The 57,671-nt window shown below is 40.8% G+C and carries 60 protein-coding genes and 1 other annotated feature (2 of these 61 cut by a window edge); of the genes, 18 read left to right on the forward strand and 42 right to left on the reverse strand.

Annotated features, from left to right (window positions below):
• Positions 1–1,576, forward strand: the 3' portion of a protein-coding gene (gene tkt, locus CKV69_RS10245; RefSeq protein ID WP_015702702.1) for a transketolase. 431 nt of this gene lie to the left of the window's left edge; only the last 1,576 of its 2,007 coding nucleotides appear in the window; the start codon falls outside the window, past its left edge; its stop codon occupies positions 1,574–1,576.
• Between the two features lie 95 nt (positions 1,577–1,671).
• Here tkt and rpoD read toward each other — a convergent pair whose 3' ends face one another.
• The 3 genes from rpoD to rpsU form a co-directional block, all read right to left on the reverse strand.
• Entirely contained in the window at positions 1,672–3,540 is a 1,869-nt protein-coding gene (gene rpoD / locus CKV69_RS10250; RefSeq protein WP_005751911.1) for an RNA polymerase sigma factor RpoD, read from the reverse strand.
• 75 nt (positions 3,541–3,615) lie between these two features.
• Positions 3,616–5,364, reverse strand: a complete 1,749-nt coding sequence (gene dnaG, locus CKV69_RS10255) for a DNA primase (RefSeq protein ID WP_005751910.1) — start codon at positions 5,362–5,364, stop codon at positions 3,616–3,618.
• A 115-nt stretch (positions 5,365–5,479) separates the two neighbouring features.
• Entirely contained in the window at positions 5,480–5,695 is a 216-nt protein-coding gene (gene rpsU / locus CKV69_RS10260) for a 30S ribosomal protein S21 (RefSeq protein WP_005717672.1), read from the reverse strand.
• Between the two features lie 218 nt (positions 5,696–5,913).
• Between rpsU and tsaD the strand changes: the two genes are divergently transcribed.
• Genes tsaD through CKV69_RS10275 form a run of 3 tightly spaced genes read left to right on the forward strand, consistent with a single transcriptional unit; the run spans position 5,914 to position 7,782 of the window.
• Entirely contained in the window at positions 5,914–6,945 is a 1,032-nt protein-coding gene (tsaD, locus tag CKV69_RS10265; protein ID WP_005723723.1) for a tRNA (adenosine(37)-N6)-threonylcarbamoyltransferase complex transferase subunit TsaD, read from the forward strand.
• A 20-nt stretch (positions 6,946–6,965) separates the two neighbouring features.
• Positions 6,966–7,202 (forward strand): hypothetical protein, encoded by a 237-nt coding sequence (locus CKV69_RS10270; RefSeq protein WP_005717662.1) that lies wholly within the window; start codon positions 6,966–6,968, stop codon positions 7,200–7,202.
• A gap of 1 nt (position 7,203) precedes the next feature.
• Positions 7,204–7,782: a thymidine kinase gene (locus tag CKV69_RS10275; RefSeq protein WP_005717659.1), complete on the forward strand. Its 579-nt coding sequence runs from the start codon at positions 7,204–7,206 to the stop codon at positions 7,780–7,782.
• Positions 7,783–7,869: 87 nt separating this feature from the next.
• Here CKV69_RS10275 and gorA read toward each other — a convergent pair whose 3' ends face one another.
• The 4 genes from gorA to pdxS all read right to left on the reverse strand — a co-directional run bounded on the left by gorA (position 7,870) and on the right by pdxS (position 11,799).
• Positions 7,870–9,225: a glutathione-disulfide reductase gene (gorA, locus tag CKV69_RS10280; protein ID WP_015702704.1), complete on the reverse strand. Its 1,356-nt coding sequence runs from the start codon at positions 9,223–9,225 to the stop codon at positions 7,870–7,872.
• A gap of 96 nt (positions 9,226–9,321) precedes the next feature.
• Entirely contained in the window at positions 9,322–10,167 is an 846-nt protein-coding gene (locus CKV69_RS10285; RefSeq protein WP_025248561.1) for a 23S rRNA (adenine(2030)-N(6))-methyltransferase RlmJ, read from the reverse strand.
• 160 nt (positions 10,168–10,327) lie between these two features.
• Complete coding sequence (gene pdxT / locus CKV69_RS10290; protein WP_015702706.1) at positions 10,328–10,909, reverse strand: pyridoxal 5'-phosphate synthase glutaminase subunit PdxT; 582 nt, start codon at positions 10,907–10,909, stop codon at positions 10,328–10,330.
• Positions 10,910–10,911: 2 nt separating this feature from the next.
• Complete coding sequence (gene pdxS / locus CKV69_RS10295) at positions 10,912–11,799, reverse strand: pyridoxal 5'-phosphate synthase lyase subunit PdxS (protein ID WP_015702707.1); 888 nt, start codon at positions 11,797–11,799, stop codon at positions 10,912–10,914.
• Positions 11,800–11,909: 110 nt separating this feature from the next.
• Here pdxS and pdxR point away from each other — a divergent pair, with 110 nt between their 5' ends.
• A complete protein-coding gene (gene pdxR, locus CKV69_RS10300) occupies positions 11,910–13,322 on the forward strand; it encodes a MocR-like pyridoxine biosynthesis transcription factor PdxR (RefSeq protein ID WP_016504289.1) in 1,413 nt (470 codons plus the stop codon).
• 31 nt (positions 13,323–13,353) lie between these two features.
• Here the strand turns inward: pdxR and CKV69_RS10305 are convergent, their stop codons facing one another.
• A complete protein-coding gene (locus CKV69_RS10305; RefSeq protein ID WP_015702709.1) occupies positions 13,354–15,915 on the reverse strand; it encodes a penicillin-binding protein 1A in 2,562 nt (853 codons plus the stop codon).
• A 135-nt stretch (positions 15,916–16,050) separates the two neighbouring features.
• Between CKV69_RS10305 and CKV69_RS10310 the strand changes: the two genes are divergently transcribed.
• From CKV69_RS10310 to CKV69_RS10345, 8 genes are all read left to right on the forward strand, one after another.
• Positions 16,051–16,824: a type IV pilus biogenesis protein PilM gene (locus tag CKV69_RS10310; protein WP_015702710.1), complete on the forward strand. Its 774-nt coding sequence runs from the start codon at positions 16,051–16,053 to the stop codon at positions 16,822–16,824.
• A 39-nt stretch (positions 16,825–16,863) separates the two neighbouring features.
• A complete protein-coding gene (locus tag CKV69_RS10315; RefSeq protein WP_015702711.1) occupies positions 16,864–17,379 on the forward strand; it encodes a hypothetical protein in 516 nt (171 codons plus the stop codon).
• Positions 17,379–17,903: a hypothetical protein gene (locus CKV69_RS10320; protein WP_005751903.1), complete on the forward strand. Its 525-nt coding sequence runs from the start codon at positions 17,379–17,381 to the stop codon at positions 17,901–17,903. Before CKV69_RS10315 ends, CKV69_RS10320 begins: the two co-directional genes overlap by 1 nt.
• Before the next feature lie 2 nt (positions 17,904–17,905).
• Entirely contained in the window at positions 17,906–18,268 is a 363-nt protein-coding gene (locus CKV69_RS10325) for a pilus assembly protein PilP (protein ID WP_015702712.1), read from the forward strand.
• Positions 18,269–18,277: 9 nt separating this feature from the next.
• Complete coding sequence (locus CKV69_RS10330) at positions 18,278–19,612, forward strand: type IV pilus secretin PilQ (RefSeq protein WP_016533091.1); 1,335 nt, start codon at positions 18,278–18,280, stop codon at positions 19,610–19,612.
• A 182-nt stretch (positions 19,613–19,794) separates the two neighbouring features.
• On the forward strand, positions 19,795–20,322 hold the full coding sequence (gene aroK, locus CKV69_RS10335) for a shikimate kinase AroK (RefSeq protein WP_005717623.1): 528 nt from the start codon (positions 19,795–19,797) through the stop codon (positions 20,320–20,322).
• A gap of 16 nt (positions 20,323–20,338) precedes the next feature.
• Entirely contained in the window at positions 20,339–21,427 is a 1,089-nt protein-coding gene (gene aroB, locus CKV69_RS10340; protein WP_016533092.1) for a 3-dehydroquinate synthase, read from the forward strand.
• A gap of 3 nt (positions 21,428–21,430) precedes the next feature.
• Positions 21,431–22,336 (forward strand): Dam family site-specific DNA-(adenine-N6)-methyltransferase, encoded by a 906-nt coding sequence (locus CKV69_RS10345; protein WP_005723696.1) that lies wholly within the window; start codon positions 21,431–21,433, stop codon positions 22,334–22,336.
• Between the two features lie 46 nt (positions 22,337–22,382).
• Here the strand turns inward: CKV69_RS10345 and CKV69_RS10350 are convergent, their stop codons facing one another.
• Positions 22,383–22,688 carry a DUF721 domain-containing protein gene (locus CKV69_RS10350; RefSeq protein ID WP_005723691.1) on the reverse strand — a complete coding sequence of 102 codons (306 nt, stop codon included), beginning with the start codon at positions 22,686–22,688 and terminating at the stop codon, positions 22,383–22,385.
• 92 nt (positions 22,689–22,780) lie between these two features.
• Between CKV69_RS10350 and secM the strand changes: the two genes are divergently transcribed.
• The 3 genes from secM (at position 22,781) to mutT (ending at position 26,357) form a co-directional block, all read left to right on the forward strand.
• A complete protein-coding gene (gene secM, locus CKV69_RS10355) occupies positions 22,781–23,092 on the forward strand; it encodes a secA translation cis-regulator SecM (protein WP_005723689.1) in 312 nt (103 codons plus the stop codon).
• A gap of 83 nt (positions 23,093–23,175) precedes the next feature.
• Positions 23,176–25,863: a preprotein translocase subunit SecA gene (secA, locus tag CKV69_RS10360; protein WP_025248562.1), complete on the forward strand. Its 2,688-nt coding sequence runs from the start codon at positions 23,176–23,178 to the stop codon at positions 25,861–25,863.
• Between the two features lie 92 nt (positions 25,864–25,955).
• A complete protein-coding gene (gene mutT, locus CKV69_RS10365) occupies positions 25,956–26,357 on the forward strand; it encodes an 8-oxo-dGTP diphosphatase MutT (RefSeq protein WP_005717611.1) in 402 nt (133 codons plus the stop codon).
• A gap of 65 nt (positions 26,358–26,422) precedes the next feature.
• On the opposite strand, the gene CKV69_RS10370 is transcribed toward mutT, so the two are convergent.
• From CKV69_RS10370 to mtr, 27 genes are all read right to left on the reverse strand, one after another.
• Positions 26,423–26,689, reverse strand: coding sequence for a DUF5339 domain-containing protein (locus CKV69_RS10370; protein ID WP_025248563.1), 267 nt, complete (start codon positions 26,687–26,689; stop codon positions 26,423–26,425).
• Positions 26,690–26,817: 128 nt separating this feature from the next.
• Complete coding sequence (gene holA, locus CKV69_RS10375; protein WP_025248564.1) at positions 26,818–27,897, reverse strand: DNA polymerase III subunit delta; 1,080 nt, start codon at positions 27,895–27,897, stop codon at positions 26,818–26,820.
• Positions 27,897–28,400 (reverse strand): LPS-assembly lipoprotein LptE, encoded by a 504-nt coding sequence (locus tag CKV69_RS10380; protein WP_025248565.1) that lies wholly within the window; start codon positions 28,398–28,400, stop codon positions 27,897–27,899. Before CKV69_RS10380 ends, holA begins: the two co-directional genes overlap by 1 nt.
• Before the next feature lie 55 nt (positions 28,401–28,455).
• The gene (leuS, locus tag CKV69_RS10385; RefSeq protein WP_025248566.1) at positions 28,456–31,038 is read right to left on the reverse strand and encodes a leucine--tRNA ligase; all 2,583 of its coding nucleotides are present in this window, start codon (positions 31,036–31,038) and stop codon (positions 28,456–28,458) included.
• Positions 31,039–31,292: 254 nt separating this feature from the next.
• Positions 31,293–31,598 (reverse strand): heavy-metal-associated domain-containing protein, encoded by a 306-nt coding sequence (locus tag CKV69_RS10390; RefSeq protein WP_005723677.1) that lies wholly within the window; start codon positions 31,596–31,598, stop codon positions 31,293–31,295.
• Positions 31,599–31,607: 9 nt separating this feature from the next.
• On the reverse strand, positions 31,608–31,961 hold the full coding sequence (locus CKV69_RS10395) for a mercuric transporter MerT family protein (RefSeq protein WP_005723675.1): 354 nt from the start codon (positions 31,959–31,961) through the stop codon (positions 31,608–31,610).
• Positions 31,933–33,039 (reverse strand): transglutaminase-like domain-containing protein, encoded by a 1,107-nt coding sequence (locus CKV69_RS10400; protein WP_025248567.1) that lies wholly within the window; start codon positions 33,037–33,039, stop codon positions 31,933–31,935. The genes CKV69_RS10395 and CKV69_RS10400 overlap by 29 nt, the downstream gene beginning before the upstream one ends.
• 120 nt (positions 33,040–33,159) lie before the next feature.
• On the reverse strand, positions 33,160–33,987 hold the full coding sequence (gene apaH, locus CKV69_RS10405; RefSeq protein WP_025248568.1) for a bis(5'-nucleosyl)-tetraphosphatase (symmetrical) ApaH: 828 nt from the start codon (positions 33,985–33,987) through the stop codon (positions 33,160–33,162).
• 21 nt (positions 33,988–34,008) lie between these two features.
• A complete protein-coding gene (gene rsmA, locus CKV69_RS10410; protein ID WP_005717594.1) occupies positions 34,009–34,875 on the reverse strand; it encodes a 16S rRNA (adenine(1518)-N(6)/adenine(1519)-N(6))-dimethyltransferase RsmA in 867 nt (288 codons plus the stop codon).
• A 102-nt stretch (positions 34,876–34,977) separates the two neighbouring features.
• Positions 34,978–35,910, reverse strand: a complete 933-nt coding sequence (locus CKV69_RS10415; protein ID WP_005717593.1) for a peptidylprolyl isomerase — start codon at positions 35,908–35,910, stop codon at positions 34,978–34,980.
• 70 nt (positions 35,911–35,980) lie between these two features.
• Positions 35,981–36,526, reverse strand: coding sequence for a bifunctional pyr operon transcriptional regulator/uracil phosphoribosyltransferase PyrR (gene pyrR, locus CKV69_RS10420; RefSeq protein WP_005717592.1), 546 nt, complete (start codon positions 36,524–36,526; stop codon positions 35,981–35,983).
• A 148-nt stretch (positions 36,527–36,674) separates the two neighbouring features.
• Positions 36,675–37,280, reverse strand: coding sequence for a bifunctional phosphoribosyl-AMP cyclohydrolase/phosphoribosyl-ATP diphosphatase HisIE (gene hisIE / locus CKV69_RS10425; protein WP_025248569.1), 606 nt, complete (start codon positions 37,278–37,280; stop codon positions 36,675–36,677).
• 12 nt (positions 37,281–37,292) lie between these two features.
• Positions 37,293–37,670 (reverse strand): hypothetical protein, encoded by a 378-nt coding sequence (locus CKV69_RS10430; protein ID WP_010907072.1) that lies wholly within the window; start codon positions 37,668–37,670, stop codon positions 37,293–37,295.
• 33 nt (positions 37,671–37,703) lie between these two features.
• Positions 37,704–38,474: an imidazole glycerol phosphate synthase subunit HisF gene (gene hisF, locus CKV69_RS10435; protein WP_015702721.1), complete on the reverse strand. Its 771-nt coding sequence runs from the start codon at positions 38,472–38,474 to the stop codon at positions 37,704–37,706.
• Positions 38,456–39,205 (reverse strand): 1-(5-phosphoribosyl)-5-[(5-phosphoribosylamino)methylideneamino]imidazole-4-carboxamide isomerase, encoded by a 750-nt coding sequence (gene hisA / locus CKV69_RS10440; RefSeq protein ID WP_015702722.1) that lies wholly within the window; start codon positions 39,203–39,205, stop codon positions 38,456–38,458. Before hisA ends, hisF begins: the two co-directional genes overlap by 19 nt.
• A 45-nt stretch (positions 39,206–39,250) precedes the next feature.
• A complete protein-coding gene (gene hisH, locus CKV69_RS10445; protein ID WP_015702723.1) occupies positions 39,251–39,841 on the reverse strand; it encodes an imidazole glycerol phosphate synthase subunit HisH in 591 nt (196 codons plus the stop codon).
• Positions 39,838–40,893 carry a hypothetical protein gene (locus CKV69_RS10450; protein WP_016504534.1) on the reverse strand — a complete coding sequence of 352 codons (1,056 nt, stop codon included), beginning with the start codon at positions 40,891–40,893 and terminating at the stop codon, positions 39,838–39,840. Before CKV69_RS10450 ends, hisH begins: the two co-directional genes overlap by 4 nt.
• 225 nt (positions 40,894–41,118) lie before the next feature.
• The gene (gene hisB / locus CKV69_RS10455; protein ID WP_015702725.1) at positions 41,119–42,210 is read right to left on the reverse strand and encodes a bifunctional histidinol-phosphatase/imidazoleglycerol-phosphate dehydratase HisB; all 1,092 of its coding nucleotides are present in this window, start codon (positions 42,208–42,210) and stop codon (positions 41,119–41,121) included.
• A gap of 49 nt (positions 42,211–42,259) precedes the next feature.
• On the reverse strand, positions 42,260–43,315 hold the full coding sequence (gene hisC, locus CKV69_RS10460; protein WP_015702726.1) for a histidinol-phosphate transaminase: 1,056 nt from the start codon (positions 43,313–43,315) through the stop codon (positions 42,260–42,262).
• A gap of 13 nt (positions 43,316–43,328) precedes the next feature.
• Positions 43,329–44,327 (reverse strand): virulence protein RhuM/Fic/DOC family protein, encoded by a 999-nt coding sequence (rhuM, locus tag CKV69_RS10465; RefSeq protein WP_025248570.1) that lies wholly within the window; start codon positions 44,325–44,327, stop codon positions 43,329–43,331.
• 37 nt (positions 44,328–44,364) lie between these two features.
• Positions 44,365–45,663, reverse strand: coding sequence for a histidinol dehydrogenase (gene hisD, locus CKV69_RS10470; protein ID WP_025248571.1), 1,299 nt, complete (start codon positions 45,661–45,663; stop codon positions 44,365–44,367).
• A gap of 13 nt (positions 45,664–45,676) precedes the next feature.
• Positions 45,677–46,300 carry a Vat family streptogramin A O-acetyltransferase gene (locus CKV69_RS10475; RefSeq protein WP_005751885.1) on the reverse strand — a complete coding sequence of 208 codons (624 nt, stop codon included), beginning with the start codon at positions 46,298–46,300 and terminating at the stop codon, positions 45,677–45,679.
• Between the two features lie 24 nt (positions 46,301–46,324).
• A complete protein-coding gene (locus CKV69_RS10480; protein WP_016532974.1) occupies positions 46,325–46,579 on the reverse strand; it encodes a hypothetical protein in 255 nt (84 codons plus the stop codon).
• A 4-nt stretch (positions 46,580–46,583) separates the two neighbouring features.
• Positions 46,584–47,483 carry an ATP phosphoribosyltransferase gene (hisG, locus tag CKV69_RS10485; protein WP_005717575.1) on the reverse strand — a complete coding sequence of 300 codons (900 nt, stop codon included), beginning with the start codon at positions 47,481–47,483 and terminating at the stop codon, positions 46,584–46,586.
• Positions 47,484–47,517: 34 nt separating this feature from the next.
• Positions 47,518–47,647 (reverse strand) — a sequence feature (His leader region).
• A gap of 99 nt (positions 47,648–47,746) precedes the next feature.
• On the reverse strand, positions 47,747–48,502 hold the full coding sequence (locus CKV69_RS10490) for a class I SAM-dependent DNA methyltransferase (RefSeq protein WP_005723576.1): 756 nt from the start codon (positions 48,500–48,502) through the stop codon (positions 47,747–47,749).
• Between the two features lies 1 nt (position 48,503).
• Positions 48,504–50,153, reverse strand: coding sequence for a bifunctional UDP-sugar hydrolase/5'-nucleotidase UshA (ushA, locus tag CKV69_RS10495; RefSeq protein ID WP_025248572.1), 1,650 nt, complete (start codon positions 50,151–50,153; stop codon positions 48,504–48,506).
• A gap of 87 nt (positions 50,154–50,240) precedes the next feature.
• Positions 50,241–51,497, reverse strand: coding sequence for a tryptophan permease (mtr, locus tag CKV69_RS10500; protein ID WP_005717571.1), 1,257 nt, complete (start codon positions 51,495–51,497; stop codon positions 50,241–50,243).
• A gap of 207 nt (positions 51,498–51,704) precedes the next feature.
• On the opposite strand from mtr, the gene ppa reads away from it, so the two are divergent.
• Together ppa and CKV69_RS10510 are read left to right on the forward strand one after the other, a co-directional pair.
• Positions 51,705–52,232, forward strand: a complete 528-nt coding sequence (gene ppa / locus CKV69_RS10505) for an inorganic diphosphatase (protein WP_005717569.1) — start codon at positions 51,705–51,707, stop codon at positions 52,230–52,232.
• A 66-nt stretch (positions 52,233–52,298) separates the two neighbouring features.
• Entirely contained in the window at positions 52,299–53,069 is a 771-nt protein-coding gene (locus tag CKV69_RS10510; RefSeq protein WP_005717567.1) for a M48 family metallopeptidase, read from the forward strand.
• 94 nt (positions 53,070–53,163) lie between these two features.
• Here the strand turns inward: CKV69_RS10510 and CKV69_RS10515 are convergent, their stop codons facing one another.
• From CKV69_RS10515 to CKV69_RS10540, 6 genes are all read right to left on the reverse strand, one after another.
• The gene (locus CKV69_RS10515; protein WP_005723572.1) at positions 53,164–53,634 is read right to left on the reverse strand and encodes a hypothetical protein; all 471 of its coding nucleotides are present in this window, start codon (positions 53,632–53,634) and stop codon (positions 53,164–53,166) included.
• Between the two features lie 159 nt (positions 53,635–53,793).
• The gene (locus tag CKV69_RS10520) at positions 53,794–54,564 is read right to left on the reverse strand and encodes an energy transducer TonB family protein (protein ID WP_015702733.1); all 771 of its coding nucleotides are present in this window, start codon (positions 54,562–54,564) and stop codon (positions 53,794–53,796) included.
• Positions 54,561–54,950 (reverse strand): TonB system transport protein ExbD, encoded by a 390-nt coding sequence (gene exbD, locus CKV69_RS10525; protein WP_005723568.1) that lies wholly within the window; start codon positions 54,948–54,950, stop codon positions 54,561–54,563. The genes CKV69_RS10520 and exbD overlap by 4 nt, the downstream gene beginning before the upstream one ends.
• A 9-nt stretch (positions 54,951–54,959) precedes the next feature.
• A complete protein-coding gene (gene exbB / locus CKV69_RS10530) occupies positions 54,960–55,418 on the reverse strand; it encodes a TonB-system energizer ExbB (RefSeq protein ID WP_005717562.1) in 459 nt (152 codons plus the stop codon).
• Positions 55,419–55,648: 230 nt separating this feature from the next.
• On the reverse strand, positions 55,649–56,908 hold the full coding sequence (locus tag CKV69_RS10535; protein WP_005717561.1) for an HlyC/CorC family transporter: 1,260 nt from the start codon (positions 56,906–56,908) through the stop codon (positions 55,649–55,651).
• A gap of 100 nt (positions 56,909–57,008) precedes the next feature.
• Positions 57,009–57,671 carry the 3' portion of a cytochrome C assembly family protein gene (locus CKV69_RS10540; protein WP_005723566.1) on the reverse strand. It continues 141 nt past the right edge of the window, so only the last 663 of its 804 coding nucleotides appear in the window; its start codon lies beyond the right edge, outside the window; it ends in the stop codon at positions 57,009–57,011.

Genomic DNA, 57,671 nt, shown 5'->3' on the forward strand with positions numbered 1-57,671 from the left:
TGTTGACCACCACACCTATGTGTTCTTAGGCGATGGTTGTTTAATGGAAGGGATTTCTCATGAAGCTTGTTCTTTAGCGGGTACTCTAGGGTTAGGTAAACTAATTGCCTTCTATGACGACAACAATATCTCAATTGATGGTCATGTGGACGGTTGGTTCACTGATGATACGCAAAAACGGTTTGAGGCCTATGGTTGGCATGTGATTCCTGCGGTAGATGGTCATAATCCAGAACAAATTCTTGAGGCGGTGAAACAAGCCCAAGCGGAGACAACCAAACCAACGCTCATTATTTGTAAAACCATTATCGGTTATGGTTCACCGAATAAAGCCAACTCACACGATTGTCATGGTGCTCCATTAGGTGATGATGAAATTGCGGCAGCACGTGAATTCTTAAAATGGGAGCATGCCCCGTTTGAAATTCCTGCGGAGATTTATGCACAGTGGGATGCGAAAGAAAAAGGTCAAGTTGCTGAAAAAGCGTGGGAAGAAAAATTGGCAGCTTATGCCAAAGCTTACCCAGAATTAGCGGCGGAATTTACCCGTCGTGTGAATGCGGAGCTACCGGCAAACTGGGCGGCAGAATCACAAGCCTTTATTGAACATTTACAAGCGAATCCGGCGAGCATTGCCAGCCGTAAAGCGTCACAAAATGCAATTGAAGCCTATGCTAAATTATTACCGGAGTTTTTAGGTGGGTCAGCGGATTTAGCCAGCTCAAACTTAACCCTCTGGTCAGGTTCCAAACCAATCCGTGCAGTAGAAAATGCCGATGGTAACTACATCAACTACGGTGTGCGTGAGTTTGGTATGTCGGCGATTATGAATGGTATTGCGTTACATGGTGGTTTCATTCCTTATGGTGCCACTTTCTTGATGTTTATGGAATATGCACACAATGCGGTGCGTATGGCGGCATTAATGAAACAACGTTCATTATTTGTTTACACCCACGACTCTATTGGGCTTGGTGAAGACGGTCCAACTCACCAACCGGTTGAACAAACGTCTGCTTTACGTTTAATTCCAAATTTGGAAACATGGCGTCCATGTGACCAAGTGGAATCGGCGGTGGCGTGGAAAGCGGCGGTGGAACGTAAAGAGGGACCTAGTGCGTTAATTTTTACTCGTCAAAATCTTGCGCAAATGGACCGCACTGCTGAGCAGTTAGCCAATGTGGCACGTGGTGGTTATGTATTACGTCACTGCTGTGAAAACCAAACTTGCCCAGATTTAATCTTGATTGCGACCGGTTCTGAGGTGGAATTGGCGATGAAAGCAGCGGATGTTTTAGATGCAGAAGGGGTAAAAGTGCGTGTTGTCTCTATGCCGAGCACCAATGTGTTTGATAAACAAGATGCGGCTTACCGTGAAAGCGTGTTACCAAGCCACATAACAAAACGTGTTGCGATTGAAGCGGGTATTGCGGACTTCTGGTACAAATATGTGGGCTTTGAGGGACGTGTTGTGGGGATGAACAGTTTTGGTGAATCCGCACCAGCTGACCAATTGTTCAAACTCTTTGGTTTTACGGTCGAGAATATAGTCGAAAAAGCAAAAGCGATTTTATAATTCACATTATGTGCTTAAATGAAAAGCCACTCGCTGACGAGTGGCTTTGATTGAATAGACTGGGAATAAATGAGATGCGTTTCTCTTGGTTTCCATTATTCGTCTAAGAAACTACGTAAAGTTTCAGAACGGCTAGGGTGACGTAATTTACGTAAGGCTTTCGCTTCGATTTGACGAATACGCTCACGTGTGACATCAAATTGTTTACCTACTTCTTCTAAAGTATGATCTGTGTTCATATCTATACCAAAGCGCATACGGAGTACTTTCGCTTCACGTGGGGTTAGCCCTTCTAATACTTCGTGTGTCGCCACTTTCAAGCTTTGTGCTGTGGCAGAGTCTAATGGTAACTCAAGAGTTGAGTCTTCGATAAAATCACCTAAATGTGAATCATCGTCATCACCAATAGGCGTTTCCATAGAAATCGGCTCTTTGGCAATTTTCAAGACCTTACGGATTTTATCTTCTGGCATTCCCATACGTTCTGCTAACTCTTCTGGAGATGCCTCACGCCCCATTTCTTGTAGCATTTGACGTGAAATGCGATTTAATTTATTAATCGTTTCAATCATATGGACAGGGATACGAATCGTTCTTGCTTGGTCTGCAATAGAGCGTGTGATCGCTTGGCGGATCCACCAAGTCGCATAAGTGGAGAATTTGTAACCACGACGGTATTCAAATTTATCCACTGCTTTCATAAGACCAATGTTTCCTTCTTGGATTAAGTCTAAGAATTGTAAGCCTCGGTTCGTGTATTTTTTAGCGATAGAAATCACAAGACGTAAGTTGGCTTCCACCATTTCTTTTTTCGCACGGCGCGCTTTGAGTTCGCCGGCAGAAATCCGTTCACAGACTTCGCGGATTTGCGAAACGGTTAAATTGGTTTGACGTTCAATTTCCAGAATATTATCAATGTAATAACGAATTTCTTCTTCATGTTTCGCTAATTTTTCAGACCAAGTTTTGCCTGATGATAGTGCTTTAACTAACCAAGTATCTTTGTTTTCATGCCCAATAAAGACTTTTTGGAATTGCTCTTTTGGCATTTTGGCCTTATCTACCACAATTTTTTGAATGCTACGCTCTTGTAAACGAACTGATTTCATCATATTGCTCATTAAATTGACTAGCGTATCAAATTGTTTTGGCACCAAACGGAATTGGGTAAAGACATCTGCTAAGGCTTGGATTTGATCTTTTGATTTTTTGCTGGTGCGACCGTGTTTTTCGATCATCGCAACCGCTTTGGCGTGTTGTGTCTTGAGTTCTAGAAACTTCTCACGCGCCACTTCTGGATCGATGGAATTGTCTGAATCACTATCGTCTGTCGTGCTTTCTTCTTCGCTTTCTTCTTCCTCTTCCTCTTCTTCATTGAGTGTAGCACTTACAGAATCGCTGTCTTCGTCTTCATCAAAAGTGTCTTCAATTTCTGCAACATCGCCTTCTGTCATCGCATTTGGATCAACAAAGCCAGTGATTAAGTCAGCTAAACGGACGCCACCTTCTTCGACTAATGCGTATTGATCAAGTAGATAAGAAATTGCTTCTGGGTAAAAGGCAATCGCACTTTGAACTTCATTAATCCCTTCTTCAATGCGTTTTGCAATGTCGATTTCGCCTTCGCGGGTAAGTAGTTCAACACTGCCCATTTCACGCATATACATGCGCACAGGATCGGTTGTACGTCCAATTTCTGCTTCAACGCTTGATAATACTTGCGTCGCTTCTTCAACCGCATCTTCATCAGCAATCGTTTCATTTAACATCAGATCATCAGCATCAGGTGCACTTTCAAGTACTTGAATCCCCATGTCATTGATCATCTGAATAATATCTTCAATTTGTTCAGCATCAACAAGTTCTTCTGGCAAGTGGTCATTGACCTCTGCGTAAGTAAGATAACCTTGTTCTTTGCCTTGTGCGATTAACAATTTCAATTGAGATTGTGGATTTTGATCCATAATGTAATATCCGCCTTGCTTGAGTAGTTATGAAGATAAAATACGCCTGATTTTATCACTGTTATGCTAGATTAACTATGCCTTTTGTTGTTTTTTCACTAATAATTGTGTCAACTTTTTCCGCTCATTCATATTTAGCCCTTCTGAGCGATCTTTGGCAATCAGTAAATCGATTTCATGTTCAATAAGTTGAAAGTACAAATAGCGTAGCGTGCTTTTGAATGTTTCTTCAATTTGTGTGTCTTCTACTAAATGATTCCAACTTGCTAAAATTTCAAGGGCTTTGCTGTGTTCAGTATCACGCCAATATTCAAGTATTTGACCGGTAGTAATGCCCACTTTTTCTTGACAAAGTGCGGTCAGTTTTTCCAATAAATCCAGCCCTGGTTCATTCAGTGTTCGTAAGGGAGATAAGTCTGGTACCAATTGGGCTAATTCTGGATTTTGCAATAACAGACCAATTAATACACGCATTGGCGTTCTTTTGACCGGTTGAGGCGAGGCTGTTATTTTCATTTCAGAATAGCTTGGAATCAGACTTTCCAATTGGGCTTGGTCTAAAATGCCGAGTTTTTGCGCGAGCGTATTGCGTAGAGATAAGCGTAACATATCGCCAGGGATTTTTTTGATTAATGGCACTGCCAATGCGGCTAATTTTGTTTTCCCTTCTTTACTGGAAAAATCCACTTGTGGCGCGAGGCTAGTGAATAAAAACTCACTCAGCGAGAGGGCTTTTTGCATATATTGTTCAAAGCCGGCTTTTCCATGCTGACGAATAAATGAATCAGGGTCTTCACCATCAGGCAGAAAAACAAATTTTAATTGACGCCCGTCTTCTAAATAAGGAAGGGCATTTTCAAACGCTCGCCAAGCTGCTTCTCGTCCCGCGCGATCCCCATCATAACAACAAATTGCTTGTTCCGTAGAACGAAACAGGAGTTGAATTTGTTCTGCGGTAGTCGCTGTTCCGAGTGAGGCAACGGCATAATCAACACCAAATTGTGCTAATGCCACCACATCCATGTAACCTTCCACAACCAGTAACATCTCTGGTGATTCATTGGCTTGTAAGGCTTCATATAAACCATATAGTTCATTTCCTTTATGGTAGGTCGCGCTTTCTGGTGAGTTTAAATATTTAGGTTTTTCATCACCAAGCACGCGTCCGCCAAACGCAATGGTTCTGCCACGTCGATCGCGAATCGGGAACATGATCCGATGACGGAAGCGATCGTAGATCTTGCCTTGCTCGCTACGGGAAAGCATACCAAGATCGAAGAGTTTTTGTTGATCTTCTTTCTGTTGCCCAAAACGTTGTAAAACTGCATCAAAACTATTCGGTACGAAACCAATTTGAAAACGAGAAATCACCTCAGGAGACAAACCGCGTTGTTGTAAATAACTTTGTGCAGGAATATGTTGTGCGAGTTGTTGTTGATAGAATTGGGCAATTTCTTGCATCAATTCATATAAATTACGCTTAGTTTGCAGATTAATTTGTTTGCCATGAAAGTGCGGTTTATTTTCACGCGGAATCTCTAAACCGAGCATGCCTGCTAATTCTTCAATGGCTTCGACGAATTCAAGTTTGTCATATTCCATTAAAAACGAGATTGCATTACCGTGTGCACCACAGCCAAAGCAATGATAAAACTGTTTTTTTTGACTAACCGTAAAAGAAGGCGTCTTTTCGTGATGGAATGGACAGCAAGCTTGGTAATCTCGCCCTGCTTTTTTGAGCTTCACTCTTGAATTGACAAGCTCCACAATATCTGTCTTGGCTAACAGATCATCAATAAATGTGCGTGGAATTGAGCCTTTCATCAAGTATATGCCCCTGCTTTAACATAAAAATATGGCGCGATTGAATGAAACAAAACCGTGATACCTATCGGCTTCACGGTTTGTATAACTCGAGTTTTTAAATACGTATTTCGTATTAGTATAAGCGTGTATTACGTGCGTTTTCACGTGCAACACGTTTTGCGTGACGTTTAGCACGAGTCGCGTTTTCACGTTTACGGATTGTAGTTGGTTTTTCGTAGAACTCACGGCTGCGAACTTCTGCTAAGATACCAGCTTTTTCGCAAGAGCGTTTAAAACGACGTAATGCAACGTCAAATGATTCGTTTTCACGTACTTTAATTACAGGCATAAGCCAATCACCTCAATGGAATTAATTTTGCAATTGCTAATTTATTTTACCGTTTGGAATAAACGGCTTATTCAATAAAGGTCGCAATTTTAATCTACTTTTCACGGAAAAGCAAAGGGAAGTTTGATCTTTTGTGTAAAAATGCGCTGTCAAACTGGTGAAAGCGTGTTAAACAAGGTAAAATTCTGCCCCAATAATAATGACAAAGGAAGAGCAAAATGCGCGTGTTAGGCATTGAAACCTCCTGTGATGAAACAGGGGTCGCGATTTATGATGAAGAAAAAGGTTTAGTGGCAAACCAGTTATACACACAAATTGCCTTACATGCTGATTACGGCGGGGTCGTGCCCGAATTAGCGTCGCGCGATCATATTCGAAAAACCGCTCCTTTGATCCAAGCGGCGTTAGCACAAGCTAATTTAACGCCCGACGAGATCGATGGGATCGCGTATACCTCTGGTCCAGGCTTAGTCGGTGCATTATTAGTGGGATCCACTATTGCACGCTCTTTAGCTTATGCTTGGAATGTGCCAGCTATTGGTGTACACCATATGGAAGGGCATTTGCTAGCACCAATGTTGGAAGATAATCCACCAACATTCCCTTTTGTTGCGTTATTAGTCTCAGGGGGACACACGCAATTAGTCCGTGTCGATGGCGTAGGACGTTATCAGTTACTGGGTGAATCGATTGATGATGCGGCAGGCGAAGCCTTTGATAAAACAGCGAAATTATTAGGCTTAGATTATCCGGGTGGTGCTGCGTTGGCGCGTTTGGCGGAAAAAGGTGATCCTAAACGTTTTAAGTTTCCACGTCCGATGACGGATCGTCCAGGTTTGGATTTTAGTTTCTCCGGTTTAAAAACCTTTGCTGCCAATACACTGCAGCAAGCGATAAAAGAAGAAGGGGAATTAACCGAACAAACCAAAGCAGATATTGCCTATGCTTTCCAACAAGCTGTGGTTGAAACTTTAGTGATTAAATGCCGCCGTGCGTTAAAGGAAACGGGATTTAACCGCCTCGTGATTGCGGGGGGGGTAAGCGCAAATAAGCAACTTCGTCAGGATTTAGCACAGTTAATGCAACAGTTAAAAGGGGAAGTATTTTATCCACAACCACAATTTTGTACCGATAATGGAGCCATGATTGCCTATACTGGTTTTTTACGTTTAAAACAAGGGGAGTCACAACCGCTTGCGATTCAGGTAAAACCGCGTTGGGCGATGACTGAGCTTTCTGCGATTGATTAATATTTAACAAGGAAATCACCATGAGTGAACAGCTAAAAATAAAAGCCATGCGTGCAGCAGGTGTGGGTTGTGTCTTAATGTTAATGATAATTGCCTTAGTGGTGTTTATGCTCCCAACGGGCATATTAATTGATTATTTAACGCTAGCGGGTTCTTGGGTCGGTGGTGGAACCACTTTTGGTATTTTAATGTTGGCAGCCTTACCCCCTCTAACAGGCGCTATTTTTTATTATTTTTGGAAATGGGTATTAAAGTAAGATGGCAAAACTTTATTTTTATTATTCAACGATGAATGCGGGGAAATCCACCACCTTATTACAATCGTCCTATAACTACCAAGAACGCGACATGAATACCTTAGTCTATACGGCAGCCATTGATGATCGGTTTGGTGTGGGAAAAGTAACCTCACGTATTGGGATTAGCCAAGAGGCACAACTGTTTCATAAAGAAAGTGATCTTTTTGTTGAAATTGCACAACATCTTCAACAACAACCTTTACATTGTATTTTAGTCGATGAGGCGCAATTTTTAACCAAAACACAAGTGTATCAGCTTAGCGAAGTGGTGGATAAATTAAAGATTCCTGTGCTGTGTTACGGTTTACGCACAGATTTCCAAGCAGAATTGTTCGAGGGAAGTAAGTACCTTTTAGCGTGGGCAGATCAATTAGAAGAGCTCAAAACCATTTGTTATTGCGGACGTAAAGCAAACTTTGTATTACGTTTAAATGACAAAGGGGAGGTTGTACGTGACGGTGCGCAAATTCAAATCGGTGGGAATGACAGTTATCTGTCGGTTTGTCGTTTACATTACAAAGAGAAGATTGCTCTTTAAGCGTATTGACGCTGAAAAGTGCGGTCATTTTTAACGAAGTTTTGTCAGAGAAAAGGCGGAAAATCACTCCGCCTTTTGGTGCACTGATTAACGCATCGTCACAAATTCTTCTGACCCTGTTGGGTGAATTGCCACGGTATTATCGAAATCTGCTTTAGTGGCGCCCATTTTGATTGCCACAGCAAAACCTTGGATCATTTCATCGACACCAAAACCGATACCATGTAAGCCGACGATTTTCTCTTCTTTGCCGACACAAACTAATTTCATGCGACAAGGCTGACGGCGTTGCGTCACGGCACTGTACATTGGCGTGAAAGAGGATTTATACACTTTCACATTTTCTTCACCGTATTGCTCAATCGCTTTGGGTTCAGTTAAACCAATGGTGCCGATAGGAGGGTGGCTGAATACTACGGTTGGCACCAGATTGTAATCTAAATGCTCATTGGGCTTGTTGTTAAATAAACGCTCAGATAAACGACGTCCAGCAGCCACGGCAACTGGAGTGAGTTCAATTCCCCCTTCAATAATGTCACCCACCGCATAGATACCTTCCACATTGGTGTTTTGGTATTTATCCACTTTAACAAAACCACGTGCGTTGGTTTCCACTCCGCTTGCTTCAAGGTTAATGGTATCGGTAGCTGGATGGCGACCTATTGCCCAGATCAAACAATCCACCTCTTGGCTACGTCCATCTTCGAGTTTAATCGTGAGTGAACCATCCGCATTTTTCACTACTTCTTGGGGGATCGCTTGAGTATGTAATTGAATGCCATCTTGTTGAATCACTTCTAATAGGGTATCTACGATTAAGGGATCGAAGTGACGCAATGGGGCGTGTTGACGCACAAATAAATGGGTTTTTACACCAAAGCTATTCATCACACCGGCAAGTTCAACCGCAATGTAGCCGGCACCGACTACTGCAACACGTTTTGGTAATTCGGATAAGGCAAAGACGCCATCTGAATCAATGCCATATTCTGCGCCAGGAATGGCAGGACGACTTGGGCGTCCACCAGTGGCAATCAGAATATGATCGGCGGTAATGTGTTCACCATTGACTTCAACGGTATTGGCATTCACAAATTTTGCAAAGCCTTGAATAACATCCACATTATTTTTGGCTAACACGTTGTGATAAGAGGTGTGAATGCGGCTAATATAGGCTTGACGACTTTCTACCAGTTTGGCGAAATCAAATTTATTCACTTGCAGATCAAAACCATAATCTGGCGCATACTGATGAATGGCTTCGGCAATTTGTGCGCCATACCACATGACTTTTTTTGGTACACACCCGACATTCACACAGGTGCCCCCTAACGCTTTTGCTTCAATAATGGCACATTTCTTGCCGTAGCTTGCTGCACGGTTAATAGAAGCAATTCCGCCACTGCCGCCACCAATCGCCAGATAATCATAATGTTTTGTCATTGTCTTGTTCCTTTTCATTCAGGGGAGGATGATAAAAATCTGTACTCTTTTCCAACGCTACCTATCAAATACACGTTTTATGTTGTCGCTTTTATTTTACTCTGGGGTAATCCATTTTACTGTCCAGCTTCCCGTTCCTTCTGGAACCAGGACATCAGTTAAATAAGGTAAGATGTTTTGCATTTGCTGTGTTAATGTCCAAGGTGGATTAATAACAATCATTCCACTTGCCGTCATGCCACGTTGGTCACTGTCAGGACGTACGGCAAGTTCAATTTGTAAGATCTTACGGATCCCAGTCTTTTCTAATCCTTTAAGGATACGTTTTGTTTGTTGACGTAGCACCACAGGGTACCAAATGGCATAAATGCCAGTGGCAAAACGTTTGTAGCCTTCTTCAATCGCATTGACCACCAAGTCATAATCCTCTTTCAATTCATAAGGGGGATCGATAAGCACCAAGCCACGTCGCTCTTTGGGAGGTAAGGTCGCTTTCAGTTGTTGAAAACCGTTATCGCGTTTCGTGGTGACATTGTCAAATTCTTTAAAATTATTCCGTAAGAGTGGGTAATCGCTAGGGTGCAACTCTGTGAGTAAAGCACGATCTTGTGGGCGTAACATCTTAGCCGCAATCAGCGGAGAACCCGCGTAATAACGTAATGCTTTGCCGCCATAATTGACTTGTTTAATTAATTTGATATAGCGAGCCACTTCCTCAGGTAGATCATCGCGTTGCCAAAGGCGAGCAATGCCTTGTTCAAATTCTGCGGTTTTTTCCGCCTCTTCACTAAATAAACGATAGCGTCCAACGCCGGCATGAGTATCTAAATAGTAAAAGCCTTTTTCTTTTTGTTGAAGATTTTCGATAATTAGCATTAAAACAAGGTGTTTTAACACATCAGCATGGTTGCCCGCATGGAAACTGTGACGATAACTCAGCATAATAGCGCCTTTCAAATACAAGTAAGTAAATCGGTATTATAAAGATTTTTTCATGAAGCGCTATTAAAGTTGTGAAACATGCAAGATGAGATGAAAAAGTGCGGTCAAATTATGAGATTTTTTAAAAGAGGATGTGCGAGTGCTCACATCCTCAAATAGACTAACACATTTCTAAAAAGTGTTGCATGACGCGCAGATCTGTCGTCAGTTCTGGGTGAAAGGCACAAGCCAACAAATTTTGTTGTTTCGCGAGGACAACATGCCCCTGAAAAGTCGCTAGACATTGCACTTTTTCATGATTGATTTGAGCAATATGTGGTGCTCGGATAAAAACCGCAGGAAACGTTGTAGCAAAGCCTTCAATTTCAAGGGCGGTTTGAAAGCTATCCACTTGTCGCCCAAAGGCGTTGCGTTGCACACAGATGTCCATTAAACCTAAATGCACCGTAGGATCATTTTCTAATTGCTTTGCGAGTAAAATCATGCCGGCACAGGTGCCGAAAATACCTTTACCTTGTTTGGCAACATCTTGAATTGCCTCAATAAACCCATATTGATGCATTAATCTGCCAATGGTCGTGCTTTCACCGCCCGGGAGCACTAAACCATCAAGTGCGGTCAACTCTGAGACAGTTTTGATTGCACTGGCGTTGGCACCAAGTTGTTCAATTTGGCGCAAATGTTCGCTTACTGCTCCCTGCAGAGCTAACACGCCAATGTGTAAATGTGAATAGTCTTTCATACTTACCAGCCACGCTCTTGCATTCTTTCATGTTGTTGCAGGCGGGAAATCTCAATGCCTTTCATCGGTTCGCCTAATTCTCCCGATAAACGGGCGATCAAATCATAATCTTGATAATGAGTGGTCGCCTGTACAATGGCTTTGGCGAATTTTTCAGGATGTTCAGATTTAAAAATTCCTGAACCAACAAAGACGCCATCAGCACCTAATTCCATCATCAAAGCCGCATCGGCTGGTGTTGCCACTCCACCTGCGGCAAAATTTACTACCGGTAATTTACCTAATGCTTTGATTTGTAATAGTAATTCAAAGGGTGCGCTAAGATTTTTGGCCTCGGTCATGAGCTCATCATGGTTCATGGCGACGACTTTGCGGATTTGTGCATTGACTTTACGTATATGACGTACCGCTTCCACAATATTACCTGTGCCCGGTTCACCTTTGGTGCGCAACATTGAGGCACCTTCACCGATACGGCGTAATGCTTCGCCTAAATCACGGCAACCACACACGAACGGCACAGTAAATTCACGTTTTAACAGATGAAATTCATCGTCAGCAGGAGTTAATACTTCGCTCTCGTCAATGTAATCGACACCCATTGCCTCTAACACGCGGGCTTCGGTGATATGCCCAATTCGAGCTTTCGCCATGACTGGAATTGATACCGCATTCATCACCTCTTTGACAATTTTCGGATTTGCCATGCGTGCGACACCGCCCGCCGCACGAATATCAGAAGGCACTCGCTCTAACGCCATGACAGCAACCGCACCAGCCGCTTCGGCAATGCGTGCTTGTTCGGCATTCACCACATCCATAATCACACCGCCTTTTTGCATTTGTGCCATACCTCTTTTGACGGTATCAGAACCTAAAATCGTATTCATATTTTGTCTCCTTTTATCATGTATTGTTGTGTATAAACTGCTGCTATTTTTGCGCTTATTTAGGTATGATTAAAAGTGTCAAAAAAGAGAAATTTAATGAGGTCAGAGTGATGCGTAAATTGAATTATCAGCTTGATAAGGGGAAAAAAGAGCCCTTGTATTTACAACTTTATCAACAGCTCCGTGATTTAATTTATACACAGCAGCTTGCATTTGGAGAGCAATTACCTTCAAAAAGAGCCTTATGTGATTATTTGCAGATCAGTCAAAATACCGTGGAAGCTGCCTATGCGCAGCTACTCGCAGAAGGTTATATTGAATCCATTGCACGACGTGGTTTTTTTGTGTGCTTTCAACCTTCTTTGTTTTTTTCAGCACCAAAGCAAACACAACCCCATACTGTAGCACTTCGCCATAGTACGATAGCCTTTGACTTTAATCCCCACTATATTGATAGTAAACATTTTCCGTTAAAAAACTGGCGTAAGGCGGGTAAAGCGTTATTCCAAGCACGCCATTCAAGCTTATTAGGTCTTGGTGATAAACAAGGGGAAAGTCACCTTAGACAGCAGATTTGCGATTACCTTTTTTCATCGCGCGGTGTGAAATGTCATATTGATCAAATTATCATTTGTGGTGGTTTGGAAAACGCGATTCAGCAACTGATGTTGTTGTTTACGCACCTTTATCAAACGCCTGTTGTGCACTATGGTATGGAATTTTATGGTTATCAGACTTTAGAAAAGCTATTAACATTAGCCCACCAGAAAGTGATCAAGTTGCCTCTGAATGCAGATGATCAACAGCTTGACCTTGATTTTTTAGCGCAAAGTTCAGTGAATATTGCGTGTGTAACGCCGTCGCATTTGTATCCCTTTGGTCATGTGCTTTCTATTACACAACGTCAACAATTACTAGCTTGGGCAAAAGCACAGCCACAGCGTTACATTATTGAAGATGATTATGACAGTGAATTTCGTTACCAAGGTAAACCAATCCCTGCGTTACAGAGTTTAGATAAGAATGACAGTGTGATTTATCTAGGTTCTTTTTCGAAGTTATTGATGCCTTCTTTGCGGGTTTCGTTTATGGTACTGCCCACGTCATTACTGGCAGCATATCAACAACATTGTGGGTTTATTAATTGTGCGGTTTCTCGCTTTGAACAGCAGCGTTTGGCTTATTTTATGCAGCAAGGTGAATTTGAAAAACACATTAATCGTATGCGTAAAATATATCGACGAAAAATGGCACTGCTGTGTAGTTTGCTTGCACCTTATGCAACTCAAATAAGATACTATGGTGAACATTCGGGATTTTATTTACTGATTGAACTTATTGCGGAGTCAAGAAGTTTAGAGACCTTAACACAATTGGCTTATGACAAGGGGGTTAAAGTGTATCCCGTAGATTGTGCGGCGCGTAGGTTATTTTCTTTAGGCTTTGGCGATTTAAGCGAAACACAATTAGTGGAAGGCGTCAGCTGTTTATTGAATGCGTGGTTTGCACAAGACGCTATTTGAGTGAAATAGCGTCTTAAAAGTGCGGTCTGTTTTAGAAAAGTTCTTCCCGTTCTTGGATTGGGGAATTTTCGTTTATCTCATCAGATGGGATGTAGTAGCCTTGTTCTTCTACATAACTCCGTTTAGGTTCTGTACCATTGATAAAATATTCCATTCGTCCACCAGATTCCGTGAGTAAGCCAGAACCCGTATCAATGCGTTTTTCAATAATATTGGGTGGTGGACTCAATTTACGTTCTGGAATATTTTCTAAGCTTACTTGCATATAGGCTTGCCACGCAGGTAAAGCCGTTTTTGCCCCTGCTTCGCCGCGCCCTAAATTACGCTTATTGTCGTCGAAGCCAACATACACAGCGGTGGTTAAATGTGCGCCAAAGCCAGCGTACCAAGCAACTTTCGAATTATTCGTAGTACCGGTTTTTCCTCCGATATCTTGACGTTTAAAGGCTTTAGATAAGCGCCAGCTAGTCCCCACCCAGCTTTTACCCGGCTCGCCATAAATAGCGGAGGTTAAAGCACTGCGAACTAAAAAGGCCAATTCACCGCTAATCACGCGCGGTGCATATTGGGTTTCAGCATTATCTGTTTTAGCCGCAGCCATAAAGCTAAGATTATTTTCATCTAATTGTGTTTGTGCCGTTGGTTGAAGTTCTGGCAAGTCAGGGATCAAATCACCGACATCGTTTTCTTCTTCCCCATTGATATTGGTATCGAAATTCTCTGTTAAGCTTAAGTCGTAGTTTTTAAATGCATCCAGTTTTTCAGTTTCACCATAGAGCACAGGAATATCATGACAGCTAATACAGGCAATTTTCGGATTGGCTAAGAAAATCTCTTTGCCCGTATTGTCTAAAATACGATTAATAATAAAGGGATCAACTAAGAAACCGCCATTGTCAAAGACCGCGTAGCCTCTTGCCATTTCAAGTGGAGTAAAAGAGGCCGCACCTAAGGCAAGAGCTTCACTGGCTAAGTATTGATCGCGTTTAAAACCAAAGCGTTGTAAGAATTCTGCTGTAAAATCAATGCCCGCCATTTGCATCGCACGAATCGCAATCATATTTTTTGATAATCCTAAGCCAACCCGCAAGCGCATTGGTCCATCAAATCGATTTGGTGAGTTTTTTGGCTGCCAAGGTTTTTGTCCTGCTTTTTGTATGACAAGAGGCGAGTCTTGTAAGACGCTTGAAAGTGTTAACCCTTTTTCTAATGCGGCCGCATAAATAAACGGTTTAATTGAAGAGCCCACTTGGACTAAAGATTGTGTAGCACGGTTAAATTTGCTTTGTTCGAAACTAAATCCACCAACTAAGGCTTCAATTGCACCATTATCACTATTTAAGGATACCAAGGCAGAGTTGACTTCCGGCACTTGAGCCAGAATCCATTCCCCTTTCTCTTTTTGACGAATCCAAATTTGTTCGCCTACTTTTGGTGTTTTTTTACCCGCCCAACGCATAGCATTGTGTGATAAGGTCATGCGTTCACCTGAGGCTAGAAGAAGTTCTGCTCCGGTTTTGCTGATATTCATGACGGCAGCCGGTAAGAGCGGTTCAGAATGTGGTAATTTTTTTAAGAAACCTATGATACGATCATTGTCCCACACCACTTCGTCTTTTTGCCAAAGTGGCGCACCGCCACGATAACCATGGCGCATATCGTAATCAATTAAGTTATTACGTAAGGCTTTTTGCGCTTCAGCCTGATCTTTCGAAAGCACCGTAGTATAAACTTTAAAACCGCTAGTGTAGGCTTTTTCTTCACCAAAACGTCTGACCATTTCTTGACGTGCCATTTCAGTGACATAGTCTGCACGGAAATCAATTTGTGCACCATGGTAGCGCGCGACGATAGGTTCTTTGATTGCCGCGTCATATTCTTCTTGTGTGATGTATTTAGTGGTTAACATCCGTCCTAAGACAATATTACGGCGTTCTTGCGCCCGTTTTAATGAATAAATCGGGTTCATTGTGGAAGGTGCTTTAGGTAAGCCAGCGATAATCGCAATTTCGGACAAGCTTAGTTGATCGAGCTCTTTGCCAAAATAGGTTTTGGCGGCAGCGGCAACGCCATAAGAACGATAGCCTAAATAAATTTTGTTCAGATAGAGTTCTAAAATCTCATTTTTACTTAGTGTATTTTCGATATCAATGGCTAAAACGGCTTCTTTAGCTTTGCGTTCAAGCGATTTTTCAGGGGTTAAGAAAAAATTTCGTGCTAATTGTTGAGTAATTGTACTGGCGCCTTGTGAAACGCCTTTCTTCGTAACCGCGACCATAATGGCACGCGCAATGCCAATAGGATCGAGCCCATGATGTTCATAGAAACGGTTATCTTCTGTTGCTAAAACAGCATGAATCAGTTGTTTTGGAATTTTATCCAGTGGCACTGGAATCCGACGTTGTTCTCCCACTTCGCCAATCAGTTTGCCATCAGCCGTATAAATTTGCATTGGCTGTTGTAATTCGACTGTTTTTAGGCTTTCTACATCCGGTAAGTCCGCCTTTAAATAAACATAGATCGCACCTAGCGCGAGACAGCCTAGTACGATGAGCGTGAGCAGGGTACTGAGTATTAGTTTTGCGATCCGCATCGGGAAATTCTCTTTAGTTTAATGTTTGTTTATTCAAAACTCGAAAAAATTGTACACAGTATAAAGACAACAAGACTAAATCCAAAGCTAAAAGTGCAGTAAAAATGTAAATACTCAGTAAAGAAGTACAGAAAAATGATTAAATTATCATCAGGTTTTATTCAAATTGGTCTATGGCAAACACAAGAAAAACTCGAGTTGGTTTGGTTAGATGAGCAACGTCAACCGCACGTCTTATTTTGTGCGCTTCCTCACCTTTCCACGCTTGATCAATGCGTTAGAGCGAATTTAGCTCAGCATAAACTTCAGCGACGAAAACACTATTTTGTAGCAGCGATCTCACCCCACCAGATTTGGAGCAAAACAATTTTATTTCCTCATCCTCTCTCGGAAAGCGAATGTGAAGCACAATGTAGTTTATTGTTAACGCAAGAATTACCAATTACTTTATCTCAGCTATGGTTTGATTATTGCGCAGAACAACGACAACAAGGCTTTAGACTCACAGTTTTTGCTTTGCAACGTAGTATCGCTGAACAGTATTTAGCCCCTTTATCTCATGTGGATGTCCGTGTGTTGGATAACGTTGTGTATGCCTTATTGCGTGCGTTTCAATTTCTATTACCAGATGCAAACTATTCAAAAACATTACTACTGTATCAAGATACACAAGGTTGTATCGCAATGCAAAAAAGAGAACATCAAGTCGTGTATATACAACAGGCGATGGCAGATTTGAATAGCACTTATACACAATTTTGCCAACGCTATCCGACAGAGATCGAGTCTGTAGTTGTGTATCAAACAGAAAGAATAAGCGCGCTACTTCCAACAGACTGGACGATGTTACAAACAGAAGTCCCTTTAATCGCACTAGGGAATGCTTTATGGCATGGAAAAAGTGATTAATTCAGGTTGAGATTTATTACATGGAGTGAAAACAAACACATGAAACACACAATTAATTTGTTGCCTTGGCGAGAAAAAAGAACAAAACAGCGTATCAAGACAGCTAGCGCACAATTCGCAATACTCATTTTGTTGAGTAGTTTTGGTTATTTTTATTGTTTTGAGCAAACCGCGTTATTCAAGCAGCAGATTTCAATACAGCAAAACATCCAAGCACAAATGCATACTGAGCAACAGACAGTGAGTCAACAGATTCAACGTTTAAAACAGCAGATTGTTTTATCTGATACGGTATGGTTAGCACCGACTGACTTTTTAGCTTTATTAGCCTGTTTATCAGTCCTCCCCTTAGGTAAAGGTGAATTGACTTACCTACATTTAGATAACGAGGTTTTGACCGTACGAGGGCAAGTTGAAAAACAGCAAGAGTTTGAGCAAGTACACCAATATTTCTTAGCACAACCTCTTTTTACAAACGTGGTATTAGCGGAAATGAAGTCAGAATTAGAGCATATTGTTTTTGAAATAGTATTAACGATAAAAAAGGCGCAATGATGTTGAGTAAAGTATTACAGGCAAAATTAGATCGTTGGTTTAGGTTTTCGCTTTTTCAACAAATAGGGTTATTTTTTGTGGTGTTCGGTCTATTGCTGATGTTTCCGCTTTCAAATTATTGGCAAGTACGACAAACGTTAAATCAATTCGTGTTAGAAGAGAAGGCGCAAAAGCAGGCATTGCAACATCAAAAACACATTTTAGCCAGTTTAGAGCGAAATAATCTGCGCCAGCTAATGCCCCTCGATGTTGCACATCGACTTACAGAAATTAATCAATTTCTTGAAGTCCAACTTGCTCATTTACCTGAGCAAGCGACTCAATGGACATTTCAACCCTTTCCTCAGTTAGTGTTGCATTTTAAGAGTGATTTTGAACAATGTCAGGCTTTTTTCACGCAATTGTTAACACAATATCCACAATTATTCTTACTTTCATTACAAATCATGAAAAATGAAGAGGGTGAAGAAAGCACAATTCAAACTGAGGTTTCCTTTCAATTACAGTTAAAACAGGATAGTTAACGATGAACATCAAGATCATCTTTCTTTTATGTGGACTTAGCTTCACGGTCTGCGCTGATCCTTTTGATAAAAATAAAAGAGAGCAGCATGCGTCTAAGGCTTCAGTTTGTCATACCGTGGCGACGACAGTCTTTGCGCAATATCCTTTGTCGGCATTGAAGTTAATTGGTGTGTTACAACAAAACAATGCATGGCAAGCCTTCTTTATGGATGATAAAGCCCAGATCGAAATGGTTACTGTAGGACAGTTTTTAACCGCCGAAGCCTTGAAAGTCAAACAGATAAGTCAATTTGGCGTTGAGTTATCTTATTGGAAGAATAAGCAAACTTGCACGGATGAAGGGATACTATCACTCAAATTTTAAGGAAAGATTATGTGGCGAGCATTCAGAAAAATATCTTTTGTGTACTTTTTATGTGGGGTTGCTTATGTTGGAAGTAGTCAAGCACAAGACGCAGAACATTTTTATTTACGTTTAAAACAAGCGCCTTTAGTCGAAATGTTACAGTATTTAGCATTGCAACAACATCAGGATTTGTTAATCGATGATCATTTAGAGGGCACATTATCATTACAGATGAAAAAGACAACCTTTGAGAAATGTTTACAGTCGATTGCAAGAATGAAACAACTTGAGTTACATCAAGAAGGAAAATCCTATTATTTAACTTCCCCTTCAGGTGTTGCAGCAAACGATACTCATCATCCTACGTCATTGATGACATCTTCAATAAAATTGCATTTTGCCAAAGCTGCAGAGGTGGTGAAATCTTTAACTTCAGGGCAGGGAAGTTTACTTTCTGTCGGGGGGAGTTTGAGTTTTGATGAGCGGACTAATTTACTGCTGATTCAGGATGAACCGCAATCAATACAGCGTATTAAAGCATTAGTAGCAGAAATGGATAAACCCATTGAACAAATTGCGATCGAAGCTAGGATTGTGACGATGACAGACGAAAGTTTGCAGGAACTTGGTGTAAGATGGGGGCTATTTCAAGCAACAGAACAGGCACATACTATTGCAGGGAGTTTAGCCGCGAACGGCTTTTCGAATATAGAAAACCAATTAAATGTGAATTTCTCGACCAATAGTGCACCTGTTGGTTCCATCGCCTTACAGTTGGCGAAAATAAATGGTCGATTATTAGACTTGGAATTAACTGCCTTGGAGCGAGAAAAGCATATTGAGATTATTGCGAGTCCTCGTTTATTAACAACGAATAAAAAAAGTGCCAGTATCAAACAAGGGACGGAAATTCCTTATGTGATGAAACGGGGAAAAGATAAAAGCGAATCGGTGGAATTTCGAGAAGCTGTATTGGGTTTAGATGTGACACCGCATATCTCAAAAGACAACTCGATTTTATTAGATTTATTGATTACACAAAATACATTAGGTGCACCGGTAGTGTATGATAAAGGCGAAATTGTTTCGATCGATAAACAGGAAATCAATACTCAAGTCGTCGCTCAAGATGGTGAAACCATCGTTTTAGGTGGGGTGTTTCATGATACGATGACAAAGGGAGTCAATAAAGTACCACTACTAGGGGATTTGCCTTTGCTTAAACATGTGTTTAGCCAGAAAACTGAACGTCATCAAAAGCGGGAATTAGTGATTTTTGTCACTCCTCATATTATCAAACCTAGCCAAGGTTCGCCTGAACAAAAAACAACAAGAGTTAAAAAATCTGCAAAATCGAGGTGACTTTTGTTCACATTAAGTAAATATCAGAAATAAATAAGCATTGAGGTTGAAAAAGGGGGCAATTTATTGCGATAATCTCAATTATTTTTTGGGTGATCTTTCTGCGGCCGATAAGGGTCGCTTCTCTATTTTGTAAAAGATCATAATTATCAATGTATTAATGAAAAGAAGAAAAATTAGAGATGGCAGAAAAGCGTAATATTTTCTTAATTGGACCAATGGGCGCGGGTAAAAGTACGATTGGCCGCCAATTAGCACAGCTATTAAGTATGGACTTTGTGGATTCGGATAATGAAATTGAACAACGAGCGGGTGCTGATATTAGTTGGATTTTTGATGTTGAAGGTGAAGACGGTTTTCGTAAGCGTGAAGAACGCATTATTAATGAATTAACACAAAGACAAGGGATCGTGTTATCTACAGGTGGTGGCGCGGTGTTATCGAAAGAAAATCGTAATCACTTATCAGCACGGGGTATCGTGATTTATTTAGAAACGACGGTAGAGAAACAATATCAGCGTACCCAGCGTGATAAAAAACGCCCTCTTTTGCAAGAGGTTGAGGATCCCCGTCAAGTCCTTGAGGATTTAGCAAAAATTCGTAATCCTTTGTATGAAGAAATTGCCGATATCACCTTACCTACTGATGAACAAAGCGCTAAGGTAATGGCAACGCAAATTGTCGATTTAATTGATAATCTTCACGGTTAGATAAGTAGGGTAAAGCATGTTGTGTGTAAATGTTGAGTTAAAAGAGCGCCGTTATCCAATTTATATTGGTTCGGGATTACTTTCGAATGAAAAATGCTATCCTTTAAAATCTGGCGACAAAGTCATGATTGTGACGAACCCAACGATTGCACAACATTATCTTTCTCAAGTGACAGACACCTTGGTGAAAAAAGGCTGTTTGGTTGAACATGTATTCTTATCAGATGGTGAACAATATAAAACACTAGACTCGTTAAATCTTATTTTTACAGCACTGTTGCAAGGAAATCATGGCAGAGATACGACGATTATTGCTCTCGGTGGTGGTGTGATCGGCGATGTTGCAGGTTATGCGGCGGCGAGTTATCAACGAGGTGTGCGTTTTATTCAAATTCCAACGACCTTATTAGCGCAAGTTGATTCGTCCGTAGGGGGAAAAACCGCGGTCAATCATGCGCTTGGTAAAAATATGATCGGTGCGTTCTATCAACCTTGTACGGTGATCATCGATACATTAACCTTAAACAGTTTACCAAAACGAGAAATCAATGCAGGCTTAGCTGAAGTGATTAAGTATGGCGCGATTTTAGATCTGCCGTTCTTTACTTGGTTGGAACAAAATATTGATAGTCTAGTGGCACGAGATCCAGACAATTTACAAACCTGTATTGCACGCTGTTGTCAAATTAAGGCAGATGTTGTCGCGCGCGATGAAACGGAAAAAGGCGATCGCGCTTTATTAAATTTAGGGCATACATTTGGTCATGCGATTGAAACCCACTTAGGGTATGGGCATTGGTTACACGGTGAAGCAGTGGCGGTTGGGATGCTAATGGCTGCGGTACTTTCAGAAAAACTGGGGAATTTGACGAAGACTGATGTGGCACGTCTTGAAAGATTGCTAGCTCGAGCCAACTTACCGACAGTCTCACCAGATACTATGCAACCTGAAGATTATTTACCACATATGCTACGCGATAAAAAAGTGCTCGCTGGAAAATTGCGTCTCGTCTTATTAGCGTCTTTAGGTCAGGCTTATGTCGCAACAGATACTGATCCAGCGTTAGTGCTAGATGCTATTCGTTGTTGTACGCAGGTTAATTGATTCATGCCACCTCGTCGAAAATGCCCGGTTAAGCGCCCCGCTATTGTTGGTAAGAAAAAAGCAAAATTAATCCCTATTAAACACCGCCCCTTTTTGAAGTGGGCAGGTGGTAAATTTCGCCTATCTGATGAAATCAATAAACTGTTGCCCAAAACGAATCAATGCTTAATTGAGCCCTTTGTTGGAGCGGGTGCGGTCTTTTTGAATACTAATTTTGAACGTTATATTTTGGCGGATATTAATCCAGACTTGATTAACTTGTTTAACTTTGTCAAAAACGACGTTGAGCATTATATTAATGCGAGCAAGCCACTTTTCTTCCACCCTGAAGCCAATACCAGTACGTTTTATTATGCAAAGCGTACACAGTTTAATCTTTCCAAAGATCCATTTGAACGATCAGTGATTTTTTTATACTTGAATCGTTTTGGTTTTAATGGACTTTGTCGCTACAATTCTAAAAATGAATTTAATGTGCCGTTTGGTACGTATAAAAGACATTACTTTCCAGAAAATGAGCTCCGTTATTTTGCGGAAAAAGCACAAAATGCAGAGTTTATTTGTGCGGATTTCCAACAAACCTTTTCTTTGGCTGATGAAAAATCGATTATTTATTGTGATCCACCTTATGCACCATTAATTCAGGACAGTAATTTTACCAGTTACGCTGGCAATGAATTCTCTTCACTGCACCAACAAATGCTTGCTGAGTTAGCTCGAAAAACAGCCGAAGAGCGCCAGATTTCGGTAGTAATTTCGAATCATGATACGCCGTTTACGCGACAGATTTACCAGAATGCTAAAATTAAAGCTCTGAAAGTACAGCGTTCAATTAGTCATCAATCAGCACGCCGGATTAAAGTGGCAGAATTAATTGCAGTATTCAAAGGGACACCTCTTGCTAAGTAATCAAGAAGACGATCGCTTTGTGCTGGCTTTGATGTGAAAAGAGACGTTAACAAAAGAGATTAGGCGTGATAGTGAATTTTATTTTTTTCACTTCAGGATAGTCTTGATGAATGCGTGCTAATATCGTTTTTTGTTCAAACAATAAAGCTTGTCGTACACTGGCATTGGCAACATCTAAATAAAGCGTATCCTGTTCTAAATTCGCGACGTTATACAAGCCTTGATATTGTTGAGGAATACGTTGTTGTAAATGCAAATTTAAGGCATTTAAAAACAGACCTTTTTTCATGATCTTCGCTAAACTGGAGTTTTCTAACAGCTCGATAACGTTAACCGGTTTTTCATATCGCATGGGCTTGTTTTCTCACTTTTTACCTCAATATTTATGACATTGTAGCGAATTTCCGCTACAATACGAGAGATTTTTTTACAGTAGGCGAGATGATGGTTCTAACGAAAGGTAAGCATAATTTTTGGTCGCGATTACTCTTGAGTATGATTGCGATTTTTGCATTACCGCAGTCACAAGAATTGAGCACACCAACAGGCTTACCTCATGAGAATCATCGTTCATCTCAGCTGATTCAACAGCAGATTTCACATACGATTGCGATTGCGCAACATGTTCAACAACAGTCATATCATCTGATTGTTCCACCTCAAAATAAGCCTTATGTGAGGCAAAATCAGGCATTTTTTGCGTCAATCCTTACTTATTCACTGCCACCTATTCGTGCGGGTCCGATTAGCGTCTAACTTAACTCGTTGACTTATTTACTCTGTTTTGTATTGAACGGCAAAGCAGATCCGTTATTCATTTTATAAGAAAGAAAAAAATTATGTTTAGAAGTATTCTCACCAAAATTTTTGGCAGCCGTAATGATCGGATTTTACGTCGATTGAATAAAATTGTTATTAAGATTAATCAGTTAGAGCCTGAGTTTGAAGCCTTAAGCGATGATGATTTAAAAGCGAAGACTGATGCCTTTAAAGCACGTTTAGCACAGGGCGAAACATTAGAGCAACTTTTACCTGAAGCATTTGCCACAGTGCGTGAAGCAAGCAAACGTGTATTAGGCATGCGTCATTTTGATGTGCAATTGTTGGGGGGAATGGTACTGACTAACCGTTGTATTGCGGAGATGCGTACAGGGGAAGGGAAAACATTAACCGCGACCTTACCTTGCTATTTAAATGCGCTAACGGGGAAAGGTGTGCATGTTGTGACGGTGAATGACTATTTAGCTCGTCGAGATGCGGAAACGAATCGCCCACTTTTTGAATTTTTAGGTATGACGGTGGGCGTGAATGTTCCTGGTTTATCACCAGAGCAAAAACGTGAAGCTTATGCGGCAGATGTAACATATGCAACTAATAGTGAATTAGGTTTTGATTATTTACGTGATAATTTAGCCCATACTGCACAAGAACGTTTTCAACGTTATTTACATTATGCGTTAGTGGATGAGGTGGATTCTATTTTAATTGATGAAGCCAGAACGCCGTTGATTATTTCAGGGCAAGCTGAAGACAGCTCAGAATTGTATATGACGGTTGATAAATTGATTCCGAATTTAATCAAACAAGATAAAGAAGACTCAGAAGAATATCAAGGTGAAGGAGACTTCACTTTAGACTTAAAAACCAAGCAAGCGCATTTAACTGAGCGAGGTCAAGAGAAAGTCGAACAATGGCTGACTGAACAAGGGTTAATGAGTGCGGAGGAATCTTTGTATTCGCCGTCAAAAATTTCCTTGTTGCATCATGTGTACGCGGCATTACGTGCCCATACTTTATTTGAGCGTGATGTGGATTACATCGTGAAAGACGGTGAAATCGTGATTGTTGACGAGCACACTGGTCGTACTATGGCGGGTCGTCGTTGGTCAGACGGCTTACACCAAGCGATTGAAGCCAAAGAAGGTGTGCGCATTCAAAGCGAGAACCAGACTGTTGCCTCAATCACCTACCAAAACTATTTCCGCTTGTATGAAAAACTAGCAGGGATGACCGGTACTGCGGACACTGAAGCCTTTGAGTTCCAACAAATTTATGGGTTAGAAACTATTGTCGTGCCAACCAATCGTCCGATGATTCGTGATGATCGTACTGACGTCATGTTCGAGAATGAAGAGTATAAATTTAATGCGATTATTGAGGACATCAAAGATTGTGTGGCACGTAATCAACCGGTGTTAGTCGGGACAATCTCCATTGAAAAATCAGAATTACTCTCTCATGCATTGAAAAAAGCCGGCATTAAACACAATGTGCTAAATGCGAAATTCCACGCACAGGAAGCCGAAATCGTGGCAAACGCCGGGTATCCAGGTACGGTGACGATTGCCACCAATATGGCAGGTCGTGGTACAGATATTGTACTAGGTGGTAACTGGAAAGCCGAAATTGCGAAGTTGGACAATCCGACAGAATCACAAATTGAGGCAATTCATACTGCTTGGAAAGCGCGTCATGAGATCGTGAAAGCCGCGGGGGGATTGCATATTATTGGAACGGAACGTCATGAGTCACGTCGTATTGATAATCAGTTGCGCGGTCGTTCTGGTCGTCAAGGTGACCCAGGATCTTCACGTTTCTATTTATCGTTAGATGACGCGCTGATGCGTATTTATCTAAATGAAGGTAAGTTAAACTTAATGCGCAAGGCCTTTAGCACTGCAGGCGAAGCGATGGAGTCAAAAATGTTGACCAAAGTGATTGCCTCCGCACAAGCTAAAGTGGAAGCGCATAACTTTGATGGTCGTAAAAACTTACTTGAGTTTGATGATGTTGCTAATGACCAACGTCATGCTATTTATGCACAACGTAATACGTTGTTAGATAATGAGGATATTTCTGACACGATTGATGTGATTCGCGCGGATGTCTTTAATCAAGTGATTGATCAATATATTCCACCACAATCTTTAGAAGAAATGTGGGATGTACCTGCACTAGAGCAACGTTTGAAACATGACTTTGCCTTAGATTTACCGCTTGAAAAATGGTTAGAAGAAGATAATCATTTTGATGAAGATGCATTACGTCAGCGTGTATTAGATGCAGCGATTGAGGAATACAAGCAAAAAGAAAGCATTGTGGGTGAACAAACCATGCGTAGCTTTGAAAAAGGCGTGATGTTACAAACTCTTGATGAATTGTGGAAAGAACATTTATCAGCAATGGATCATTTACGTCGTGGTATCCATTTGCGTGGTTATGCACAAAAAGATCCAAAACAGGAATACAAAAAAGAATGTTTCCAAATGTTTACGGATATGCTTGATGCCTTGAAGTTGAGTGTTGTGACGACGTTAAGTCGTGTACAAGTACGTACACAAGAAGAAGTTGAACAAGCGGAGCGTCAGCGTCAAGAGATGGCAAAACGCGAAACGGCCAGTATGCAATATAATGCAGATGAAGACAGTGGCGAAGAGAGCACACGTCGTGTGGGACGAAATGAGCCATGTCCTTGTGGGTCTGGCAAGAAATATAAACATTGCCATGGCAGTAAAGCTAAATATTAATCTTGTGTATAAGATGATTTAAGTAGATATAAAAGTGCGGTATGTTTTTAAAAAATTTTTAAAACTGACCGCACTTTTTTTAAGGATACATCATGACAAAACCTTTAGTTCACGTTGCAGCAGGCATTATTCGTAATGAGTTTGGTCAGATTTATGTTACGCAGCGTTTAGAAGGGCAAGATTTTGCCCAAGCATTGGAGTTTCCCGGTGGAAAAGTGGACGATGGCGAAAGTCCGGAACAAGCGTTAAGACGTGAGTTAGAAGAGGAAATTGGCATACATATTTTAAATGCGACACTTTATGAGCGTTTTCAGTTTGAATATCCAACTAAAATGATTTCTTTTTATTTCTATCTCGTTGATGAATGGGTTGGTGAACCTTTTGGTCGTGAAGGACAAGCTGGATTTTGGGTCGCACAAAACGAACTGGATGCCGGGCAATTTCCACCTGCGAATGTAAAATTAATCCAACGGTTACTGGCCGAGAATCGTTAGTAATAGGTTGTCTTATATCAACAAAACCCCTGTTAATACAGGGGTTTTGTGTTTGCGTTGAGTAATTATTTTTTACCCATCATGCTTTGCATTTGTTTCAATTGCTCAGCAGCCTGATTACAGGTTTGTTCTTGCATGTCTTTCGGTAAGGCTAAGAACTGTTGTTTGGCGCTGTCATACTGTTGTTTGATCATAGTCGCTTGTTCTGCAGGGACATTTTTAAGAAAAGTCTCGTAATCAGCGAAATATTTTTCACAAGCTGGTGCAAGTTCTGCTGCGGAAACTGTCACAGAAAACGCAGAGAAGGTCATGATTGCAACTAATTTTTTCATAGTAAGTCCTTAATAACGTGTTTTATGTATAAAAAATCGCCTAAAGGCAAGGCATTATAACGGATAATTAAACAATGTAAAAAACAAAATATGCCGATGCGAGAGTAAGAATAGGCTGATTTAGCTTATCAACGAGAGAAAGTTGGTAGAGATAGTAGGTGATTGGGATCATCTGGTAAACAAATGAAAGCAGAAAGTTCGGCTAAACGATCCCAAATATCTTGGCTAAATGTGTGTTTCGCTAAACGTTCGATCTCTGCTAGCGCTTGAATAATCAAATAAAGCTGTTTGTAATTCAAGCGTTTAAAGGCTTGAGTAAAGAAAGGGCGTCGATTTTGCCACACTTTTAATTGATCAAATTGTTCACGCAGTTGATGAGCAGGGAGGGGCGTGGCAAGGGTGACAGGATGTGATGGCTTCGCCAATCCTAATAAGGTGAGCAAATCTCGTTGTAACGTCCGCAATAAAATAATGGGCTCCATTTCCTCTGCTTTTAACCCTTCTAAAATACGTTGGGCGCGTTTACTTTTACCTTCTAACAGCGCATCGACCCATTGAAATGGTGTGAACACTGAGGTCTGAGCAATAGTGGATTGTACTCGTGCATAACTGATTTTGTTGTCAGGATAGAGTAAAGCAAGGAGCTGCAAACTTTGTTTTAAGGCTAATAAGTTATTTTCATGGCTATAACAAAGAAGTTGGATTGCTTGCTCTTCAATCTGTAGTCCCATACTTTTCGCACGCAACGCGATCCAACGAGGCAATTGCTCAATGGTTGGGGTTTGGCAATGCACGAGTACGGCTTCCGGTTCATACTGATTAGCTTGGATAAACCATGTTTGTTTTTCAGTCGCTTTGTTCAGTTTAGGCAATTGTAGTATTAACAGGATGTCATCGTTGAGGAGTGAGATCAGTTCTTGTAAACGAGTTTGTAAACTTGCACTGAGGTTTTCAGGTAAATTAAGAAACAAAATCTGTTTATTGAAAAACAAGCCAATGGATTGGCAGCGTTCAAAGAGATCAGACCAATTAGTATTCTGATCAATTGTGATGACATTTTTTTCGTCAAAACCTTGCTTGAATGCATATTGATTTATGCGATCTTGATTTTCACTTAACAGTAACGGATCTTGCCCTACGAAATAATAGAGCTTGGCTAGTTTGTTTTGTAGAGCAGATCCTAATTGTTCTGTGAAAATCCGTTGCATTATTTTGTCTGAACTTGATGTTGAAGAGCAACCACTTTATTAATTAACTGACGTGCAGCTTGCTCGCGCATATCATGCCAAATCACTTCTTTTTCGGCAGATTTTGCTAAGGCTGCGCGCGAGTTATCGAAGAACGTGCGATTCACTTTAGTTGAAATCGGGAACGCAGCTTGATTAGGCAATTTTACCATTGCCTCTACTTCTAAAATCAGCATTTTTTCTGCTTCACGACCTTGTTTGAAAATTGACGCAACTTGATCATGCATAGTGATTTTATTTAAACGTAATACGGGAATATTTGCTTGTCCCTCGACCAAATGAATATTATTGAGCTGTAGCTCTTTTCTTAAGGTCAACGTCATTTCACTGTAAGGATCGCTACTTTCAAGCGTAAGGGTTTGCAACGCAGACGGAATGAGTCCGCCATTTTGAAATTGAAAGCCACATGCTGTCAGGAAAGTAAAAACTGCTGTGAGCAAAATTGTTTTGAGTTGTTTCAACATATTGTGATCCTTAATTTCCCTCTAGGAAGAGGGAAATATCAAAGAAAATTAGGAATTATTTTGCCACAAAGCTAAATAATTTTCCCGGTACATAGATGGTTTTCACAATGTTTAAACCTTCTAAGTGTTTGGCTACATTGCTATCTGCTAATGCGACTTGCTTGATATCGTCTTCTGACATTTCTGCAGGGACGGTCACTTTGGCACGCACTTTACCATTCACTTGTACCACAACCAATTTTTCATCGTCAACCATCGCTGCTGCATCGGCTTCTACCCAAGGGGCAAAGTCAATCGCTTCTGTATTACCTAAGTCTTTCCATAATTGGAAACAAATATGTGGTGTGATTGGGTAAAGCATACGTACGACGGCACTTAATGCTTCTGCCATAATCGCGCGATCTTGTACTTCCACTAATGGCGCTTTAGTTAATTTATTCATTAATTCCATAATCGCGGCAATGGCAGTATTGAAGGTTTGACGACGACCGATATCATCACTCACTTTAGCAATCGTTTTGTGTACATCACGACGTAAAGCTTTTTGTGCGCTTGAAAGTGCGGTCGGTTCTACGGCAGTTTCTGCGGGATGTTTGTTATATTCAAACACGAGATTCCATAAACGTCCTAAGAAACGTTTTGCCCCTTCGACGCCTGATTCTTGCCATTCAAGGGTCATTTCTGCTGGTGACGCGAACATCATGAATAAACGCACGGTATCCGCACCGTATTTTTCCACCATTTCTTGTGGGTCAATGCCGTTATTTTTCGATTTTGACATTTTGGTCATGCCAGAATGCACTAATTCACGTTCCTCTTTGTCGTAGGCTTTTAAAATACGCCCTTTTTCATCACGTTCAAGGGTCACTTCCGTTGGGGACACCCAAATACGCTCATTGGTTGGTGAGGTGTAGTAGAATGCATCGGCTAACACCATGCCTTGGCACAATAATTTGTCTGCGGGCTCATCGCTCGTGACAAAACCTGCATCACGCAATAATTTGTGGAAGAAACGGAAGTACAACAAGTGCATGGTGGCGTGTTCAATTCCGCCGATATATTGATCCACGGGTAACCAATAGTTTGCTTCGTCCGCATCTAACATGGCTTCCGCAAATTTTGGTGAGGTATAACGGGCGTAATACCATGAAGACTCCATGAAAGTATCAAAGGTATCCGTTTCTTTCAGTGCTGGCTGACCGTTGTAAGTGGTTTTTGCCCATTCTGGATCGGCTTTAATTGGACTTTTCACGCCGTCCATCACCACATCTTCTGGTAATTCAATTGGCAGATCTTGCAATGGCGCAGGCACCACCTCACCATTTTCTAAGGTAAGCATTGGAATTGGCGCTCCCCAGTAACGTTGACGAGAAACACCCCAGTCACGTAAGCGGTAATTCACTTGACGTTTTCCTTTGCCAAGCGCTTCTAATTTGTCTGCGATCGCATTAAATGCGGCATCAAAGTCTAGACCATTAAATTCACCTGAATTAAACAAAATACCATGCTCACAATAAGGTAATTCATGTTCAAGTAAAGGCTCACCATTAATCGGCTTAATGACATTAAGCAGTGGTAAACCATATTTACGAGCGAACTCAGCATCACGTTCATCGTGTCCAGGCACTGCCATTACTGCCCCGGTACCGTAGTGCATTAACACAAAGTTAGCCACCCAGACCGGCACTTTTTCCCCTGTTAATGGATGAATGGCATACACACCAGTCGCCATGCCTTTTTTCTCCATTGTGGCAAGCTCAGCTTCAGCCACTTTGGTATTTTTGCATTCTTGAATAAATTGGGCTAATTCAGGATTATTTTCTGCCGCTTTTTCTGCTAAAGGATGTGCAGCGGCCACGGCCACATAAGAGACGCCAAAGAAGGTATCTGGACGTGTCGTATAAACGGTTAAATTGTCTTCTGAATTGGCTAACTGGAAGGTGATTTCCACCCCTTCAGAACGCCCGATCCAGTTACGTTGCATGGTTTTTACTTGATCTGGCCATGATGGAAGGTGATCTAACCCGCCTAATAATTGTTCGGCATAATCTGTGATTTTGATAAACCATTGTGGAATTTCTTTTTGTTCTACTGGGGTATCACAACGCCAGCAGCAACCTTCATGCACTTGTTCGTTGGCTAAGACAGTTTCATCATTCGGACACCAGTTTACTGTTGAGGTTTTTTTGTACACTAATCCTTTTTTATATAACTCAGTGAAGAACCATTGTTCCCATTTGTAGTAGTCGGGTTTACAAGTGGTCACTTCACGATCCCAGTCAAAACCAAAGCCCAAAATTTTGAGCTGATTTTTCATATAATCAATATTCTCGTAGGTCCATTTTGCGGGTGCCGTTTTGTTTTTGATCGCTGCGCCTTCTGCGGGCAAACCAAAAGCGTCCCAGCCCATCGGTTGTAACACATTTTTGCCGTTCATACGTTGATAACGTGACACCACATCACCAATGGTGTAGTTACGCACATGTCCCATGTGCAGACGACCAGAGGGGTAAGGGAACATTGAGAGGCAGTAATATTTCGGTTTATTAGTATCTTTAATCGCTTTAAATGTTTTATTTTCAGCCCAGTATTGTTGAACTTCCGCTTCAATCAAATCGGGACGGTATTGTTCTTGCATAATGTTACCTTTGATTTTAACCGCACTTTGCGGGACGAATTTACTTAAGAAAATGTGATATAGGATAGCGTAAAATTGCGAAAATTGACAGTGAAAAGCATGATAAAGTTAGGGAAAAGTCGCTTATTTTATTGGAAATAAAGAGAGTATACTGGTTAACATCACGCCAGTTTGGGGGGAAGTAAACATAACTGTGTACGTTTTGTTTCCTCATAAAAATCCACCTAAAGTGCGGTGGATTTTTATGTGGTTTTTTAAGGATGTTGATTGAGAATTTCTGGGGTGTATTTCAGCTTATGAATGGCGTCAATAAAGTGCTGATTATCCACAGACTGTTTTGCCACAATATTGACTACGCGATCTTTAAAATTGGCTTTAGTGGACATCACGCCTTCAATCTCTCGTAATTCTTTATTGACTAAATACACACAAAGCTGGCAAGTCATCTCTTTAATCTGAATGGAAACCTGTTTCTCGTCTGGATTCAGGCTCGGTGTTGCGGCATAACTCAAATTAAATAGTGAGAATAGAAATAAAAATAGACCGAGAATGTTTTTCATCACAGTTCCTTATGCTAAAAAGTAAGGCAACAACGTGGGATAAAATAAGAAAAACAGCATGAGTACAAACATAACGCTGTATAACCCAATCAAGCCTTTACGTGAGAAGTATTTAGTGCAGAGCATTTTCTTGGAAAAGGTGAGCAACCAGAAACCATAGCCAAACGAGATCAAGGCGATGATTAACATCGGTAAGCGTAAATATTCCAGCTCATTGAGGCTCACTAACCAAGAAGATGACACACCAAACACCAGATACACCAATGGTGCAATGCAGCAGAGTGTCGAGGTCACGGCAGCAATCACTGCCGTGACGCCACTGGCAATCAAGCTTTTACTGGCGTTGTTGTGCTTTGAATTCATAGCCGAATGCTTTTGGATCAAAAGAGTTTAATGGATCACCGCCCACTTCTGCATACGGATAACCAAAGTTATTCAGAGGCGCGATTTCTGGCATTGGATACAGATCAAAATCACGTGCGTGATTATAAGCAATCCAATTCATTTCCCAGTTACCAAATAAGTAATTTGATACTGCTTGCGTATCGGGATCATTAACGGCTTTGTTTTCGGCTAAACGCATCTTGGTCACATCAGCAGAATCCACAGGTACCCAACCAAAGCCGGCTAAATAAAATTCTGCACGGCAATGTTGTCCGCCACTGACATTCGCCAGTTTGTTTTCATCAGCACTACCAAAAGCCCCTTTAGAATATTTGCCCATTTTCACCGCTTGTCCTAAGCGTACACCAAAAATCTCACGGGCAGGAATACCTGACGCACGTGCCAAGGCGACAAAGACGGAGTTAATGTCGGTACATTTTCCTTTTAACACGCCGGTTGTTAAGATTTTTTCCACATCCCCGTCACCACAACCTAGAACAGAATTATCCCGTTCCATATTGTTAACGATCCATTGGTGGATACGTTCTGCTTTTTTCAGTGGATTACTTTCTTGACCTACGATTTTATCGGCATAGTCTTTTACGATACCGTCTGTTTTGATGTGGGCAGTAGGTTTTAAGTATTCCAATACATCAACGGAATAGTGAATTTTTTCAGGTGGTTGATAGCCTTGTAATACCCCTTGTTGCATCGGTTCACGATCTTGGGTTTCCAGCACTAATTTGATGGTTAAAGCACGTTTGTTGGCATTTTCATCCCAATTGGCAAACAAGGTTTTTGCACCATAACGGTTATTTTCCGTGATATAGGCGGTGTTGTAGTTGCCTTCAAATTGGATGGATTTAACGGTTTGGTAATCTGCATTAAAAGGTAAGGGTACCCATAAATTGGTTTCACCGTGCGATCCTTTCGGCACAACCAAATCAAAGGATTTAGTCAGTTCGTAAGTATGGGTTTCAGTCAAAGTATTTGGGATTGTTGTTGCGAAGGCAACGGTAGAGTAGCCCACAATGAGTGCGATAAGTCGTTTTTTCATGGAATTGTCCTGTGTAGATAGATAAACATAACATGTTATATGCATCTTGCTTATTCAGTTTTAACAATGAATAAACGTGGCACAGGTTACCTGAAAACGAATAGGAAATAAACAGATTAATTAAAAATCGCGATAATTTTTTACCGCACGTTGGCTAAAGTATTGTTTGTCTTCCCAACGTAACATAGTCATGTGATTACCCCAGACACAACCTGTATCCAACGCATAGATATTGTTTGGAGTTGTCGTATTGACTAGACTTGCCCAATGTCCAAACACAATGGGGATTGTTTGATAAAGTGGGTTGGCTAAATTAAACCAAGGCGTGAGCTCTTCTGGGGCGGATTCTGGTGGCAGCTTACAGTCGAAATCTAAGCGGTGATCCCAATAGCAAAAACGCATACGGGTAAAGACATTAATGCTATACCGTAAACGATCTAAAACTTGTAAATCATCATGCCAACGATCAGGGCGATTGTCATACATATTTTCAATTAAATTGTGGTAATCACCATGACGTAGCACGTTTTCCACTTCGTGCGCACATTGTTTCGCCGTGGCAAGATCCCAATCCGGCGAAATGCCGGCATGGGTCATTAAAAAGTTCTGTTGCTCATTGTGTACAAGTAAAGGTTGATGACGTAGCCAATCAATTAATTCTTCAAAATCAGGAGCATGAAAAATGGCATCCACTCGATCTCTCACTTTCACTTTTTTAATACCCAGTGCAGTGGAAATCAAGTGTAAATCATGGTTGCCTAACACCGTTTTGGCAGATTTACCCAGAGATTTGACAAAGCGCAAGCATTCGAGAGATTTATCCCCGCGTGCCACTAAATCCCCAACCAAATAAAGTTGATCTTGTGTTGAATCGAACTGCACTTTTTCCAGTAAACGTTGCAATTCATCGTAACAACCCTGTAAATCGCCTACTAAATATGTTGCCATTTTTACACCGCACTTATGCCATTAATCGTCTAGATGTTCAATCATTTCGTCTTTGTTAACATCGGCTGGTGGATTGTCTGTTAACCAGTTAGCTAAGCGTGCATAATCAGCGATCGATAAGTTTTCCGCGCGTGCGGTGAGATCGATACCCAATTCCGTTAATTGATCCGCACTAAATAAAGTTGATAACGCATTGCGTAAAGTTTTACGGCGTTGATTAAAAGCTTGGCTACATACGCGGTTTAACCAATATAAGTCTTTCACGGGATGCGGTAATACTTTGTGTGGTACTAAGCGTACAACAGCAGAATCCACTTTCGGCGCGGGTTTAAATGCCGTCGGCGGTACTTCAAGTACCGGCATCACTTGGCAGAAATATTGCGCCATAATGGTTAAGCGCCCATAAGCTTTGCTGTTTGGACCTGCACATAAACGTTTTACCACTTCTTTTTGCAACATAAAGTGCATGTCCTGAATGCAATCGTGATATTTAAATAAGTGGAACATTAATGGGGTCGAAATGTTGTAAGGTAAGTTACCAAACACTCGCATTTTTTGCTTTTTTTCTGCTAAATTTGCATCACGATAAAGCTGTCCAAAATCAAACTGCATCGCATCTGTTTCAATCACGGTGATTTTATGGTGCAAGAACGGGTGGTGGCGTAAACGCTCAGCTAAATCACGGTCTAATTCCACCACGGTTAAATGATCGACCAATTCGCCCACAGGCTCAGTTAATGCCCCTAAACCGGGACCGATCTCCACTAAAAATTGATCTTTTTGGGGATAAATCGCGGAAACAATGCCATGAATGACATTATTATCATGTAAAAAGTTTTGTCCGAAACGTTTACGGGCGGTATGACCTAAATGTTTTTTTGAATTCATATTTTCTCGATTAATGGTTCGCACAATGCGATATCAAAAGTGCGGTCTATTATAAAGCAAAATCCCAGCATTTGGGCTGGGATTTTAAGTTTTATTGATTTGCTATTTTAGATAACGAATTTCTGCGTTTTTACGTAATGCCTTGACCCAATCTTTTTCCACATCTTTAACTTGTTGATTTACTAACTGTTCATAGGCTTTTTGGCGATAGACATCAATCGTTTTATCCCCTTCACGAGTGTTGGTCACTTCTAAAATATGCCAACCAAATTCGGTTTTAAATGGGGCAGAAATCACACCTTTTTTCGTTGTCAGAATCGCTTTTTGGAATGCGCCCACATAGGCCTCAGGGAAGGCAAAGCCTAGGCTACCGCCATTGGCACCAGAAAGGTAATCTTTCGAATAGTGTAACGCCGCATCGGCAAAGCTCATTTTACCCGCAATAATATCGGCACGAATTTGGGTTAATTGTGCTTTTGCTTGTGCATCATTTAATAACGGGTTTAATTTTAACAGAATATGTCTTACTTCATATTGTGGGGCAGAAATTTTCTTTTCTGTTCCTGCTTGTTTTGCTTGATTTAGCAGTTGTTTACTCAAGGCTTCAACTTGCTCTCGAGTCACATCAATACTTTGTCCAATCGCTTGGTTACGGATTTCTCCCATTAAGATTTGATTAGCAATTTGTTGACGATAAGCATTGTAGCTAATGCCTTGATAATCTAAGGCATCCAATAATTGTCCATAAGTCAAGCCATTTTGTGCAGCAATGCCTTCAATGATTTGATCGACTTGTGCATAATTGACTTTAATGCCTGAATTTTGAATGGCTTGTTGCACTAAAATATCATCAATCACTTTATCCAAAGCAACTTGATATTGACCTTTTTTCCCCATATTTTTTTTGACTTGGCTTTCTAACACTGGCACACCATTAACGGTGGCAACAACGCGTTCTGCGGCCTGCGCAGTAGAAACATAGATAAAAAGCCCTAGTATTGCCCAGAAAATAGATTTTACATTAATCATTTTCATCATCTATTCCATTATGTTGGTTAAAAATTACATTTGTTAGAGTATCAATTTTACAAAAGGTTCACAAACTTTATTTTGTCGGCGAAAGTAGTGCAACTTCATAACAATTGTCGAACTTCAGGGTGCGCACTTGCACTTCTTCACTGCGACTGGTTGGAACGTTTTTACCGACATAATCCGCGCGAATTGGCAGTTCACGGTGCCCTCTGTCCACAAAAATAACAAGCTCAATTTTTGCGGCACGACCGAAATCCACTAATGCATCGAGTGCTGCACGAATGGTTCTGCCGGTATAAAGTACGTCATCGACTAAAATCACTTCTTTATTGTGGATACTAATAAAACTGGAGGCACCGCTATAGGTAGGCGATTTGGAGTCAGGTTCAGCATATTCTAAATCATCACGGTAAAAGGTGATATCCAGATCAATTGAGGGTAACTCAACGTTTGCGAGGTCAGCAATTTTTTTCTTAATTAACTCCGCAATTTCCGCACCACGTCGTTTAATGCCTACAATGACAATATTGTCTAAACGTTGGTGTTTTTCGATAATCTCGTGTGAAATACGGGAAATGGTGCGGAGAAATTGGTTTTCATCAATAATGATTTTTTCCATAATATTGACCTACATATAGTGAAGAAATGTTGGCGTTAAAATAGCATAAAAGCCAATAATCTCCTAGAGTGAAATCAGATACGGGAAACAACCTCATAAAAAATAAACCGCACTTTCGGTAGGCGAAGAAAAAGTGCGGTGCTTTTTGTTATTTTATGTGACGTTCTTTTAATTTATGAATCACATCTGACCAGCTTAAATCGGCATCTTGCAACAAGACTGTTAAATGATAAACGAGATCCGCAGCCTCACAAATGGTTTCTGCTTTGTCTTTCACAGTTGCGGCAAGAGCGGTTTCCACCCCTTCTTCACCGACTTTTTGTGCAATGCGTTTAGTACCTTTAGCATACAGTTGTGCGGTATAAGAACTTGCAGGATCGGCACCTTTACGACTGGCAATTAAACGTTCTAATTTGCTCAAAAAAATCCAATCCGGCGGTGTTGTCTTTTCAAACTGATAAAAACAGCTTTCCGCCCCAGTATGACAGGTTTCACCAATCGGATTGACTAGAATCAGTAGGGTATCGTTATCACAATCTAAACTCATATCCACTACGTTTAAAAAATGTCCAGAAGTTTCACCTTTTGTCCATAAACGGTTTTTGGTACGTGAAAAAAAGGTCACTCGTTTTTCCGCCAGCGTTTTTTCTAATGCCTCTTGATTCATATAACCGAGCATTAACACTTCACAAGTCGCCACGTTTTGGATAATGACGGGCAACAAATTATCGACTTTTTGCCAGTTGATCTTCATAGATACCTCAAATTAATTTCGTAGTTCTAAGTTACGTTTAACTCTCATTATTTGTTGTATAAACGCATCATTCAACCTTTCTTTAGTTAATTGATTTTTAGGGGTGCTTGCCCATCGATAGATTTGTTCTATACTCCCGTAGCCTCTACCAAATATTTTGGCGAATTTAAGACAATTTTTTTTCGTTGCAGGTAAAGAAAGGATCAGTTCTAATTGATGATCATTCCATGGCTGACCTTTATTAACTGGAGTTCTGTCCGTTTTATCTTTTTCTATCTCATACTCTGTTAGTATTTTTTTGATAAAATGAATTTTTTCATCATAATTTAAGTTATCAATATTATTACTAAGTAATTCTATAAAACTATTTTTGAATTCAGACTTTTTCATGAATTTACCTTATTAATTTAGTTTAAATATTTTCTATCTAATCTTAATCTTTTCCTTTCTCAAATAATCCTTTAATTCCCCAATATCAATAATCCGTTTATGGAACACGCTGGCAGCGAGCGCACCATCCACATTGGCTTCAACAAAGGCATCACGGAAATGCACCATTTCACCTGCACCGCCTGAGGCAATCAGGGGAATATGGCAGAGGTTACGCGCGAGTTTTAATTGGGCGATGTCATAACCTTGACGAACACCGTCTTGGTTCATCATATTTAACACAATTTCGCCCGCGCCACGTTGTTGTATTTCCTTGACCCAGTCGAGTAATTGCCAATGGGTTTGGCGTGTGCGACTTTCATCGCCAGTATATTGATTAACCCAATATTTGCCGGTTTCCTTTTCAAACCAACTATCGATCCCCACCACGATGGCTTGCACACCAAAACGATCCGCCAAGCGATTAATTAAATCAGGATCGGCAAGTGCGGGTGAATTTATAGAAATTTTATCTGCGCCAAAGGCAAATAATTTTTCCGCATCTTCCACGCTTTTAATGCCACCCGCTACGCAAAATGGAATATCAATCACTTGTGCCACACGTTCCACCCAGCTTTTATCAATAGTTCTGCCGTCAGAGGAGGCGGTAATATCATAGAACACTAATTCATCTGCGCCTTCTTCCGCATAGCGTTGCGCCAGCGGCACGATATCGCCAATAATCTCGTGATTGCGAAATTGTACACCTTTGACTACCTGCCCATCACGTACGTCTAAGCAAGGAATTATGCGTTTTGCCAACATGCGATCGCCTCCTGCACGTTAAACTTACCTTCCAATAAAGCACGCCCCACAATCACGCCAGCTACCCCAGTGTCTTTTAAGGCTTTAATATCCGCAAGAGAGCCGATCCCGCCTGATGATTGGAATTGAATCGTCGGGAATTGGGTACAGATTTCTTGATATAGCGCCACATTAGAACCTTGAAGAGTGCCATCTTTAGAAATATCGGTGCATAACACGTGTTGCAAACCGATTTCACGGAAATCGGCAATTAAGGCTTCTAACGACACGCCGCTGTTTTCTTGCCAACCGCTCACTGCGATCTGTTTTTCGCCTTGTGCGTTAATGTTGACATCTAACGCTAAGACAAATTTTTCTGCCCCGTATTTTTTAAACCATTGTTTGACCATTTCGGGTTGCTTGACTGCTGTTGAGCCAATCACCACGCGATTTGCGCCCACCGCCAGTAAATCTGCCACATCTTGCTCGGTGCGAATACCACCACCCACTTGAATTGGGCAATTCACTGCGTTGATGATTTCACCGATGAGTGTTGTTTGGCGTTTAGTTGGATCTTTCGCGCCAGTCAGATCCACTAAATGTAAGTACTTTGCCCCTTGTGACACATAATCTTGGAATTGGGCTATCGGGTTATCGGAATAAAGGGTTTTCTGCCCATAATTACCTTGATAAAGGCGCACTACTTGACCATCAATCAGATCAAGAGCGGGGATAATTTGTGATGTTTTCATTGTGTTGTCCTGTGTTTGCAAAATTTTTAAAAAATCGACCGCACTTTATTTAATGTTTTCCACAAAATTACGCAAAAATAACGCGCCTGCTTTGCCTGAACGCTCAGGGTGGAATTGTGCACCATAAAAATTGTTATGTTGGATTACTGCAGAAAATGGCACGCCATAGTCGCAGGTGGCGACAGTGTGTGGATTGGGCAACACGCCGTAGCTGTGCACAAAATAGAAATAGCTGTCTTGCTCAATGCCTGCAAATAACGGGTGATCGGCGACATAATGCACCTTATTCCAGCCCATATGCGGTAATGGCAACTGACAATCCGGTAATTTTTCGGTTTTGCCTGACATCAGTTTTAATAAGTCCAAATTGCCTTCTTCGGAATAGTCGGTCATTAATTGCATTCCCAAACAAATCCCCAAAACAGGTTGAGTTAGGCTTTGGATAACCTCAATTAAGCCTAAATCCGCCAAATTTTGCATCGCTGCTTTTGCCGTTCCCACACCAGGTAAAATCAACTTGTCGGTGGATTGGATTTGTTCGATATTATCGGTAATTTCTGCGCGATACCCTAAGCGGTCAAAAGCAAATTTGACGGAAGAAAGGTTAGCACAGCGGGTGTTGATGATGGTGATCATTTGGAGTTTTTCTCCTTAAAATAGTCATATTTTAAGATTTTGAATGCATTATAATTTTTAGCTCTTACTGAAGCTAAGTTATGAGAAAAAGTTTCTTCCCTTTTAGTATTTATTTCTGCCTTTTGTTTTTCATTCAATGAATTCCACCATACGGGAGAAAAAAAAGTATTTTCAAAGAATGAGAATACAAATCTAACTAAAGAATCTTCCTTTTTTTTATTTGTTCTTATATTTAAGAAAGACTTGATAAAGTTATAGTAGAATTCATTTGCATCATCTTTAACCCACGAGAATATAATATAACCCCTGTTACTAGAGTTTATAATATTAAAAAACATCTGATGAATTCTTATGGATGAGTTTTTTAGATCAAAAATTTTCTCATTAGAAAATGAAATGTTTGGAATAAATGTCCCACTAGATAAAATCTGAGCAGGAGAAGATAGTTCAATTATAAATGACTCTAGTCTATTGAAATCCTTAGTTTTCCACATTGTATGCATATTAGCTTGAGTATCAATTAATTCATTAAAGCCCAAATTTGCATAACTCTCAAAAATGGAAATATTTCTTTCCCAGTATTTATATTCTTCAGAGAGTTGTTTAATCAAATTACCTCCATTTAAAATGCATTCTTTTAATCCACTATTTTTTTGATAACCTTTGGTATAAATCTCTCTACAAAGTCCTCTATATGAAAATAAAAATATTTGTTCTAGATCAGGGATGATTTCCTCATCTTCTATCCTAGAAAATAGTAATTTATCATGTTCAGAGCAAAATCCTGTAAATGTTGAAGCGTGATTTACCCCTATTTTCCTAGGCTCCCCAAGACCATTATTTTCTATTAATTTACAAAGTGATAAATCGTTTCCCATAACTTCATTTTGTTTATCCATAATTGTTGATAAAGAACTACTTTTAGATATAGTATGAGCTTTAATAATCTTTCTACTACATTCAATATTTAATAATTCTTTAGCACTGCAATACTTCTTTTGTCTCTTCCGTTTTAGATTTTCTTCAATAGTTCCAAGAATATTTTTTTCCATTTTTATAACTTTGCCTATGGTGTAACTATCCACGTTTTTGTCAGAACTCAAACGCTTAGTCCAACTATGGATTTCAATTATCCTTAACTTTGCTAATTATCAAATGCCCAAGAAATTTGCAAAATTCCAGCACACTTTTGTAATTTGGTTGTAGAGATATACTACCTAAATCATTGGATACATAAAGAATGCCCTACAGATTACATTATGTGATATTGCTTAAAATTACAGTACACCCTTACTACTAGGCATTGCATTCCCTTCCACCTTAATACACTGTCTTAACGTGCGCCCAAACACTTTAAACAGGCTTTCGATTTTGTGGTGGTCGTTATCGCCTTTGGTTTTAAGGTGCAAGGTTGCCATTAAGGTATAAGCGAGAGATTGGAAAAAATGCTCGGTCATTTCGGTGCTGAAATCGCCCACTTTGTCGCGTTTAAATTTGGCTTTGAATTTGAAATACGGGCGACCAGACAGATCCATTGTACATTCCGCCTTGCATTCGTCCATTGGTAACACAAAGCCAAAGCGTTGAATGCCTCGTTTGTCGCCAAGGGCTTGTTTTAATGCGGTGCCGAGGGCGAGAGCCGTATCTTCGACGGTGTGATGTTCGTCGATCCAAAGATCGCCTTTACAACTTACGTTCATTCGGAAACCACCGTGGGTAGCGATTTGATCGAGCATATGATCGAAAAAGCCCACGCCTGTTTTGATGTCGTTCATGCCGGTTTCATCCAACCACACTTGCACTTTAATATCGGTTTCTTTGGTAGTACGTACTACTTCAGCATAGCGTGGTTTACGATCAACAAGTGCGGTCTGTTTTGGCAACAATTTTTCCACAATCAGATCCCAATTGAGCTTTTCACGATCATATTGCAAGGCACGAATACCGAGATTTTCTGCCAGTTGCACGTCAGTGGCACGATCACCAATCACAAAGCTGGTGGCAGGGTCGAACAATTTTTTATCAATGTATTTTTTCAATAATTTAATTTTCGGCTTACGGCAATCGCATTCGTCTTCAGGTTTGTGAGGGCAAATTAACACCTCATCAAACTCGATACCTTGTGATTTAAATAACGCCATCATCGTATTGTGCGGTTTATCAAAATTTTCCTGTGGGAAAGATGCCGTGCCTAGCCCGTCTTGGTTACTGACCATTACGAAACGGTAATAGGGTTTGAGCTTTAATAACGCGGGGATAACATTCGGCTCAAATTGTAATTTTTCTAAACTGTCGATTTGAAAATCGGTTTTTGGTTCATCAATTAAGGTACCGTCACGGTCGATAAAAAGAATGGCTTGTTGTGTCATAGAGTTATCCTGTTTTTTCATTTTAATCTGTTGGTTTTTTGTTAGTATCTTAGGAAATTTTACGGATCGCTTCAATGACACGACGATTTTCCTCTGCCGTGCCAATGGTAATACGAATACAGTTTTCTAACATCAATGCGCTGTGTTGATTACGCAAGATGATGCCTTGATCCCAAAGGGTTTTGAAGATTTTTTGTCCGTCTTTGAATTTCACTAAAAGATAGTTGCCGTCGCTTTGAAAGACGTTTTCTACACAAGGCAAGCTGCGTAAATCTGCCTCAAGTGCGGTGCGATTTTGCAGAATTTCTTGTACCCGTTGTTGCATTGCTTGTAAACCCGCAGGTTGTAAGGCTTGCGCAGCAAGATCCGCCACAGGCACTGGCAATGGATAAGGTGAAATCACTTTTTGTAGCACCTCGATTAAGTCTTTATTCGCCAAGGTAAAACCACAACGTAGCCCCGCTAAGGCAAAGGCTTTAGAGAGGGTGCGGATAATGGCTAAGTGTGGGTAGTTTTTTAGCGCTGTGACCATCGTCGCTTGTGGACAAAACTCAATATAGGCTTCATCTACCACGACAATAGCTTTGCCTTTGGTCATTTCTAATAACGCGAGCAAGTCCGTGCGATTAACTAACGTCCCTGTTGGGTTATTCGGGCTACACACAAACACCACTTTGACACCGGTAAGCTGGCGTTCAATTTCAGGCAAATTCAGTTGGAAATCTGCGGTCAACGGCACTGTTTTGAGGGCAATCCCACAGGTTTCGGCACTGACCGCATACATCCCATAGGTTGGTGGGCAGTAAAGTACGCTGTCTTCCGCTTCACAAAAGGCACGGATAATCAGCTCAATACTTTCATCACCGCCACGGCTGACCAACACATTTTCAGGCGTTATCCCTGCATAATTGGCATAGCCTTCAATCACGGCTTGTGGTTGTGGCTCGGGGTAACGGTTAAAGGTACGATGGGTTAAATCAAAATCAGGCGAAGTTGGGTATTCATTGGCATTTAACCAAATATCGCCCTTGCCGCCTAATCGCCGAGCCGATTGATACGGCGTTAAGGTCTGAATATTTTTGCGTGAAAGTGGTGAAATTGACATGTTGTGTTCCTGCTTAATTGTGTGTTTTTAATAAAATAAAGTGTTCGATAAGTTTAATCATCAGCGTTTTTTGCTCTGGCAGACTTTCTGCCACTAACAGAGCTAAGGCGACTAATGTATTATCATTAATTAGTTGCTCGACAGGTTTTGCTAACAAGCCTTGATTGAGGCGTAAGTACCATAAAAATAAAAAAGACCCAGTCCGTTTGTTACCATCTGCAAATGGATGGTTTTTAATCACAAAATACAGTAAGTGCGCGGCGCGACTGGCAATATTTGGATAAAACCATTCCTCACCAAATCCCTGCTCAATAGTCGCAATCGCAGAAGCTAAACCATCAGAACGCTGTTGCCCAAACAATGCGGTGGCTTCCCCTTTTTCAATCAAGGTTTGTTTTAATTGCTCAATGGCTTGTAACACCTCATCAAAAACTAAGGCTTTCATTGCGGGCTGTTTGACTCGATTTTCAACCAAACTTTGTTCATCATAAGCCTGTAATAAACTCCAAGTGCGAGCATAGTCTTGCACTACGCTAATGACTGCCTGCCCGTTGTCATTGACTAAGGCTTGGTTCGTTAGTGTGCGGCTTAATAAGGCGACCGCTTGGCTAAATTCAATCCCTTTTTCTTGTAAACGACGTTCATTTATCGCATAACCCTGCACTAAAAATTGTTTTAAGGTTTGCGTTGCCCATTGGCGGAATTGTACTCCCCGTTTTGATTTCACTCGATAACCGACAGAGATGATCATATCTAAATTGTAATGTTCGATTTCACGAGAGACTTGGCGATTTCCCTCTTGACGAACTATCCGGAATTTCCGGATAGTTGGATCCCGTTCTAGTTCACCTTCAGAAAATACATTACCAATATGCTCATTGATCGTTCGTACATCTTTAGTGAACAGCTCCGCCATCTGTGCTTGAGTTAACCACACCGTTTCCTGTTCAAAAGAAACCTGTAATGCAATTTTGCCATCTTCGCTTGTGTAGAGTTGGATTTGATTGTTCATTTTACTTCCTTAGTTAACTGTATAAAAATACAGTTAATTATGCACAATTCTGCTTTCCTTGCAACTTTCTCCAACGAATTTCTACTGCTTGCTTATGCGCTTCTAATTGTTCTGCTTCTGCCATTAACATCACCGTGTTAGCGAGATCTTTAAAGCCTTGTGGGGTGAGTTCTTGTACTGTCATCCGCTTGCTAAAATCGGCTAAACCTAAACTTGAATGGGTGCGAGTATAGCCGTAGGTCGGTAGAACGTGATTGGTACCACTAGCATAATCGCCCATACTTTCAGGTGAATAGGCACCTAAGAAAATCGAGCCGGCGTTATCTAAAAACGGCAGTAAGTTACGCGCATTTTCCACCTGTACGACCAAGTGTTCAGGCGCATAAGCATTACTAATTTCTACACATTGTTGCAGATCTTCGGCGATAAAGGTGCGACTGTGAGCAAGTGCCTTACGAGCCGTTTCTGCTCTTGGTAAACGAGCCAGTTGTTGCTCAATGGAAAGTGCGGTCTGTTTTGCCAACGTTTCACAGTTAGTGACTAAAATCACTTGGCTGTCTGCGCCATGTTCCGCTTGGGAAAGTAAATCACTGGCGACAAAATCTGGATCGGCAAATTCATCGGCAATCACTAACACTTCAGAGGGACCGGCTGGCATATCAATCGCAGTGCCTTGTTGTAATACTTGACGTTTGGCTTCAGTGACAAAGGCATTGCCCGGACCGAAAATTTTATCCACTTTCTGCACGCTTTCCGTGCCGTTTGCCATGGCAAAAATGGCTTGAGCACCTCCAATGGCATAAATGGTTTCAACACCACATAAATTGGCGGTGTAAAGAATTTCATCGGCAATAGGTGGTGGGGAACACAGCACAATGGTTTTACAGCCAGCAATTTTGGCAGGGACGGCAAGCATTAACACTGTGGAAAACAGTGGAGCAGAGCCACCGGGGATATATAAACCGACGTTTTGAATGGGGCGAGTAACGACTTGGCAACGCACACCGGCTTGGGTTTCCAGATCCACCGTTTGGTTTTTTTGTGCTTGGTGGAAACGTTCAATATTGCCTTTGGCGGTTTGAATCGCTTGTTTTAATTCCGTCGCAATACGCTGGCTCGCCTGCTCAATTTGGACTTTTGAGATGACAAGGCTTTCTAATGTGGTCTTATCGAATTTTTCCGCAAGTTCAAATAATGCCTTATCCCCATTGTTGATGACATTGCTTTTGATCGCATTCACGGCTTGCGTAATTTGTTCACCAACGGCTTGAGCTGGGCGAGAAAGTGCAGCTTGTTTTTGTGCTGAATTTAACGTATTCCAAATAAGTGTTTGCATATTGTTTCCTTGATTACTCAATCGGGTCACTGATTTTGCCAGTTAAAAAGTCAAGATTACGCGTGATTTTCTCAATCTCCCAATCCCACCATTTTAATGCTAATAATTGTTCAATTTTTTCAGGTGAGAAACGTTTTCTAATCACGCGAGCGGGATTTCCTGCGACAATCGCATAAGGTGGCACATTCTTGGTGACAACCGAATTTGTGCCAATGATCGCGCCATCGCCAATTTTTACGCCTGGCATAATCGTGGCGTTATAGCCAATCCAAACGTCATTCCCAATAACCGTATCCCCTTTGCTCGATAATTCGGCTTTCTCCGGTAACGCTTTTGCCCATTCATAACCAAAAATCCCAAATGGGTAAGTGGAGATGGCATTCATTTGATGATTGGCGCCATTCATAATAAATTTCACATCCGATCCAATCATGCAAAATTTACCGATGATCAATTTATCGCCTAAAAAGTCAAAATGGTATTTCACATTTTTCTCAAAATTTTCCACATTCTCTGCATCATCGTAGTAGGTAAAATCCCCCACAATAATATTAGGATGACGAACTAAGTTTTTTAAAAAGCACAGTCGGTGATAATGTTTGATAGGGAAAATCTGATCTTTATCAGGAAATCGCATAGCATACCTAACCTTGTTGTGTTGTTATTTTTCTGTTGTTACATCGCATTGTGTTTTTGCCCAATTCACTGCCGTTTCTATTGCTTTACGCGCCTGCTGGCTATTACGCCAGCAAGTGGACCCTGTGAGTTCCGCCCCACGTTCTAAAATAAATGCAGGATCTGTCTTTGCAAGCTGTTTGACATCATCTAGCCCCATCTCTTGCAAGCGTTTGAGAATGGTGGTGCCGATGCCTTTTTGTGCTAACAGCGATTGTTGTTGTGAAAGTGTAAATGGCATCAAGTTACCCCATCATTTTCTCAATTGGTAGCACTAAAATCGAACTGGCGCCAGCATCTTTCAGCTGTTCCATGGTTTCCCAGAACAGATTTTCTTGACTGACGACATGCATAGCGACTTTCGAATTGTCGTGTGCTAATGGCAAAATAGTGGGGTTTTCCACGCCGGGTAAAAGTGCGGTGATTTCTTCCAGTTTTTCTTTTGGGGCGTGAAGCATGATGTATTTTGATTCTGCCGCTTGTTGTACACCTTGGATGCGTGTGAGTAACTTATCCACTAAGGCTTGTTTTTCTGGGCTAAGTTCAGCGGCACGTTGAATGAGGCAGGATTTTGAGCGGTAAATGATTTCCACTTCCTTTAAGCCATTAGCTTCAAGTGTTGCACCAGAAGACACTAAATCACAAATCGCATCGGCAAGTCCGGCACGGGGCGCGACTTCCACTGATCCTGTGAGTGAACAGGTTTTAAAATCCACACCTTGTTGTTGCATATAACGTTTGAGTAAATTCGGGTAAGAGGTAGCAATACGTGCATTTTTGAGATCACTTATGCCATTGTAAGCTTCGTCTTGCGGTATGGCGATTGATAAACGGCAACCGCCAAAATCTAAACGGCGTAATTTTTTGTAATTGACTGTTTCACCCGCAGCTTGACGAGTGAGTTCTTCCTCTTCTAAGACGTTTTCACCAATGATCCCGAGATCAACCACACCATCAAAGACGAGACCGGGAATATCATCGTCACGCACCCGTAAAATATCAATCGGCATATTTTCAGCGTAAGCAATTAGGCGTTGTTCCTGTAAATTTATTTTTACACCGCATTGTTTCAATAAGGCTTGTGATTCTTGGCTTAAGCGTCCTGATTTTTGCATCGCAATGCGCAGTCTTTTACTTTCAATCATAATTCTTATCCTAGTAGATGTTGTTAATTTTAGTGATAAAAAAACCTCTCGAAATGGCTTCCGAGAGGTTTATATTGTTCGTCATTTTATCGCACACTCGGAAGATTTGTTATCTTCCAAGCATCACAAAATACCCGAAAGATAATCAGGGTAGATGGTGATGATGAGTCATGCGAGTAAAAATCATAGCGTTTCCTTATTGGTCAATTGCTATTCAAATTACTGTAAAAAAAATAAACTGGCAAGGATTTTTTACAAAAAATTTATATTTTTTTTGCTTTAATAAATAACAGCACAGGGCGGTGCTGTAAATCTTTAAATTCCTGTTGCCATTCTGGTTGATCGGCAAGCATGGGTTCTGCCATCTGCTCAATCTGAAAACCGGCTTGAATCAGTTGATTGACAATCGTTGCCGTAGTGCGATGATAGGTTTTAAACGGTTGTTTAAACCAATTACGCTCACGTTCACCTTCATCACGATAATAGTTCAACCGATATGCCACTTGGCGTTTGTGTTGATCTTTTTCCCAACGATCTCCTTCTTGATAGCAGGTGACGATCGGATGTTCTTGCGAGAAAATCAGATAACCATTAGGGGTGAGTTTTTGGCGAATATCTTGCAGTAACTTGGCAAAATCTTGCACATAATGAAAAGCAAAAGAGCTGGTGATGACATCAAAATTACTTTCTGGTAAATCCGCCAGTTGCTCCATGGACAATGGGTGGAGGGCAAAGTGCGGTCCATTTTGAAAATGTTTTGATAGATCATGCTCAGCTTGCTTCAACATGTTATGAGAAAGGTCAATGCCCACGACAAAGCGGGCATGACGTTGCAAATACAGCAGTAGATGACTACCGGTGCCACACCCCAGATCGAGCAATTTTTTATTGGTCAGATCGGGGAGCAAAGACAACATGGTCGGTTTTTCTACCACTTCATTTAAGCTGAGGGGATTTTCCCGCAATTTTTGATACAACTCGAAAAATTGCGGGGCATCATAGACGCTTTTTTTCGTCATCTTATTTGAAGATGATGTCATCTTTTGGATCGTATTTAGACGCATCTAACACTTTGTTTTCTTCAAAGTATTTTTTCAGCATCTCCGCATCGATAAAACCCGTATTGACATAACTTGGGTGTTTTTTCAAGACAGGATAGCCATCACCACCACCGGCGCAATAGTCTGGTACAGATACTTTATAGGTTTTGTTTAAATTCAGTGCTTTGCCACCGACTTTGACATCCGATACTTTTTGTGCGGTACGGTCCACTACCATGGAAAGCCCAGCAAATTGTGGGTAAGCACCGCTATCTACTTGTTTTAATGCCACCACATTGAGGTAGTCTAATAGCTCTTGCCCCGTGAAATCGACAGTGGCAATCATATTACCGAAAGGTTGTACGGTAAGGAGATCTTTATATGTCGTTTCTCCTTCGTTGATGTCGGTACGAATCCCGCCTGAGTTCATGATCCCCACATCCGCTTTCACACGCTCCATTTGTGACTGAGCAATTAAACGTCCTAAGTTCGTTTGGTGGAAACGGATAATTTTACGATCACCGATAAATTTCCCTTTTACTTCCCCCACTTTCACGCCTAATAAACGATCGCCTTCGTCTTGGTATTTCTTCAAATGGGCAAAGACGGCTGGATCTTCAGCAATTTCAGGCTGATACAGTTTGTATTCTGATTTGCCGTCTTCCAATTTGATTTTTTGTTTTAAGTTAATTGGAATTAACTCGTATTTCACCAATTTAGTTTCGCCATTTTTGAATTCAAAATCTGCACGACCAATGTATTTTCCCCATTCGCCCGCTTGGACAATCCAAGTGCCGTTTTGGAAATCAGGTTTACATGCTTCACCCGGCGTGTATTTCAGTTTGAATTGACCTTGTTCATCAATACACACCGTGTCGTGTGTATGACCACCGATAATTAAATCAAATGCGCCTTTATCTAGAGTACGTGCCATGGTGACATCGCCCGGTGCATTATGTCCGTGTTTACCATCAAAATAGTAGCCCATGTGGGTTAACGCAATACGGATATCCGGTTTTTCGGTTTGGTTAATTTCAGCCAAGGTGTTTTTGGCGGTTTCAATCGGGTTGTTAAAGATCACGTGATCAACCACATCAGGATTACCTAATTTAGCGGTATCTTCTGTGGTCAAACCAACGACAGCAATTTTGACATCCTCTTTGTTTAGTATCACATAAGGTTTGACTAAAGGTTTGTTGGTTTTTTTATTGATGACGTTAGCTGAAATGAGGGGGAACTTCGCCCATTTTTCTTGCATTTCAAGCAATTGCATCGGGAAATCGAATTCATGGTTACCGAGTACTGCTACGTCATAACCAATCATGTTCATACCCTCGATATCAGGTTTCGCATTTTGCATATCAGATTCAGGCACGCCTGTGTTGAAATCACCTGCATGCAGCAAAATCACTGAGCCACCTTTGCCTTCGACTTCTTTACGAATGTTATCAATTAAAGTTTTATGTGCAGCAAAACCATACTCGCCGTGACTGTTTTTCCAGAAATGACCGTGTGTGTCGTTGGCATGTAATACCGTAATATTGTAGGTTTTGTCTTGGGTATAAGCGTAAGCTTGACTGATTAACCCTAATGACAGGGCGATTGCACTCAATTTTGTTAATTTTTTCATGGTAAACCTCTTAAGAGAAAAAAATCCGCTAACTATATACTTAAAATTTTGTGTCAAGCCAAGTACTTTGCATTAAATTTGTGAGCTTTAACCTAAAAATGTCGGTAAAACACCAAATTGAGCAGCAATTTGTGCCAAAATATTTAACAAACCAAATAAAATCACAAAATAAATCATGAAGTTACCACCATAAACAGTATAGTGGGACTCCGTGAAACGCTGGCGTGTGGCTTTCGCTAATAGGGCTGGGACAATCGCTGCCCAAATGGTGGCGGCTAAGCCAGCATATCCAATTGCCACGACAAACCCATAAGGGAATTGTAAGCTGAGCAAGAGCGGTGGCAGAAAGGTCACTAACGTGGTTTTAGTTCGCCCTAAGCTACTGTCATCAAATTTTAATAAGTCCGCAAGGTAATCAAATAAGCCCAAACTGACGCCTAAAAATGAGCTTGCAATCGCCATATAAGCAAAGAAATTAAGTACGACGCCCATGTAATCGGTTTGGATATATTGCGATAAGGCTTTTAGTAAGGCAGCAATATCACCCCCTTTTTCAATGACTGGTGCAAATTGATGGCGAGGTAAATTCCCTTGTACCGCAAGCTGCCAAAATGCATAGATCACGAAGGCGATACCGGTACCGAGGAAGATTGCTTTGACCACAGATTGAGCATGACGATCGTAGTATTTTACTAAGCTTGGTACATTACCGTGAAAGCCAAAGGAGACTAAGCAAACAGGAAGTGCAGTGAGAAGATAAGGTAAATAGTGTGTTTCTCCTTGCGCAAGATTATTGAAAAGCACATCACTTCTGACAGAAGCCATGAGTCCACTCGTGGAAAGAAGAAAGGCGATGATCATGCCACCGATCAGTACAGTGGTAAAACGATCCACGGCTTTAGTTGATAACCAGACAAATCCAGCGAGCACGCAACAAAAAAGTAAAGACCCCACGCCGCGTCCAATTTCCACCGTATTGTCAGGGCGGCTGAGAACTTGATTTAAGAGATGTTGGGTAATGCCACCACCAGATGTGATATAAGCATACGTTAAAATATATAATACAAAAGCGATAGATAAGCCATTGATGAGATTCCAGCGTTTGCCGAGTAAATCTTTCACGATGGTGTCAAAACTCGCCCCTGTTGGGTAGTGTAAATTGGCTTCAAGGATCATTAAGCCTGACGTGGTCATGCAAAACCAAGTGTAGGCTAATAGAAGAAGAGAACCGATAAACCAAACGCCTGCTGTAGCAGTTGGATTGGCTAACATACCAGCACCGATCGCTGTACCGGCAATAATCATGGCGCCACCTAAAAGAGAAGGCAATTGTTTTGTTGTCATAAAAGTACCACTGTGTTGTTATGAGTTCATAAAAAATTTGCACTATTTTAATAGTGCAAAAATAAAAAGCAATGGATTTTTGTTAAACAACGCAATTATTTTGGGCGTCTGTTGAGATGAACAGGGCGATATCTCGACAAGTTTGTGCGAATAACGCTATAATTGAGTGCTTTTATTTATAATTAACTTGAAATAAGGAATACGAAAATGGGTTTAGAAACCGTACCGGCAGGTAAAGCATTGCCAGATGATATTTATGTTGTGATTGAAATTCCTGCTAATTCAGATCCAATTAAATATGAAGTGGATAAAGAAAGTGGCGCGTTGTTTGTTGACCGTTTTATGGCGACAGCGATGTTCTATCCAGCAAACTATGGTTATGTGAATAACACATTGTCTTTAGATGGTGACCCTGTTGATGTATTAGTCCCGACGCCATACCCATTACAACCGGGCTCGGTGATTCGTTGCCGTCCAGTTGGGGTATTAAAAATGACAGATGAAGCTGGAAGTGATGCGAAAGTGGTGGCAGTACCACACAGCAAATTAACCAAAGAATACGATCATATTAAAGATGTGAATGATTTACCGGCATTATTAAAAGCACAAATCCAACACTTCTTCGAAAGCTACAAAGCATTAGAAGCGGGTAAATGGGTGAAAGTAGATGGTTGGGAAGGTGTTGATGCCGCCCGTCAAGAAATTTTAGATTCATTTGAACGTGCAAAAAAATAACATTTTTGTTTTAATACCGCTTGAAAGAGCGGTATTTTTTTATCTAAATTGAGTGAGGACTTTATGATGAAATTGACTAAAAGGTTACTATGGGTGCCTGCTTTCGCCTTGATATTGCATGCTTGTGCGGATTCTGCCAGTATTAATCAATACTCTGCGTCTTCTTATCGACAAACGATTAATGAGGCTCGTAGTAAAGGTGTGTTAGATACGTCCTCTGCTACGGCCAAACGTATCCATGCGATATTCAATAAAATGGTGCCTTATGCGAATGCAGAAAATCAGACAGGGCAACCTTTCCATTGGCAGATGAGTGTAATCAAATCAAAAGAATTAAATGCTTGGGCGATGCCGGGTGGCAAAATGGCATTCTATACGGGATTAGTGGATACATTGCAATTAACCAATGATGAAATTGCGACGGTGATTGGTCATGAAATGGCACATGCGCTGAAAGAACATGGCAAGAAAAAAGTCAATATGGGGCAATTTACGGATGTGTTAGCACAAGTCAGTCATATTGCACTTTCTAGTGCAATTGGTAGTGATGGCAGTGCGATGGTGGTTGGTTTGACCAAAGATTGGGCGTTAGATAAACCTTATTCACGTAGCAATGAAACCGAAGCGGATGAGGTCGGACTTATGTTGATGGCAAAATCCGGCTTTAATCCACAGGCTGCTCCTCGTGTGTGGGAAAAAATGCAACGGGCATCATCAGGCAGTCGTGGTGTATTAGCTGCGTTATCTTCTACCCACCCAAACGATGCAGAACGCCAGAAAAATTTATTACGCCTCATGCCAAAAGCCATGGCACTCTACCAGAACGCAGCAAAATAATTATTTCGCTTCGCTTTGATAAATAAAAGAAAATGGGTTAATCCAAATTTTATGGATTAACCCATTTTTATTATAAGCTATCGATAAATCCTTGCTAGGCGATCCGACTAATCAAAAAACCAATGATAAAACTGACAACGACAGTAAATAAGGCACTTAATACCAGTGCACGAGTAGCGGTCTTAGTAAAAAAGTGAGGTTTAAATAATGCAGGATAAACTCCAGCCAGTGCAGCACCAATAAGCCAGAAAAAATAAATCACCCATATTGCGGCAGCGCCTTTAGGATCATCCATAGTACTGCTTGTTATCGCGAAGAAAAGAAACAATCCAAACGCAGATAGGGCGCTTCCTGTTACCGCGGCAGGACGGACAAAAAGATAGGGGAACCAAGCGCAAACGAAAGGCAAGCTAAGAGAGAGAAGATTGGATAGCGCAAAGTACATTAAGTCAGCAGAAGACAAATTGAGTGGCTTATTTAAAAAATAGCTACTGAGAAAAGCATAAGTCATGATGATGATTGTACTCAGTACAACACTGATTTGGGCAAGCCGTTTTTCAGTCATTTTTTATTTACCTTATTGATGAGCAGAAGATAATCGTTAGATATCCTAATAGGAAGATAAAAAATGCACAAGTTTTTATGAAAGATGTCCTAGATAAGTACACAAATGAGAGGAATTCTAATAGAGAGAAAAAAGTGCGGTAAATTTTACCGCACTTTTTTAATTTGTGATTCTGAAACTGACAGGAACGCTCACTTCATTTGGCATACCAACAGGCAGTGGACCAATTGGACGGGCATTATTGACAGCTACCAGTGCAGCGTTATCTAATTCTTCTGAGCCGGAAGATTTGCTGATTCGCGCATTACTAATTACGCCGGCATTATTAAGATGGAACGTGATTGTTACCACACCTTGTTTGCGCATCATGCGTGCACGGTTTGGATAGCGTTTATGTTTTTCAATTTCTCTGCGTAAAGCCGAGCGATAAGCATTGACTTCATCTGTGCTATTACCTTTACCGACCAGATTCGGATTATTGGTTGTGATGTTGCCTGTTGTGGTCGCTTGTTGATTGATCGATGAATTAGAATCAATTTGGCGATCTGACTTTGGTAAATCACGTTGTTCTTTCTTCGGTTTTTTCGGCTTTTCTTTTGGTTTTTCTTTCGGTTTCTCTTTTGGCTTTTCAGGCTCTTTTGGTTTTTCGGGTTCTTTTGGTGGCTCAGGTTTTACCGTCGGATCTGCGACTACTTCTTTTGGCAGTTCAGGTTCTACTACCGGAGGCGCCGGCTCTGGTTCCGGCTCTGGTTCTTCTAAAACGGTAGCCGCCAGCATTTCCATGGAAATATGAGTTGAGATGATATCGGCAGCAAATCCATTCGCGCTGTCATCGTCTTTTTGTACAATCCAATACAGGAAAGAGACAAAACTTGCGTGAAAAAGCAATGAAATTGCAAACCCGATGCAAGAACGACTTTTATCTATCATTGAGATGCCTTTTCTTTAACCGTCACGATAGCGACATTTTTAATTTCATTTTTAGCCATAATATCAGTGATAGAAACGAAATCTTGGAAACTGGATTTTGCATCTACCTTCAAGGTGACTTTTTGATCTTTTTCCCAATTACTGATTTCTTGTTCCAATGCCTCTATCGTAATCGGTTTATCGTGATAAAAAATTTCACCGCTTTCCGTAATAGTCAGCAATTTGGCTAAATCATCTGAACGAAACGCAACTGTTGAACTTGCTTTTGGTACATTCACTTGGATTTTACCTTGTGAAATAAAAGAGGCTGTAATCAGAACGATAGCCAATAGTACCAACATGATGTCAATAAAAGGGATAATGTTGATTTCATCAAACTTTTTCATGACGGCTCCCTATGCTTGTTGTTTGGCTTTTTTCTCATTTAAGGCAAACCATTTCAAACGATTAACTTCGACTTTACGTCCTAAACCGTTGTAACACACCATTGCAGGAATGGCGACTAAAATACCTACTGCTGTGGCTTTTAAGGCTAATGATAAGTGCACCATAATGGCCGCCGCATCAATATCGCCACCGGAGTGACCTAATTCATAGAAAGTTAAGAGAATACCAATGACGGTACCAAGCAAACCTACATAAGGTGCATTAGAACCGATTGTAGAGATAGCTGTGAGGTGGCGTTGTAAGTCAATGTCTAATTCATGTATGCTTTCATAAGATGCCACGTTGACGCGACTTAAGAAAAGAAAGCGTTCAATCACAAGCCAAACCATAATAAAGCTCATGAAGGCAAGTAAGCCTAGAATAATGTAATCAATATATTGTTGTAAGAATTGGAATAATTGTGGCATTTTAATAATCCTTTAATTTGTATCGCAAAATAAGGTTGAACATTATACGGTATTGAGAATTAATTTCAATTGCAAGATTCTAGCAAAAGCCAAAAACGGGGTAAATAAGAAATTCGTGCGATTTAGGATGATTATTTATCCAATGTTGAATAAATGTTGTGTTGGATCAAACATTCATGTACGGAATAAAAAAGCGATGTCTTGATGACATCGCTTAGCCAGATGTTGAATTAAAGTTTAATGACTTTGGCTTGTTTAATCATGTTGTCATTCACTTCTAGAATCGTGATTTGTAGCCCATTAATTTCACATACCGTTCCTTCTTCTGGAATTTCTTCTAAATGCTCTAAAATTAAGCCGTTGAAGGTACGTGCATCTTCGGTATCGAGATTCCAGTCAAATAATTTATTCAAATCACGTAAATTGGCGGATCCCTCAATGATAAGCGAACCGTCTGATTGTGGGATAACTTCATCGTTAATTGATGGGGCTGTTGAAGTGGTAAATTCACCGACAATCTCTTCTAAGATATCTTCTAAGGTGACTAAGCCTTTAATATCACCATATTCATCTACAACTAAACCAATCCTTTCTTTATTGTTGCGGAAATTTAATAATTGGCTATTCAGTGGCGTACCTTCAGGAATAAAATACACTTCATCGGCGGCACGGATTAAAGTTTCTTTGTTAAATTCATTTTTATCGAGCATTAAGCGATAGGCTTCACGTACACGTAACATCCCCAAAATATTTTCATCCATATTTCCTTTATACAGTACAACACGCCCGTGCGCTGCATGGTTAAGTTGACGCATAATGGCTTTCCAATCATCGTCAATATCAATACCCCCAATGTCATTACGTGGCACCATAATGTCATCTACGGTGACCCCTTCTAAATCCAAAATAGATAACAGCATTTCTTGGTGGGCGGAAGGAATAAATTTACCTGATTCATTTACGATGGAACGTAATTCCTCTGGGCTTAATGAGGTTGATTTATTATCTGATTTTAGACGTAATAGTGCCAAAATCCCCTGAATAATTAAATTCATTAAATAGACCAGCGGGGTAAAAAGTCGCAGAAAAACGGACAACAAATGACTGGACGTGAATGCCACTTTTTCTGGATAACGGGCGGCGATAGTTTTCGGCAAAATTTCGGCAAAAATAAGCATCACAAAGGTTAATGCCCCAGTTGCAATGGCGACTCCCGCATCGCCATATAAGCGCATGCCGATAATCGTGGTAATGGCAGAAGCAGTAATATTGACTAAGTTATTACAAATTAAAATCAGGCTAAGCAAAACATCTGTTTTTTTCAGTAATTTTTCCGCTTTTTTCGCACCTCTATGCCCTTTTTCGGCTAAATGGCGTAGTCGATAACGATTGGCAGACAACAAACCGGTTTCAGAGCCTGAAAAATAAGCAGAGATGATCAATAAGATGATGAGTGTAATAAAGAGGGTACTAAGGGGAATACTGTCCAAAATGCATCCTTTTGCGAGTTAATCAAAAATCGAAAAGTGCGGTCATTTTTTCGTTTTTTGAACCGCACTTTTACTATGGCGTAGCATAAATAAATCTTGTTTATATTTCAAGCATTACACGACTACCAAAATAGGCGATAGTCAGGAGAATGATACCTAAAAGCGCATAATACACCACTTTTTTTCCACGCCAATGGAGCTTCCAATGACCAACCAGTGCACTCCCAAAGACTATCCAAGCCAAGAAAGAAAAAACAGCTTTCTGGATGTCTTGTGGGGCAAAGGTTTTCGATAAATGGTAGCTCCCTGAAATGAGGACAATCGTGAGTAATATTTCACCTATCAGCATTAAACGAAAAAAATGGCGCTCTACGGTCATTAACGGTGGAATCATTGGTGAAAAAGGCAGTTTTTTATTTTTTAAGGCGCGATCGATCCAAACTAACTGAATGGAATATAACGCGACAATCGAACAGACCGAATAAGTCAACAGTGATAAGCCTACATGAATAAATAAGCCCATATCTTGATTAAGATGATATAAAAAATGCGCCGGCATTAAGGTACTGAGGACCAGATTAATGATGGCGAAAGAATAAATAATCGGTAATAAAAACCATAAAGTGTGTATGCGAAATAAAAACGCTAATGTGGCGATCGTTGCTGTCATAACACTGATTAAGGAACTGATTTCGATAACCGAGAAATTTTGACCGCTGGTTAAATCGGTAAAAAGAGGAATAAGATTGATAAAGTGCAGAAG

This window comes from Pasteurella multocida (assembly GCF_900187275.1).
GTDB lineage: Bacteria > Pseudomonadota > Gammaproteobacteria > Enterobacterales > Pasteurellaceae > Pasteurella > Pasteurella multocida.

Coding starts and splice junctions, on each gene's coding strand:
- rpoD (WP_005751911.1), bottom strand. CDS start 3,540: ATGGATCAAAATCCACAATCTCAATTGAAATTGTTAATCGCACAAGGC.
- dnaG (WP_005751910.1), bottom strand. CDS start 5,364: ATGAAAGGCTCAATTCCACGCACATTTATTGATGATCTGTTAGCCAAG.
- rpsU (WP_005717672.1), bottom strand. CDS start 5,695: ATGCCTGTAATTAAAGTACGTGAAAACGAATCATTTGACGTTGCATTA.
- tsaD (WP_005723723.1), top strand. CDS start 5,914: ATGCGCGTGTTAGGCATTGAAACCTCCTGTGATGAAACAGGGGTCGCG.
- CKV69_RS10270 (WP_005717662.1), top strand. CDS start 6,966: ATGAGTGAACAGCTAAAAATAAAAGCCATGCGTGCAGCAGGTGTGGGT.
- CKV69_RS10275 (WP_005717659.1), top strand. CDS start 7,204: ATGGCAAAACTTTATTTTTATTATTCAACGATGAATGCGGGGAAATCC.
- gorA (WP_015702704.1), bottom strand. CDS start 9,225: ATGACAAAACATTATGATTATCTGGCGATTGGTGGCGGCAGTGGCGGA.
- CKV69_RS10285 (WP_025248561.1), bottom strand. CDS start 10,167: ATGCTGAGTTATCGTCACAGTTTCCATGCGGGCAACCATGCTGATGTG.
- pdxT (WP_015702706.1), bottom strand. CDS start 10,909: ATGAAAGACTATTCACATTTACACATTGGCGTGTTAGCTCTGCAGGGA.
- pdxS (WP_015702707.1), bottom strand. CDS start 11,799: ATGAATACGATTTTAGGTTCTGATACCGTCAAAAGAGGTATGGCACAA.
- pdxR (WP_016504289.1), top strand. CDS start 11,910: ATGCGTAAATTGAATTATCAGCTTGATAAGGGGAAAAAAGAGCCCTTG.
- CKV69_RS10305 (WP_015702709.1), bottom strand. CDS start 15,915: ATGCGGATCGCAAAACTAATACTCAGTACCCTGCTCACGCTCATCGTA.
- CKV69_RS10310 (WP_015702710.1), top strand. CDS start 16,051: ATGATTAAATTATCATCAGGTTTTATTCAAATTGGTCTATGGCAAACA.
- CKV69_RS10315 (WP_015702711.1), top strand. CDS start 16,864: ATGAAACACACAATTAATTTGTTGCCTTGGCGAGAAAAAAGAACAAAA.
- CKV69_RS10320 (WP_005751903.1), top strand. CDS start 17,379: ATGTTGAGTAAAGTATTACAGGCAAAATTAGATCGTTGGTTTAGGTTT.
- CKV69_RS10325 (WP_015702712.1), top strand. CDS start 17,906: ATGAACATCAAGATCATCTTTCTTTTATGTGGACTTAGCTTCACGGTC.
- CKV69_RS10330 (WP_016533091.1), top strand. CDS start 18,278: ATGTGGCGAGCATTCAGAAAAATATCTTTTGTGTACTTTTTATGTGGG.
- aroK (WP_005717623.1), top strand. CDS start 19,795: ATGGCAGAAAAGCGTAATATTTTCTTAATTGGACCAATGGGCGCGGGT.
- aroB (WP_016533092.1), top strand. CDS start 20,339: ATGTTGTGTGTAAATGTTGAGTTAAAAGAGCGCCGTTATCCAATTTAT.
- CKV69_RS10345 (WP_005723696.1), top strand. CDS start 21,431: ATGCCACCTCGTCGAAAATGCCCGGTTAAGCGCCCCGCTATTGTTGGT.
- CKV69_RS10350 (WP_005723691.1), bottom strand. CDS start 22,688: ATGCGATATGAAAAACCGGTTAACGTTATCGAGCTGTTAGAAAACTCC.
- secM (WP_005723689.1), top strand. CDS start 22,781: ATGGTTCTAACGAAAGGTAAGCATAATTTTTGGTCGCGATTACTCTTG.
- secA (WP_025248562.1), top strand. CDS start 23,176: ATGTTTAGAAGTATTCTCACCAAAATTTTTGGCAGCCGTAATGATCGG.
- mutT (WP_005717611.1), top strand. CDS start 25,956: ATGACAAAACCTTTAGTTCACGTTGCAGCAGGCATTATTCGTAATGAG.
- CKV69_RS10370 (WP_025248563.1), bottom strand. CDS start 26,689: ATGAAAAAATTAGTTGCAATCATGACCTTCTCTGCGTTTTCTGTGACA.
- holA (WP_025248564.1), bottom strand. CDS start 27,897: ATGCAACGGATTTTCACAGAACAATTAGGATCTGCTCTACAAAACAAA.
- CKV69_RS10380 (WP_025248565.1), bottom strand. CDS start 28,400: ATGTTGAAACAACTCAAAACAATTTTGCTCACAGCAGTTTTTACTTTC.
- leuS (WP_025248566.1), bottom strand. CDS start 31,038: ATGCAAGAACAATACCGTCCCGATTTGATTGAAGCGGAAGTTCAACAA.
- CKV69_RS10390 (WP_005723677.1), bottom strand. CDS start 31,598: ATGAAAAACATTCTCGGTCTATTTTTATTTCTATTCTCACTATTTAAT.
- CKV69_RS10395 (WP_005723675.1), bottom strand. CDS start 31,961: ATGAATTCAAAGCACAACAACGCCAGTAAAAGCTTGATTGCCAGTGGC.
- CKV69_RS10400 (WP_025248567.1), bottom strand. CDS start 33,039: ATGAAAAAACGACTTATCGCACTCATTGTGGGCTACTCTACCGTTGCC.
- apaH (WP_025248568.1), bottom strand. CDS start 33,987: ATGGCAACATATTTAGTAGGCGATTTACAGGGTTGTTACGATGAATTG.
- rsmA (WP_005717594.1), bottom strand. CDS start 34,875: ATGAATTCAAAAAAACATTTAGGTCATACCGCCCGTAAACGTTTCGGA.
- CKV69_RS10415 (WP_005717593.1), bottom strand. CDS start 35,910: ATGAAAATGATTAATGTAAAATCTATTTTCTGGGCAATACTAGGGCTT.
- pyrR (WP_005717592.1), bottom strand. CDS start 36,526: ATGGAAAAAATCATTATTGATGAAAACCAATTTCTCCGCACCATTTCC.
- hisIE (WP_025248569.1), bottom strand. CDS start 37,280: ATGAAGATCAACTGGCAAAAAGTCGATAATTTGTTGCCCGTCATTATC.
- CKV69_RS10430 (WP_010907072.1), bottom strand. CDS start 37,670: ATGAAAAAGTCTGAATTCAAAAATAGTTTTATAGAATTACTTAGTAAT.
- hisF (WP_015702721.1), bottom strand. CDS start 38,474: ATGTTGGCAAAACGCATAATTCCTTGCTTAGACGTACGTGATGGGCAG.
- hisA (WP_015702722.1), bottom strand. CDS start 39,205: ATGAAAACATCACAAATTATCCCCGCTCTTGATCTGATTGATGGTCAA.
- hisH (WP_015702723.1), bottom strand. CDS start 39,841: ATGATCACCATCATCAACACCCGCTGTGCTAACCTTTCTTCCGTCAAA.
- CKV69_RS10450 (WP_016504534.1), bottom strand. CDS start 40,893: ATGGAAAAAAATATTCTTGGAACTATTGAAGAAAATCTAAAACGGAAG.
- hisB (WP_015702725.1), bottom strand. CDS start 42,210: ATGACACAACAAGCCATTCTTTTTATCGACCGTGACGGTACCTTAATT.
- hisC (WP_015702726.1), bottom strand. CDS start 43,315: ATGTCAATTTCACCACTTTCACGCAAAAATATTCAGACCTTAACGCCG.
- rhuM (WP_025248570.1), bottom strand. CDS start 44,327: ATGAACAATCAAATCCAACTCTACACAAGCGAAGATGGCAAAATTGCA.
- hisD (WP_025248571.1), bottom strand. CDS start 45,663: ATGCAAACACTTATTTGGAATACGTTAAATTCAGCACAAAAACAAGCT.
- CKV69_RS10475 (WP_005751885.1), bottom strand. CDS start 46,300: ATGCGATTTCCTGATAAAGATCAGATTTTCCCTATCAAACATTATCAC.
- CKV69_RS10480 (WP_016532974.1), bottom strand. CDS start 46,579: ATGCCATTTACACTTTCACAACAACAATCGCTGTTAGCACAAAAAGGC.
- hisG (WP_005717575.1), bottom strand. CDS start 47,483: ATGATTGAAAGTAAAAGACTGCGCATTGCGATGCAAAAATCAGGACGC.
- CKV69_RS10490 (WP_005723576.1), bottom strand. CDS start 48,502: ATGACGAAAAAAAGCGTCTATGATGCCCCGCAATTTTTCGAGTTGTAT.
- ushA (WP_025248572.1), bottom strand. CDS start 50,153: ATGAAAAAATTAACAAAATTGAGTGCAATCGCCCTGTCATTAGGGTTA.
- mtr (WP_005717571.1), bottom strand. CDS start 51,497: ATGACAACAAAACAATTGCCTTCTCTTTTAGGTGGCGCCATGATTATT.
- ppa (WP_005717569.1), top strand. CDS start 51,705: ATGGGTTTAGAAACCGTACCGGCAGGTAAAGCATTGCCAGATGATATT.
- CKV69_RS10510 (WP_005717567.1), top strand. CDS start 52,299: ATGAAATTGACTAAAAGGTTACTATGGGTGCCTGCTTTCGCCTTGATA.
- CKV69_RS10515 (WP_005723572.1), bottom strand. CDS start 53,634: ATGACTGAAAAACGGCTTGCCCAAATCAGTGTTGTACTGAGTACAATC.
- CKV69_RS10520 (WP_015702733.1), bottom strand. CDS start 54,564: ATGATAGATAAAAGTCGTTCTTGCATCGGGTTTGCAATTTCATTGCTT.
- exbD (WP_005723568.1), bottom strand. CDS start 54,950: ATGAAAAAGTTTGATGAAATCAACATTATCCCTTTTATTGACATCATG.
- exbB (WP_005717562.1), bottom strand. CDS start 55,418: ATGCCACAATTATTCCAATTCTTACAACAATATATTGATTACATTATT.